50 protein-coding genes (2 of these 50 only partly in view) are annotated in these 57,671 nt (G+C 56.1%); 11 read left to right on the forward strand and 39 right to left on the reverse strand.

Annotated elements, in window-relative coordinates; genetic code table 11:
- From KJS47_RS09460 to KJS47_RS09475, 4 genes are all read right to left on the reverse strand, one after another.
- A protein-coding gene (locus tag KJS47_RS09460) for a class I SAM-dependent methyltransferase (RefSeq protein WP_213524638.1) crosses the window boundary here: on the reverse strand, positions 1–640 show its 5' portion. 98 nt of this gene lie to the left of the window's left edge; the window shows 640 of its 738 coding nt (coding positions 1–640); the start codon lies at positions 638–640; its stop codon lies beyond the left edge, outside the window.
- A gap of 67 nt (positions 641–707) precedes the next feature.
- Complete coding sequence (locus tag KJS47_RS09465) at positions 708–1,490, reverse strand: MBL fold metallo-hydrolase (RefSeq protein WP_213524639.1); 783 nt, start codon at positions 1,488–1,490, stop codon at positions 708–710.
- Positions 1,491–1,560: 70 nt separating this feature from the next.
- A complete protein-coding gene (locus tag KJS47_RS09470) occupies positions 1,561–2,355 on the reverse strand; it encodes a class I SAM-dependent methyltransferase (RefSeq protein ID WP_213524640.1) in 795 nt (264 codons plus the stop codon).
- Positions 2,356–2,381: 26 nt separating this feature from the next.
- Positions 2,382–2,831: a VOC family protein gene (locus KJS47_RS09475; RefSeq protein WP_213524641.1), complete on the reverse strand. Its 450-nt coding sequence runs from the start codon at positions 2,829–2,831 to the stop codon at positions 2,382–2,384.
- A gap of 211 nt (positions 2,832–3,042) precedes the next feature.
- On the opposite strand from KJS47_RS09475, the gene KJS47_RS24055 reads away from it, so the two are divergent.
- Together KJS47_RS24055 and KJS47_RS09480 are read left to right on the forward strand one after the other, a co-directional pair.
- On the forward strand, positions 3,043–3,144 hold the full coding sequence (locus KJS47_RS24055) for a sporulation protein YjcZ (protein ID WP_249716207.1): 102 nt from the start codon (positions 3,043–3,045) through the stop codon (positions 3,142–3,144).
- Between the two features lie 891 nt (positions 3,145–4,035).
- Positions 4,036–4,959 carry a phosphotransferase gene (locus KJS47_RS09480; RefSeq protein ID WP_213524642.1) on the forward strand — a complete coding sequence of 308 codons (924 nt, stop codon included), beginning with the start codon at positions 4,036–4,038 and terminating at the stop codon, positions 4,957–4,959.
- A 4-nt stretch (positions 4,960–4,963) separates the two neighbouring features.
- On the opposite strand, the gene KJS47_RS09485 is transcribed toward KJS47_RS09480, so the two are convergent.
- Complete coding sequence (locus tag KJS47_RS09485) at positions 4,964–7,003, reverse strand: peptidoglycan D,D-transpeptidase FtsI family protein (protein ID WP_213524643.1); 2,040 nt, start codon at positions 7,001–7,003, stop codon at positions 4,964–4,966.
- 162 nt (positions 7,004–7,165) lie between these two features.
- On the opposite strand from KJS47_RS09485, the gene KJS47_RS09490 reads away from it, so the two are divergent.
- Entirely contained in the window at positions 7,166–8,680 is a 1,515-nt protein-coding gene (locus KJS47_RS09490) for a serine hydrolase domain-containing protein (protein ID WP_213524644.1), read from the forward strand.
- A gap of 199 nt (positions 8,681–8,879) precedes the next feature.
- Here KJS47_RS09490 and KJS47_RS09495 read toward each other — a convergent pair whose 3' ends face one another.
- From KJS47_RS09495 to KJS47_RS09520, 6 genes are all read right to left on the reverse strand, one after another.
- Positions 8,880–10,547: a putative ABC transporter permease subunit gene (locus KJS47_RS09495; protein WP_213524645.1), complete on the reverse strand. Its 1,668-nt coding sequence runs from the start codon at positions 10,545–10,547 to the stop codon at positions 8,880–8,882.
- On the reverse strand, positions 10,540–11,265 hold the full coding sequence (locus tag KJS47_RS09500) for an ABC transporter ATP-binding protein (protein ID WP_213524646.1): 726 nt from the start codon (positions 11,263–11,265) through the stop codon (positions 10,540–10,542). Before KJS47_RS09500 ends, KJS47_RS09495 begins: the two co-directional genes overlap by 8 nt.
- A 168-nt stretch (positions 11,266–11,433) precedes the next feature.
- Positions 11,434–11,970, reverse strand: coding sequence for a GNAT family N-acetyltransferase (locus KJS47_RS09505; protein WP_213524647.1), 537 nt, complete (start codon positions 11,968–11,970; stop codon positions 11,434–11,436).
- Between the two features lie 215 nt (positions 11,971–12,185).
- Complete coding sequence (locus KJS47_RS09510; protein WP_213524648.1) at positions 12,186–13,205, reverse strand: HD-GYP domain-containing protein; 1,020 nt, start codon at positions 13,203–13,205, stop codon at positions 12,186–12,188.
- A 256-nt stretch (positions 13,206–13,461) separates the two neighbouring features.
- Positions 13,462–13,605 carry a hypothetical protein gene (locus KJS47_RS09515; RefSeq protein ID WP_213524649.1) on the reverse strand — a complete coding sequence of 48 codons (144 nt, stop codon included), beginning with the start codon at positions 13,603–13,605 and terminating at the stop codon, positions 13,462–13,464.
- A 94-nt stretch (positions 13,606–13,699) separates the two neighbouring features.
- A complete protein-coding gene (locus KJS47_RS09520; protein WP_213524650.1) occupies positions 13,700–14,788 on the reverse strand; it encodes a hypothetical protein in 1,089 nt (362 codons plus the stop codon).
- A gap of 179 nt (positions 14,789–14,967) precedes the next feature.
- Between KJS47_RS09520 and KJS47_RS09525 the strand changes: the two genes are divergently transcribed.
- The gene (locus KJS47_RS09525) at positions 14,968–15,327 is read left to right on the forward strand and encodes a Lin0512 family protein (RefSeq protein WP_213524651.1); all 360 of its coding nucleotides are present in this window, start codon (positions 14,968–14,970) and stop codon (positions 15,325–15,327) included.
- A 176-nt stretch (positions 15,328–15,503) separates the two neighbouring features.
- Here KJS47_RS09525 and KJS47_RS09530 read toward each other — a convergent pair whose 3' ends face one another.
- The 5 genes from KJS47_RS09530 to KJS47_RS09550 all read right to left on the reverse strand — a co-directional run bounded on the left by KJS47_RS09530 (position 15,504) and on the right by KJS47_RS09550 (position 21,613).
- Complete coding sequence (locus KJS47_RS09530) at positions 15,504–16,994, reverse strand: discoidin domain-containing protein (protein WP_213524652.1); 1,491 nt, start codon at positions 16,992–16,994, stop codon at positions 15,504–15,506.
- 42 nt (positions 16,995–17,036) lie between these two features.
- Positions 17,037–17,978 carry a GNAT family N-acetyltransferase gene (locus tag KJS47_RS09535; protein ID WP_249716209.1) on the reverse strand — a complete coding sequence of 314 codons (942 nt, stop codon included), beginning with the start codon at positions 17,976–17,978 and terminating at the stop codon, positions 17,037–17,039.
- Between the two features lie 130 nt (positions 17,979–18,108).
- On the reverse strand, positions 18,109–19,656 hold the full coding sequence (locus KJS47_RS09540) for an extracellular solute-binding protein (protein ID WP_213524654.1): 1,548 nt from the start codon (positions 19,654–19,656) through the stop codon (positions 18,109–18,111).
- A gap of 65 nt (positions 19,657–19,721) precedes the next feature.
- A complete protein-coding gene (locus KJS47_RS09545; protein ID WP_213524655.1) occupies positions 19,722–20,588 on the reverse strand; it encodes a carbohydrate ABC transporter permease in 867 nt (288 codons plus the stop codon).
- A 14-nt stretch (positions 20,589–20,602) separates the two neighbouring features.
- Positions 20,603–21,613: an ABC transporter permease gene (locus KJS47_RS09550; RefSeq protein WP_213524656.1), complete on the reverse strand. Its 1,011-nt coding sequence runs from the start codon at positions 21,611–21,613 to the stop codon at positions 20,603–20,605.
- 191 nt (positions 21,614–21,804) lie between these two features.
- Here KJS47_RS09550 and KJS47_RS09555 point away from each other — a divergent pair, with 191 nt between their 5' ends.
- A complete protein-coding gene (locus KJS47_RS09555; protein WP_213524657.1) occupies positions 21,805–24,069 on the forward strand; it encodes a helix-turn-helix domain-containing protein in 2,265 nt (754 codons plus the stop codon).
- 285 nt (positions 24,070–24,354) lie between these two features.
- Positions 24,355–29,115, forward strand: coding sequence for an Ig-like domain-containing protein (locus KJS47_RS09560; protein WP_213524658.1), 4,761 nt, complete (start codon positions 24,355–24,357; stop codon positions 29,113–29,115).
- 157 nt (positions 29,116–29,272) lie between these two features.
- Here the strand turns inward: KJS47_RS09560 and KJS47_RS09565 are convergent, their stop codons facing one another.
- The 7 genes from KJS47_RS09565 to KJS47_RS09595 form a co-directional block, all read right to left on the reverse strand.
- A complete protein-coding gene (locus KJS47_RS09565; RefSeq protein ID WP_249716215.1) occupies positions 29,273–31,114 on the reverse strand; it encodes a S9 family peptidase in 1,842 nt (613 codons plus the stop codon).
- 45 nt (positions 31,115–31,159) lie between these two features.
- On the reverse strand, positions 31,160–32,137 hold the full coding sequence (locus KJS47_RS09570; protein WP_213524659.1) for an ABC transporter ATP-binding protein: 978 nt from the start codon (positions 32,135–32,137) through the stop codon (positions 31,160–31,162).
- Positions 32,138–32,143: 6 nt separating this feature from the next.
- Positions 32,144–33,112: an ABC transporter ATP-binding protein gene (locus KJS47_RS09575; protein WP_213524660.1), complete on the reverse strand. Its 969-nt coding sequence runs from the start codon at positions 33,110–33,112 to the stop codon at positions 32,144–32,146.
- 37 nt (positions 33,113–33,149) lie between these two features.
- On the reverse strand, positions 33,150–34,073 hold the full coding sequence (locus tag KJS47_RS09580; RefSeq protein WP_213524661.1) for an ABC transporter permease: 924 nt from the start codon (positions 34,071–34,073) through the stop codon (positions 33,150–33,152).
- A gap of 20 nt (positions 34,074–34,093) precedes the next feature.
- Positions 34,094–35,011, reverse strand: a complete 918-nt coding sequence (locus KJS47_RS09585; RefSeq protein ID WP_213524662.1) for an ABC transporter permease — start codon at positions 35,009–35,011, stop codon at positions 34,094–34,096.
- 63 nt (positions 35,012–35,074) lie between these two features.
- The gene (locus KJS47_RS09590; protein WP_213524663.1) at positions 35,075–36,592 is read right to left on the reverse strand and encodes an ABC transporter substrate-binding protein; all 1,518 of its coding nucleotides are present in this window, start codon (positions 36,590–36,592) and stop codon (positions 35,075–35,077) included.
- A complete protein-coding gene (locus KJS47_RS09595; RefSeq protein WP_306433018.1) occupies positions 36,589–37,989 on the reverse strand; it encodes a M20/M25/M40 family metallo-hydrolase in 1,401 nt (466 codons plus the stop codon). The genes KJS47_RS09590 and KJS47_RS09595 overlap by 4 nt, the downstream gene beginning before the upstream one ends.
- 128 nt (positions 37,990–38,117) lie before the next feature.
- Here KJS47_RS09595 and KJS47_RS09600 point away from each other — a divergent pair, with 128 nt between their 5' ends.
- Positions 38,118–39,425, forward strand: coding sequence for a helix-turn-helix domain-containing protein (locus KJS47_RS09600; RefSeq protein WP_213524665.1), 1,308 nt, complete (start codon positions 38,118–38,120; stop codon positions 39,423–39,425).
- Between the two features lie 136 nt (positions 39,426–39,561).
- Here the strand turns inward: KJS47_RS09600 and KJS47_RS09605 are convergent, their stop codons facing one another.
- The 6 genes from KJS47_RS09605 to KJS47_RS09630 all read right to left on the reverse strand — a co-directional run bounded on the left by KJS47_RS09605 (position 39,562) and on the right by KJS47_RS09630 (position 45,481).
- Complete coding sequence (locus tag KJS47_RS09605; protein WP_213525047.1) at positions 39,562–40,866, reverse strand: CapA family protein; 1,305 nt, start codon at positions 40,864–40,866, stop codon at positions 39,562–39,564.
- 18 nt (positions 40,867–40,884) lie between these two features.
- Complete coding sequence (locus KJS47_RS09610) at positions 40,885–42,189, reverse strand: amidohydrolase (RefSeq protein ID WP_213524666.1); 1,305 nt, start codon at positions 42,187–42,189, stop codon at positions 40,885–40,887.
- A gap of 435 nt (positions 42,190–42,624) precedes the next feature.
- A complete protein-coding gene (locus KJS47_RS09615; RefSeq protein WP_213524667.1) occupies positions 42,625–43,611 on the reverse strand; it encodes a ring-cleaving dioxygenase in 987 nt (328 codons plus the stop codon).
- Between the two features lie 156 nt (positions 43,612–43,767).
- Positions 43,768–44,208 (reverse strand): MarR family winged helix-turn-helix transcriptional regulator, encoded by a 441-nt coding sequence (locus KJS47_RS09620; RefSeq protein WP_374707009.1) that lies wholly within the window; start codon positions 44,206–44,208, stop codon positions 43,768–43,770.
- 197 nt (positions 44,209–44,405) lie between these two features.
- On the reverse strand, positions 44,406–44,885 hold the full coding sequence (locus KJS47_RS09625; protein WP_213525049.1) for a GNAT family N-acetyltransferase: 480 nt from the start codon (positions 44,883–44,885) through the stop codon (positions 44,406–44,408).
- A 56-nt stretch (positions 44,886–44,941) separates the two neighbouring features.
- Complete coding sequence (locus KJS47_RS09630; protein ID WP_213524668.1) at positions 44,942–45,481, reverse strand: hypothetical protein; 540 nt, start codon at positions 45,479–45,481, stop codon at positions 44,942–44,944.
- Between the two features lie 225 nt (positions 45,482–45,706).
- On the opposite strand from KJS47_RS09630, the gene KJS47_RS09635 reads away from it, so the two are divergent.
- Positions 45,707–46,219, forward strand: a complete 513-nt coding sequence (locus tag KJS47_RS09635; RefSeq protein ID WP_249716216.1) for a DUF3995 domain-containing protein — start codon at positions 45,707–45,709, stop codon at positions 46,217–46,219.
- Between the two features lie 24 nt (positions 46,220–46,243).
- On the opposite strand, the gene KJS47_RS09640 is transcribed toward KJS47_RS09635, so the two are convergent.
- Positions 46,244–46,603, reverse strand: a complete 360-nt coding sequence (locus tag KJS47_RS09640; protein WP_213524669.1) for a VOC family protein — start codon at positions 46,601–46,603, stop codon at positions 46,244–46,246.
- A gap of 118 nt (positions 46,604–46,721) precedes the next feature.
- Positions 46,722–47,486: a metallophosphoesterase family protein gene (locus KJS47_RS09645; RefSeq protein ID WP_213524670.1), complete on the reverse strand. Its 765-nt coding sequence runs from the start codon at positions 47,484–47,486 to the stop codon at positions 46,722–46,724.
- A gap of 247 nt (positions 47,487–47,733) precedes the next feature.
- Between KJS47_RS09645 and KJS47_RS09650 the strand changes: the two genes are divergently transcribed.
- The 3 genes from KJS47_RS09650 (at position 47,734) to KJS47_RS09660 (ending at position 49,851) form a co-directional block, all read left to right on the forward strand.
- Positions 47,734–48,132: an ASCH domain-containing protein gene (locus KJS47_RS09650; protein WP_213524671.1), complete on the forward strand. Its 399-nt coding sequence runs from the start codon at positions 47,734–47,736 to the stop codon at positions 48,130–48,132.
- A 92-nt stretch (positions 48,133–48,224) separates the two neighbouring features.
- A complete protein-coding gene (locus tag KJS47_RS09655) occupies positions 48,225–48,593 on the forward strand; it encodes a potassium channel family protein (protein ID WP_213524672.1) in 369 nt (122 codons plus the stop codon).
- 325 nt (positions 48,594–48,918) lie between these two features.
- A complete protein-coding gene (locus KJS47_RS09660; protein WP_213524673.1) occupies positions 48,919–49,851 on the forward strand; it encodes a GNAT family N-acetyltransferase in 933 nt (310 codons plus the stop codon).
- Positions 49,852–50,364: 513 nt separating this feature from the next.
- Here KJS47_RS09660 and KJS47_RS09665 read toward each other — a convergent pair.
- The 8 genes from KJS47_RS09665 to KJS47_RS09700 form a co-directional block, all read right to left on the reverse strand.
- Positions 50,365–50,994 (reverse strand): ABC transporter permease, encoded by a 630-nt coding sequence (locus tag KJS47_RS09665; protein WP_213524674.1) that lies wholly within the window; start codon positions 50,992–50,994, stop codon positions 50,365–50,367.
- Between the two features lie 22 nt (positions 50,995–51,016).
- A complete protein-coding gene (locus KJS47_RS09670) occupies positions 51,017–51,913 on the reverse strand; it encodes a glycine betaine ABC transporter substrate-binding protein (RefSeq protein ID WP_213524675.1) in 897 nt (298 codons plus the stop codon).
- Between the two features lie 17 nt (positions 51,914–51,930).
- Positions 51,931–52,599, reverse strand: a complete 669-nt coding sequence (locus tag KJS47_RS09675; RefSeq protein ID WP_213524676.1) for an ABC transporter permease — start codon at positions 52,597–52,599, stop codon at positions 51,931–51,933.
- Positions 52,596–53,768, reverse strand: a complete 1,173-nt coding sequence (locus tag KJS47_RS09680) for an ABC transporter ATP-binding protein (protein ID WP_213524677.1) — start codon at positions 53,766–53,768, stop codon at positions 52,596–52,598. Before KJS47_RS09680 ends, KJS47_RS09675 begins: the two co-directional genes overlap by 4 nt.
- Positions 53,769–53,940: 172 nt before the next feature.
- The gene (locus KJS47_RS09685) at positions 53,941–54,459 is read right to left on the reverse strand and encodes a DUF2179 domain-containing protein (RefSeq protein ID WP_213524678.1); all 519 of its coding nucleotides are present in this window, start codon (positions 54,457–54,459) and stop codon (positions 53,941–53,943) included.
- A gap of 277 nt (positions 54,460–54,736) precedes the next feature.
- Positions 54,737–56,047, reverse strand: a complete 1,311-nt coding sequence (locus KJS47_RS09690) for an ABC transporter substrate-binding protein (RefSeq protein ID WP_213524679.1) — start codon at positions 56,045–56,047, stop codon at positions 54,737–54,739.
- Positions 56,048–56,100: 53 nt separating this feature from the next.
- Entirely contained in the window at positions 56,101–56,934 is an 834-nt protein-coding gene (locus tag KJS47_RS09695; RefSeq protein ID WP_213524680.1) for a carbohydrate ABC transporter permease, read from the reverse strand.
- Positions 56,935–57,671, reverse strand: the 3' portion of a protein-coding gene (locus KJS47_RS09700) for a carbohydrate ABC transporter permease (protein ID WP_213524681.1). It continues 148 nt past the right edge of the window; only the last 737 of its 885 coding nucleotides appear in the window; its start codon lies beyond the right edge, outside the window; its stop codon occupies positions 56,935–56,937.

A 57,671-nucleotide genomic window follows, 5' to 3' on the forward strand; every position in this document is an offset into this window, starting at 1 on the left:
GCAGCCCTGACTTGGCGATCGCATTCACCAGATCTGATAAGGTGTGATGGAAGTTGACCGTCGGAATATTGACATTCACTCCATATTTCCGGCCGGCGGGCGTCGCGTCGAACAGGTAATAGTTAGGCGACCGGTCATAATAATTTCGCGAGACCGTAACCGGGAACCCTCCTGTATATAACAATCTTCCGCCCGGCTTTAAGACACGATGCCACGTTCTGCAGGCTTGTTCAATGTCCTCGTACCAGCTTAGATAAGTAGCGTACACGATGTCATAGCAGTCGTCGGGAATCGGGTCCAGGGTCCGGGCGTCCGCCACGACAAATTCAAGATCCAGCCCTATTGTCTTAGCATTCTCGCTCGCGATGGCAATAGCGACCGGACTGATATCGCAGGCTGTTACCTTGGCGCCCAGGTTCGTCCAGGTGAAGGCTTGTCTCGCGTCACATGCACAGCAGGTATCCAGTAGAGTCAGCCCCCGGACATCGCCGAGCAAAGAAAATTCAAAATCCTCCTCAACGCCTCCATTCGCAAAAAACTCCAAAAAGTCCGGGCGGTCTTTTAAGATACATTCCATATAGATTGGGTGATAGTTGTCCCATGTTTCCATCACCATTGCCGTGTCTTTTTCCTTAGCCATGCGAGCATCTACTCCTGTTCTTTTTGCGAAACGGACCATTTTTTCCGAGAACTGTTGCTGGAGCGGGTTAAAACTTAACGCTGAATCCGTTAAATGGATGGACCCCGGTTCCAAATTTCGCAAGTCCGTTTCTTCTCAAATAGTTGACGGCCGTCTTTACTTCCTCCAACAGTTTCGGGTCGAGTCCTAGGGTGTTGTGGGAGCCGAATATCTTAGAAATGTTGGGGATCTCCGAGATTTTTTGCAAAGAATTGACCAAATCTATGGGATTGGTGGAAGGATAAAAGGCATAAACCGGGGTTGTATCATAGAGCAAATCACCCGTAAACAAATAACCATTCGTTTCGTCATGCACGGCGATATGACCGGGAGAATGTCCAGGAGTATGGTAAATCTTCAATCTTCTATTTCCCAATTCAAACAGATCGCCATCCTTCAACAAGCCAGTCGGCTCGCCTTGGAAGGGAAGGTATGTATCCGGGTCAAAAGTATCCGGTGTAGGAAGGGAAATATCTCTGCCAATATCTTTTCTTATCTGGTCTATTGGCAATCCCTCTATCCCGTTCACCAGCCAATCTTCATCTCCTTCATGGACATAGATCCTCTCAAATTGTCCATGAGATCCAATATGGTCGGTGTGGACATGTGTCGTAATGACGGCGATCGGCAAGTCTGTCAATTGATTTGTGATTCGTTTTATATTGTCGATCCCAAGACCGGTATCGATTAAGACCGCTTGTTCGTCTCCCATTAACAAAAAGGAATGTACCTTCTCCCAGTGGCCGTATTCACTAATGGCAAAGGTTTGCTCATCAATCCGCTGAACGGTAAACCATTCGTCCTTAATCACTTAGGCCTCCATAAATCTATTTTTCTCGAAATAGCGTAAACTTCCACATCCTTCTTTTTGTTCAGAAATGCTATTCTTTCTTCCGTCCAATGTACATGAGATGCTCCGCGAAGCTTAATAAATCCTCCCGTTCACACACTTTCTCGGCCAGGTCCAGCCAGGCCATTATCACGTCTTCCGATTGACTAAGCAGCTCCGGCTCGCGCAAATATAAGAAGCTCTCACAATTGAGCAGATGCAGCTTCTCCAGGTTAAAAGGTTGGAAAAAGGGAAGTACCTCGCTCGGGCGAATGAAGAAGTTATCTGAAAACCCGTATCCGGTAAAGTTGGTATCGTTTACAATTGTATTCAATTGTGAACGCCTATCCTCGTTTAGAATCAAGCTTGGGTTCTGAACCAGATAATCCCAGACGAAGGAATAGGAAGAAACAAAGGCCACAAACAGGGTTCCGTGAGGCTTTAATATCCTCAAACATTCCTGGATCGTGCCCACTCTGTCCTGCTCCTCTTGCAAGTGATACATCGGGCCCATGCAAAGCACATGATCAAATTGTTCCTCTTCCATCATCGATAGATCCCGGCAATCCGCACGAAACCCGTTGAGCCTCAGCCCAAGCTCCCTAGCCTTATTCAAAGCAAAATCGACGTTGTTCTGAGAAAGATCCGCCAGGGTCACTTCGCAGCCAAGCTGCGAAAGCAAAAGCGAATACTTCCCCGGCCCTCCGCCGAGATCAAGCACCTTGTCGTTTGCTTTGACATAACGGGTTATATAACGTTTGCTAAGTTCATATTCGACACGGTGGCGATCAAGGCGTCTCCACTCATAGTTGACCGTTTCATCATAAAATCTTCTTATGCTATCCATCTAACCTCTCCCAACCTTATCTGCATTTACCTGGGTTGATAATGCAGTCTCAGGACATTGCCGTCAACGTCCCATACAGGAAACCCGATTCCGCATCCCCCTCGATCCTCCAGCTCCCCGACCTTGACTCCGTTCTCCCTAAGCCGGCTCCACACGACTTGGGCCGGTTCTTCGATCTCCAGCACCAAAAAGGGTCTCGGTTCCCCTTTCAGGGAAAAGCCGAGCCGTTCCTTCCCGTCGGTTTGCTGCAGCATGAGGTGAATGCCTGCTGCAGGCTTCACGAACATTTCTGTGTCGGTTCCCCACTTTGACGGCGGATTCTTTTCCAAGTCAATATAGAAGCCCAGCTGTCCGACATAAAACTCTACAGCCTGCCGCATGTCGGCAACCGGAATTTCGACCACCATCACCCCTTTTATCTTGGCGGTCTCCCGCGATGCCGGGATGCTATCCAGAATGCTGTTTGCTTGTTCCATCGGTTCCTCCCATCCTTTCCTCTCAACCAAATCGAGGCTGCCGATATAGATCGGCAGTTTTCTTGCGCGGAAGTACATTTATCTACGAGATGTCAACAATTGTTCAGTAAACAAAATAGCATATCTGATTAGCGAGCTAATGGGTAAACATACAATCCCCTCTTGAAACAGAACATAAAATGAGGGTATAACAGCGAGAGGGGGCGGATTTATGGGCTTCTTTGGAGGTGCTGGAGGCATAGGCACGTCAGTAGGAGCAATCTTGGTGTTGTATATTCTGCTCGTCATCATTCTTACCACTTTCTGCATCTAAATCATGTTTGAGCCCATCAAGATGGAGAAAGAAATCCGGAAGTTCGATATTCAAAAGGAGGACCCTTACGTAGGGTCGTCCTTTTTTTATGTAACAGGGCTTATTCAAACAAAACCAAGTTTGGATAGGGATGTATATGGGGTCAAACAACGCAAGCAACTGTTGAATCGTAGATGGATCCATATTCAACCAGATCCAGGCTGCCGATAGGAACCGGCAGTCTTATTGCGTTAACAACGGGAGACGATCCCAAGCCAAATAGAGACAAATAGCGGTTAGAGCAAAGAAAACAGCGGAAATCTGCTTGGTTGTTCTTCTCCATTTCCATCCGTACGCGCAAAAGAAGACGGCCGCAGCTAGTTTAGCCGCGCTTTGCGAGTACCCGTCCATCGTCACAAGGGACGTACTGAAGACAATCGAACTGAGAAGAGCGGCAATGATAAGGAGTTGAAACCACAGAGGTTCTCTCAAAAACTGTCGATACAAAATGGCGATCCGCTGCATACCGGCATCCTCTCCAAACATCATTTTCTAATTCCATCCGCTTTTCTTTCCTTTGCGGGAACAACCTCAAGAGAAGCAAACTCGGCATCATGAACGCTAAAGAACAGTTGGGAGGTCCCCAAAACGGGCAGCTCCTGCTCCTTCCCGTTGTTTCTTAACAGGAGCGTTCACGGCCCATTTTCTCAGGAATTCTCACCGCCTTATCTACCTATTCCGATATTACCATATTATTCCTAACCCCGGTTGGTTTCCTTCCTTGATTCCCCGCTCCCCTGCACAGATTGAACAGGTCGGGGGGATTGTCTTTAGCCAAATTCGACCTACTCTTCGGTCAAACGTGCGGGGTACAATCAAAGCAAGAAAGACGATACGTAGGGGAGGAAGCGCATGGAAGATCGATCCCGATTGTTAGGCCCTTTGACCGCCGCAGCGGAAAAACTGGGGCTTCCCGGCATTGTCCCGGTCATGCTGAGCGAGGGCACAAACCTGATTGTTCACCTCGCCCCTCACGGCGTTGTCGCCCGGATGGCTTGGGCACAGTCCGAGGCCGATCCGGAGCAGGCCCGCCTGATCGTACGGCGGGAGCTGGAAACCGCACGGCATCTGCACGTCCGCGGCGTCCCGGTGCTGCCTCCCGCCGACGCAGCGGTTCCGGCGGGCGCGGGCCCCCATGAAGCGGGTGGCGTCTGGCTGTCGCTATGGGCTTACCTGCCGCCTCAGCAGCGCAGCCGTCCGACACCCGAGCAAGCCGTGAGCCTGCTCCGCGCTCTGACGCGGGGCATGCGGGACTTTGGCGGAGAGCTGCCTGCGCTCGGCGTCTGGGAGCGGGTCTGCCGGTCGGCCGAACGGCTGCGCGGACAGACCGACCCGCGCATCCGGCAGCTGGTGGGGCGATTCGCGGCCGCGGATGAACGAATGAGAGAAACCCCCGGGGCGCTTGCGCCCTGCCATGGGGATGCCCACGCGGGGAACCTGCTACCCGCGCCTGATGGCTGGGTATGGACGGATTTCGAGGATGTCTCGCTCATGCCCGCCTACTGGGACTATGCCTCCTATGTGGCCAATCTCGCCTTGTTCGGCGGATTCGAGGAACCGACGCTGCAGTACATGCTCCACCTCCCGGACGTTGCGGCAGACCGGGACGCGTTCGGCTTCGCCCTGACCGCCCGCATCTTGATGGCAACGGTCGGCAATCTGGACGACGCATTGGCCGGCCGCGGGGATCTGACCTTCGCCCGGCGGCAGCTCGCGCTGGCCGTGGAGGCGGTCGAAGCGTGGGAACGGCTGGCCGACAAGATGGAGGGACGCTAGCCCGCTACTCCTTGCTCCGCTTCGGCACGCCGTCGAGACCAAAGTACTGGTCGTAAGCGTCAAAGATGTGCCGGGCAATCGGCGCCGCCCCATACCGGCCGAACCCGCCCTCCGGCACGACGACCGCCACTGCCAGCTTCGGCTGGTCAAGCGGCGCGTACGCGATGAAGACGGCGTTGTCCACCGGCTCCGTCCGGCCCGGCACGTTCTGCTGGGAGGTCCCCGTCTTGCGTGCAAACGCGTAGGGGAAGCCCTCGAAGCCGCTCACTTCGCTTCGCATGCCTTCCTTCAGCACGTTCCAATAGGCGGCTGGAAACGACACCTCATCCAGAAGCTCCGGCTCCATCGCCTTGACCAGCTGGTTGTCGTAAGTGGTGATCCGGTCGACGAACTGCGGCTTGTAGCGCTTGCCCTCGTTGCCGAGCATCATGGCGTACTGCGCCAGCTGCAGCGTCGTATACCGGGCCTGCTGCCCGAACGAGCCCATGACGAGGGCGTTCTGGTCGCTTGAGCTTTTGGTATTCCGGTACTCCAGAATGCCCTCGTGCTCAAGCGGAAGCCCGCTGCCGGTCGAGACGCCGAGGCCGAAGCTCTTCATGTACCGGTCCCACACATTGATCGCCTCGCCCGGCGTTCTACCGTACTTGTTGTACAGCCGGAGGCCGATCATTGAGCCCATGAAGGTATTCGACGATACCCGGATCGCCCGGACCGGCGTCAGGCTGCCGTTCGCATAGCCGTCCGAGTTCGTAATGCGCGCGAGATTGTCTTTGCCATAGCGGAGCTCCCCGGTATCGTAATAGGTGTCGTTCGGCCCGAACAGCTTCTCGTTCAGCCCGACCAGCACGGTCAGCGGCTTGATCGTCGAGCCGAGCGGAACGAGCGAGGACGGATGCTGCCGCCGGATCTTCTCGTCCGGAATGCTGGGCTGGCGGTCGCGGATCGTGCCGTTCGGCTCGAACCACTTGATCGTATCCCATACCTCGGTCGTCAGCTTCTCGGCGAGCCACACGTTCGGATCGTAATCCGGGATGCTCGCCATCGCCATGACGCGCCCCGTGTCGACCTCCATCGCAACGGCGTAGCCCGCCAGCGCCTGCCGTCCCAGTGACACATAGGGATCCCGGGACGTCTGCAGCGTGACGAGATGATCCTCGATCGCCTGCTCGGCCGCCAGCTGCACCTGCTTGTTGAGAGTGAGGTACAGATTTTGCCCTTTGACCGGAGGCTCGATTTCGGCGCGGCCTACAATCTGGTCCTGCGAGTTGACCGGAAAAATTTTTCGCCCCGTCTGGCCCCGCAGCTCCTTCTGGTACAGAAACTCGAGGCCGTCGAAGCCTATGTATTCGTCAGACAGGTATTCCTCTTCCTTGCCGTTGTACACCTTGAGGTAGCCAAGCGTCTGGGAGGCAAGCCCCTTGAAGGGCCTTACGTAGCCGACCAGCTGGACGGCCGTCGTGTCCGGGTCATAGACGCGGGTGCTCTCTTCGATAATGGCGAACCCCGGCAGCTCGTCGCGGTGCTCAGCCAGGAACGCCATCTTGTCCTGCGACAAATCGGGGAGAATCCGGCGCTGCCAGAACATGTACTGCATCGGTTTGTTCGTCTTGGTGCCGTCCATGTTGTAGCCGGTGTCCATCCGCTTGTGAATCTCCTCCGCCGTCAGGACGGTCTCCCCCGGCTTGGCCAGCCCGGCGAGCATGTCGGCGAGGCGGTTGGCCAGCTCGACCTGGACATCTTTTTGCCGGGATTGCAGCTCGTAGACAAGCGAATGCGACGAGCGCGTCCAGGCGATCGGGGCGCCCTCGATATCCAGAATATTGCCGCGAATCGGGGTCAGCACGACCGGCCGCCGCTGCAGCCGCTTCTCCTCTTCCGCGTACTGCGGCCCTTCCACGAACTGGAGAAAAGCAAGACGGACAATAAGGATGCTGAACAGCAAAAAAACGGCAAAGAAATACAGGTTAATCCGCAGCGCATGGATCTTTCTCCGTTTGCGCTTGCCCTTCTCTTCCTCGTCCTCCCACAGCGGCTTAAGCGGCATGCCGACCCTCCCTATTTTTTTCCTTTTCCTGTATATTAAATAGACTGCCGCGAAGGCAAAAAGGTTTCCGTCCTCTTCGCCAAAAAGGAGGAAAAGAGTGACGGAAAACTCTGTATTACTTGTATTCCGCAGCCGGAAAAAAAAGAAGGGAGGAAAGCACCCATGGAACCCACTACCACCTCTGTCTTGGAGCGGGCGCTGGCCGCCTATGCTGCGCAGGGTTATCTGCAGGGCGCAGTCCTGGTCGGCAAGGGACCGGACATTCTCCTGCGGCGGGGCTACGGGCATGCCAGCGAGGAGCATGCCGTGCCGAACCGGCCGGATACGCCGTTTCGCATCGCGTCGCTCTCCAAGGCATTCACCGCGCAGGCGATTCTGCTGCTCCGCGAGGAAGGCCGCCTGGCGCTGGACGATACGGCATGCCGGCATCTGCCTTCCTTTCCTTATCGGGAGATCACGATCCGTCAGCTGCTGACGCACACCGCGGGCCTCGGGGATCTGACCTTCTCGCTGGAATATTGGCGCGTCCACCAGCGGGTCTACCACCCGCCCGGCGAGCTGCTCGAGCTGCAGCTCAAACAGCCGAGAGCCGCGCGTCCCGGCACGTTCCGGTACAGCAACTTCGGCTATATGGTCCTGGGCTTGATCGTGAAGGCGTGCTCGGACCTTTCCTTCGGCGACTTCCTGCGTTCGCGTTTGTTCGACCCGCTCGGCATGATCCGGACCGGGCACGACGACGGCCGGACTGTGATCCCAGAAGCGGCGGCCGGGTATTCCATTCACCGGGAGCTGGTGCGCGCCGAGCATGCGGATGCTGCGAACGGCTTCGGAGGCTTCTCTCTCTACGCGACAGCCGACGATCTGCATAGATGGTCCGCGTGCGTTCTGGAAGGCGTCCGGTCCTCGGATGGACGGACCGGAACTGTGACTGCGGCGGCGACCGGAGAGCGGGGAGCCAGTGGCGGTACTGGGGAGAGTCCCTCTATCCGCACCGTGCTGGCTTCTTCGGACGCGTGCGCCTTCGGCTGGGCGAGGCGGCGCATACTCCTTGGCGGAGCCGAGCGAACCGTCCTCTCCCTGACCGGCGACGTAAGCGGGTTCCGAGCCCAGCTGCTGCTGCTCCCCGAGGAGGCCGTCCATGTGATCGTGCTGAGCAACCGGAATCTGACGCCCGTCGAAGCCATCGCCCGCCGGATCGCGGGCCATCTGTTCGGCGAGCCTTTCCAGGCGGAGGAGCGGCAGGCGCTGCCGGAGCCGCCTCTGTCGTCTCCGGCGGGCGTCTACTTGCCGGAGACGGTCGGGACGACTACCGGTGCCTTCCCGGCCGATGCGGACGCTGAGACGGCCTTCCTGGCGCGGTTGGCCGGGCTGTCCGCCGGCGAGGTCAGCGACGGCCGGTTCTATCCGCTGTTCGAGGAAGCGGGCTTCGACCCGGCTGGTATGCTCGCCGTCTTTGAGGAGGACGGCCGGTCTTATCTGTTCCAGCAGATCGGCTACAGCTGGTATGTGCTTCCCCTAGTACTCGTCCGTCAGACGGAGCGGGAAGCGGAGTATGCGACCGGGTACGTGGACGGCTCCCTCACCTTGCGGCGGGAAAAGCACGGGACAGCCCGCACGGCGGTTTACCAGGGCCCGGACGGCAGCCAGCGAACCGCGTTCCGACGGAGTGGGATCTAACCAAAAGCAAGCCGTTCCCCTTGAAGGGAACGGCTTGCTTATTGGTGCGGGTAGAGGCGCGCCCGGTGAGGCGGCAGCCCTCCTGCGCAGAACCTCCGTCCGGAGGAGTCTACGTCCGCCTTTAAACTCGTGTCCCTTCCTCTAACCCTAATTCGGGGACACGAGTTTAACAGCGGCCGGAGGACGGTGGTTCGGAGCTTTACTGCTCAATATTGCGGAACCATTCCTCGCCCTTGGTGACGAGCACCCGGTAGAGTGCATAGTCGGCCGCAAGCATGATGACCAGCAGCACCCCGAAGGAGCCCCACATGCCGATATCGAGCTTGAGTACGGCGAAGAACAGCAGGACGGCCAGCAAGATGCACAGCAGCATATTGTACAGCCCGTTCAGGTTCTGCTTCACCGCCTTTTGCTCGGTGTCCCAGTTCAGCTTCGGCAGATGCAGGTCGATGAGAATGCCCGTCAGGCAGGAGAACAGCGACGCAGCCGCGCCCAGCACCAGCAGCAGGAGCAGGAGCAGCGGCGGCACATGCAGCACGAAGAGCCCGACCACCAGCAGCAGCACCACGGTGACCATTGTGAGCAGCCAGCCGGTCGCCAGCTTCGCAAGGAGCAGCACGCGCGGCCGGATCGGCAGGAACTTGTTCACATAGAGGCCCGCGCCTTCCCGCGACAGCGCTGTCGGTGCCGTATAGTTGCCGCCCGACACAAAGAGGAAGAGACCGACGCCCCCGGCCAGCACCAGCCCGCCGGCGCCGCTTTCGAGCAGCATGTCGGATAGGGATCCGAACGGCAGGGCGCCCCCCTGGGCGAGGAGCGGGATGCTAATAATGACGGGCCAGAGAACACTCATCAGCACGCAGTTCAAAAAGTAAGGCGGCGTCCGGAACAGAATCCGCAGCTCCTTGAGGAGATACGAGGCGAATGCCGTCCGCGGAGCCGTCTCGCGCGCCAGCTGCTCGCTGGTGACGGCGGCCCGTTTGGCGGAGGACTCCGAGAGGCCCATCACGCTGCGGAAATACAGCTTCCGGCCAAGCGCCAGAAACAGCAGATACAACAGCACGGTCACCCCTGCGAACAGCAGCAGGCTCGCCAGACCGCCGAGCGAGGACGTCCGCGTCAGGGCGTCCGCCGCCATCCGGGAGCTCGGGAACATGCCCGTCACGAGGCGGACCATCGAATTGTCGCCCGCGATCAGCATCTCCTGAAGCTGCTCCGGATCGACCCCGTTGCGCGCGCCGCGCTGGAAGAACAAGTTGGCGCCGAGCGCGAACACCACCGCGAGCGTCCCCCCGATCGTCCGGTACCGGTCCTTGTGCTTCGCCATGTTCGTGAACCGCATGATGATCATCGCCAGCACCGAAGCCACCACGAGCGGGATGACCGGCAGCAGCAGAAAGACGAGCAGCGAATAGATGTAGTACAGAGGGCCGCCACCGCTTTTGACGCCGTAAGTAATCAGGACGGGACCAAGCACCAAGAATGCCGTCAAATATTCGTACAGCAGCGTCACGAGGAACTTGGCCGACAGAATCTCCCGGGGCGTGAGCGGCAGCGGCAGCAGATGCTCGACATCCTGGGAGAAGAAGAACACGTTGATGACATAGATGAGGCCGAACAAAAACACCATCAGGCTGACGAGGCCGACCGCGAGCCCAACGATAATCCCCTGCTGCCCGTGCGGCGCCAGAGAATCGTACATCATGCCGAGGAAGCGGGAGATCGTGAGCATGAGCGGCAAAAAGGCGACGACCAGCACGACCGGCAGCAGCAGATGAAGCGGCAGCTTGCTTCCGCGTCTGCCCTTCTTCGAACGGCCGGTTCCGTTCTTGAGCAGGACGCGGGCCAGCACCAGCGTCTTAATCATGATTCGTCAGCTCCAGGAACAGACGCTCCAGCGAATCGCTCGACCGGAAATGCTCCTGCATCTCCTTGAACGAGCCCGAAAAGAGCAACGCTCCCTTATTGATGATCGCGACCCGGTCGCACAGCTTCTCCGCCACCTCCAGGACGTGGGTCGAGAAGAACACGGTCTTGCCGCTGTCCGCGTGCTCCCTCATCATTTCCTTGAGCGTGTAGGACGACTTCGGGTCGAGTCCCGTCAGCGGCTCGTCGAGAATCCAGACGGCCGGATCGTGGATGAGGACGCCCATAATCATGATCTTTTGGCGCATGCCATGGGAGTAGCTCTGAATAGGATCGGCCAATGCCTGCCCGAGATCGAACCGTTCCGCGAGCGTGCGAATCCTCTCCTGGCGCAGCGCCTTCGGCACCTCGTAGAGGTCGGCCATGAAGTTCAGGTACTCGAGCCCCTTGAGCCGCAGGAACAGGTCCGGGCTGTCCGGCACATAGCCGAACTGCTTCTTGGCCCCGAGCGGGTCCTCCTCGATATTCAAGCCGTTAATGGTGATGCTTCCCTCGTCGGGGCGGGTAATGCCGGTAATCATCTTGATCGTCGTCGTCTTGCCGGCGCCGTTCGGGCCGAGGAAGCCAAAGATCTCCCCGTTCGGAATGGTAAGCGACAGGCCGTCGACGGCCTTGGTCTTGCCGTTGTAGCTTTTGCTTACTTGCTCAATAGCGATCAACCTGAGACTCATCCTTTCTGCGCATGTCAATTGGTTCCAGTGTCTCACAACAAGCGAGGGACGCACAACCCTGGATATGCGAAGGCGGCCGGAGGCATCAGCAGGTTCTCTGTCCGGCCTGCCATCTGCCGCCCGGTTCCCCACTCCATGTGCCCAAAGGCCGGAGCATCAGCCCCGCTCCCCGTCGGACTGCCGGGCGTCCAGCCATTTGGCGTAGCAGTGACGGGGATTGCCGCCGTACAGCGGCCGGGTGAACTGAAGCGTGAAGCCGGCGGCCTCAAGATTGCGCCGGCTGACCTCGTTGTCCGGATGCACGGTCGAATAGAGGAGCCGGTAGCCAAGCGCTCTCGCGCGCTCCTCCCGCAGCGCGTGGAACCGGCGCTGGAGGCCGAGGCCGCGGGCGTCCTCATGGACGACTGAAGCGTCGAGCGCCGCTACCCGGTCCAGCTCCTCCTCAGGCACGCCGATGGCCCTTCCGAGATTTTTGGGCGACCGGCCGGGAAAGGCCAGCACCGTATACGCGACGAGCCGTCCGCCCCGATAGGCACCGTACAGCTCCCCCTTTCCTTCCACGATGCCATACAAGAAGGCCTCGTCGTCCTTGGCGAACAGCGCCCGCGAAGGGAGCCTCGACGCTACGTCTACCATCAGCGCCCGCACCTCCGGTACCGCCTCTCGCTCCAATTTGCGAATGTCTACTTCCATGCCCTTCCCTCTCGATCTGCTCTGGCAGCGGTTTTCATTTCATCATAGCGGACATCGCCCCGCTGCTCCAGTCCCGGCTCTATCTGCTTGCGCCTGTTCGATCAGCCCCTTGAATTCGCTGCCGAGGGCACCGGCATGATTCGGCAGGGGCCGCCTTGTCCGCCTACGACAAAGGAACACAAAAAAAGCCCGCCCCCCGGGGCGAGCCTGCCGTGCTATGCCATGCGCGCAATCTTCAGCTCCCGCCGCTGGCTGAGGTCCACGAACGCTCCTTCCGTCCGGACGAGCGGACTGGTCGGATCGCTGGTCGGGATCATGACGATCTCGCCCAGACGGCCGTCCGTCAGCTCGACCGGACAGCCGATCAGCCCCTGCATCATATGCTGCAGGAACGTGTGAACGATGGCCGGGTCCAGCTTGCCGTAGGCGTCAGCCTGCATTTGCAGAAGCACCTCGTAGAACGGGGACGCCTCCCGATAGCATCGCCGCGAGGTCATCGCATGGAAGACGTCCGCGACAGCCACGATCTTGCTGAACGAGTCCATCTGGGAGCCGCGGATGCCGAACGGGTAGCCGGTGCCGTCCTCCCTCTCATGATGCTGCAGGGCCACGAGCGCCACCCGGTGCGACAGCCCGACCGTCGCCTTGAGCAGTTCATAGCCGTTGACCGTATGCTTCTTCATGATAGCGTACTCTTCGCTTGTCAGCCTGCCCGGCTTGTTGATGATCTCCTGCGGAATCGTCATCTTGCCGATATCGTGAAGCACCGCCGCCATCGACAGCACGGACAGGTCCGTGTCCGGCAGGCGGAGCCACTTGCCGATCATCGTCGCGATGACGCCGACCCCGATATTGTGACGAAACGTATAATCGTCGGCTTCCGCCAGCTGGTTGAACAGCGCGATGACATTAGGCCGCTCGGCCGTGTCCAGAATCGCCGGAATGATCTCGCTACGCAGCTCCATCACCGGCACCTTCTTCGTCATCTGGACGTTCTGAAAGATTCCCTTAACCTGCTCGATCGCCGTTTCCATCTGCTTCCTTGTGTCTACCCGCTGCTTGCTCGGCGGCTGCTGTCTCGCCGGCGGCATGAGATCCCGCTCCTCGGGAAGAATGCCGAGATCCAGCATCTTGTCGATCTGCTCTTCGTTCAGCACGCTGTCCTTTGAGAGGATCAATACGCCCGACTGGCTGAAGATATCCTTGTTCAATCGATAACCGACATGCTTGTACATTGAGTGGTCTCGTCTCGTCACATTGATCACCATGAGTTCTCGTATAGTTTTTCTAATCAGTAGTATAGCCGAAGGAATTTGCAAATTATGTCGAATGTTGGAATAAATTCCCTCAATCGCAAGAAAAAAAGCATACTTCTCCGAACGGTCGGTTCGAGGAAGAATGCTTTCTCTGGCCTTTTGTAGTTTGTCCCTTTAAGAGCCCGGACTGCCGTCCGCAATCCTCCTTACGGTCTCTGTCGGTGTGCGGGCCGGTTTAGGTCGTCGATTTTTGTCCGGATGCTCTCGTCTGCTTCGTGAAATTCGAGATCTGGTTCATCAGCTTGTCACGCGATTCTTTGTTTTTCAACAGATAGGCGGCTCCCAGGGCGACGGTCGTCAGCATCATTTTCTTATTCATGCTCGGTTCCCTCCTTGAGATTCTTGATGTCCTACTCTAGTTCTTTACCCGCTCAGCCCCGGGCTAAATCTGCCAATGGCCGCCACCCCTCCCGCTAGATCAACCGGTATCCATATTCGGCGATCCGCCAGCCGCCGTCCTTCCGCATGAGCCGGATCGTCAGCTCGGCATCGTGCGTTCCGGCAAGAACTGCGACCGCCGTATAGACGTAACCGCCGTCCGCCTGGATCGCCAGGGCGGGGCCTCTGACCTCCTTGATCTCCGACGGGGGCAGGAGATTCAGCCAGCCCCCGCTTACCGTCCAGCTGCCGTCTCCTGCCGGTTGGGCGGCTTCGGCCAGAAGAGCCTCCGCCTTCTCCTCCGTAAAGGCCTGATGAAGCCAGGTCTTCATACTGGCACGCTGGGCGTCGCTGATCCTTCCGGGCGCGAGGCTCGTCAAATAAACTCGGGATACCTCGCTGAGCCAGCCCGCCACTCCTCTCGCCTCCTCCTCGGTCGGCCCGTCTGGTGACAGCGTAAGAGCAGGAAACGGGGCGAGTGCTGCCGTGAACCCCGGATTCGCTGCCTCCGGCGCTGGGGGTGGAACAGCCGTCAGCGCTTCGGCCCGGACCAGCTCGCCGGCATTCGATACGCCCTCGAGAATGTCCGCGTACACGTCCGTGTAGCGGGAAAGAACGACTGCAGCCGTCCCCGTCGTCCCCGGGGTTCCGAAAGCCTCCGCATGAGCGGACACGGCGTCCGTGAGGACGAGACGCGTCGGCCATTGCCGCGCCTGCTCGGCTTGCGGGAGTTTCGCGGCGGATGCCTCGTCCGGGGTGAAAATGATCTGCCCGGCGTTGTAAACGTCCGGCTCGCGGTACCGGTGCTCGTAGGTTCCGGTCAGCTCAACAGGCCCCGTGAACGCCGTGACGAACGAGCCGACGCCGTAGGTTCCCCTCTCCTGCCCGGCCGCCGTCATGCCGCCAATCCGGTCTCCCGGCTGAATGATCTCGGGTACATACCAGCGGGACGCTTCCCTCTCTGCCGGCTCCTGCGCCATAGGGAACAGCTGGATGAGCAGCACGCCTGCCGCAGTGAGCAGCGCGATCCGGGCAGCCGCACGGGCCAGCCGTCTGCTCCTGGGGACCGGCCCGATCCCGTCCCCGGGCCTTCGCTTCGAATCCCTTTCCTTTTCATCCGCCATTTCGCTCGCCTCCTTCTTCTATAGACTGCCGGCGACGCGTTTCTGTTGCAGCCGAAATCGGCAGATGCGCGGATTCCGCTTTTGCCGCCGTGCTATAATGGGAACACAGAAGACTAGACAATCTATCGCTGCCGGAAGCTTCGCTCCAGAAGGCACCGGCGCTACGGGAGGCGAAAGGGATGGACAAGCTGTTTTTTATCGAGATCGGGATGGGAGCCGACCTGCATGGGCAGGACGTGACCAAAGCGGCGGTGCGAGCCGTCAAGAACGCCATTCACCACAACTCGATGCCGGGTTTGCGCTCGGTACTGCCTGGTAACACCCTGGATAACATGAAGGTGAACGTGAAGCTTGCGGTCCCATGCGACAAAGACAAACTGGATGTCGAGGCCGTCAAAGCGTGTCTGCCCTACGGACAGGTGACAGTCGAGGTGCTGGACGGCGGCATGGTGACGACGAGCGGCATCGTGCTGCCGGACAAGGACGACAAGAACGATCTGATCTACATCGTGAACGCCTCGGTCGAGGTCGGCTACTAGGTTCCCCATTCCACGCAGCCGCCTTCCTTCTTCCAGCAGACAGACCGAAAGAAGGAAAGCGGCTGTTGGTATGCTAATGGGGGGCTATTGCGGCCGTCTAATAAAAAACACGGCTCCATTGAGCCGTGTTCCTCTTAGTCGTTATTAACCTAGCCGTGTTATCTCCGGAATAACGCCTAGTTCCTCCAGAATTCCGTCTCTGTGATGCTGTTAAACGCATTGACGCTGTTTCCGTGACCTACGATTTTGACAAAGCGGGCCGTTACGCCATCAACACCGTACGTTTCGAGTTGCTGCGTTGTACCGCTGCTCGTTCCGCTGTATACTTGCGTCCAATTCGCGTCGTCGGCTGAAACGAATATTTCGAACGAAGTTGTTCTGACGTCCCCCCTGAACCATGCGATTTTCACGCAATCGATGGGTTTGCTGGAACCCAGATCGTATTTTATCCACTGTCCGTCCCCGTCGGCCGACCACCTTGTTTCCAGGTTTCCGTCAACCGTATTGAGCGCCACATTGCCATCATCTCCGCTCGCCGTCACGTTTGAAGCGGGCACCGTTAGCTCACCGTGACGCTTGAATGGGGAACTGAACGCCTCATTCGAATTCTTACTCTCCACGGATTCAGCCGATACGGAGGATACGACATAATAATAGGTTCCCGGCGGCAATCCTTGGTCGGTAAACGACGGTTCCTTTACCCCTTCCTTTATGACTGTATAGGGGCCTCCACTGTTCGTGCCACGCTTGATCGTATAGGTTTCCGCATTTCTTGCGGCGGTCCATGCCAATTCTATTTTGTTTTTGTTGTTGACCGCCGTCAGACCGGTTGGTACCGCCGGCACGCTTTCCATCATGGCGTTATAATGCGAGGTAAGCTGGGAAGGGGTCAATTCGTAATCATAAAGAGCCACTTTGCCGATGGCGCCTTCGAAAAACGATGCCAAATCCCGGGTGCCTATCCGCATGGGAGCCGTTCCGTTGCCCGGAATGATATTGTAATCGGACAAGCGGTCCTGATCCCGCAGGACGCCGTTCTTGTACAGTTTGGTATACCCCGTCGTATAGGCGGAGCTGGTGTTTACCGTATTGATGACAAGCGTATAGTGAATCCATTCTCCAGCGGTTACGGGATCCTGGAAATACGATCCGGCGCCGAGCCCTCCTGTCAGGTTGAACGAATAGCCGCTAATCCGGTTTGGGCGGTTTTCCTGATTGGTCAAATTGTACATCCTCGCGGTCCAGGAATGCTGGCCGGGCTCTCCTTTCCCCATCCAATGAACATACCCGCTGCTCTCGGATTTCGAGAACTGAAGGACGTCCGGCCGCATCCAGGCTTCGACGGTCAGAATCCCCGTACGGGTGACTTCCAAATAATCGTTGTCCGGAACCGTGAAATATTGATCGACGCCATTGAAGGCGGAAGCCGGTTCGCCGTTCGGAAGCTTGGTACTCGAAGGATTGCCTGTGAAGGATCCGGTTAATCCGTGACCCGATAGATCCGAGGTGACTCCTGGCGCTAGGGACCAGTACCCAACGGGATGGTCCGCCAACACCGTGGAGTCATATTTGTTAACCGCTGCCGCAGAACCGGTAAGTCCGAAAGGAGTGGATAGCGTCAATAAGGAAACCATTGCCGTCAAGGCCATCATGCGTCTGGCTTTCATCTTCTCATCATCTCCTAGTTTATCGTTTCTTGGGCTCCTAACCTAAACCTGTTTGCGGTATCGCATATAGCTTCTCCATGTCCGGAAACCGAGCTTCCCGTAGAAATCGACGTATTGTGTCGTATCGATCACCATATGGCGAATGTTCCGCCCTTGCAAGAAATGAACGCCCGCTTGTACGATCGCAAGTCCGTAGCCGAGTCCCCGGTATCGCTCGTCGATGCCGAGAGGACCGATTCCGCCAAGCTCCTCTGCGAACAGGGGAGACCAGTATACGTTCTGCGCCAATAACGGCGAGTGGGAGTCGTTGATGCGGCAAAACCCGATGATGTCTCCATCCTTCTCGCAGACGACGAATTCACGTCCGTCGCCACCTCTCTGCCAATACTGCAGCGTCTGATACAGCCAGCCGGGAAAACAGTGTCTCATAAAGGCATTGAGCTGCTCTTCTTCTTCAGCCTTCAGGAGCCGAAATGTCACATTCGCATACTCCGGCAGCGATACGGGCTGCTCGTTAGAATACTCCCGGTACAGATCGACCACGGCGGATTGCCGGACATACCCCCGTTTTTCCAGCCAGCCCGAGGCATCACAAGTCTCCGGTACACCTGGAAAGACCCGCCTATGAAAGTCGTTTCCTAGGTTGATGTGCCGAACCCCTTCGCTTCGCAATGCGCTTTCAGCTAACGACAGCAGCTCGCTGCCCAGCCCGCGATTTCGATACGACGACGCGACAAGAAGTGAATGAATCCACCCTGTTTCCCGCCCGAAATCGAGGCCTCCGATATCGTCCTGCCACAGCTTGGCAACTACGTATCCGGCGATCTGTCCATTATCTTCGTCGATCGCGACACGCGTGCCGGCCGTCAGGACATTGGGATCGTGAAGAACATTCTGTACGAGGAGCCGGTCGCGCATCGGGAAGGTCTCTCCCCATTCCTCGTTCCATAACCGGGTTAATTCCCCGACGTGTTCGTCTGTCAATGGCTCTAGCCTCATCCGCAGTGTTCCTTTCCTTATGGTTTGCCAAGAAGCAAGGCTGGCGGCATCGTCTTCCCTCCAGCCTCTTCTACCAGGCATCCTTCCTCTTTTCTGACTACTGTACAAAGTCGGCTTATCGGGAAGTCTTTGAGGATCGCTCGTACGCTTTTTTGTAGATGTCCACGATTTTGTCCAGTCCGAGCGCCTTCATTTCGCTCACATATTTCGGCCAGTCATCAAGGCTGCGTTCGCCAACGATGAACTTCGTGATATTCTCGTCGCGCTTTTTCGTAATCGTATCGCCTGACAAAGAGAGCGTTTCCATCTCATCGGTCGTGAACGCCGGCCGCGGCTGCTGCTTGCTGTCATATTTCGGCGCTTCCTGATAAGCCTTTTGCAGCTCCGGCGAAGAAAGCGACAGATGGGCATCGTAGTCGAACCATGCATAGGTCCCGTCCGTGGACAAGCCCGTCTTCTTTCTCATATCCGCGACGTCTCCGTACGTCTCGATGAATTGCTTTTTCCCGTTTTCCGTTTTGAAGGTTACGCCTTCCTTCCCCCAGCTGGCCAACGTCTTGCCTTCCTCGCTGTAGAAGAAATCCATGAACTTCATGATCTCTTTGATCTTCTTGGACGTGGTTGAAACCATAAATCCTTCATCCACGTATTGCGTATACGCGTTTCTGCGCGGTGCGCCGCTAAAGCCCGCAGGCGGAGCCATGAACGCCAGATTGTACTGCGGATTGTCCTTGCGCAGCGCCGAATTGAAGAAATCGACGCGTCCTATGTAATCTATGGTGATGAACGCCCGCTCCGTGGACATCAGATCCTGCCACAGCTTCGTATCCACGGACAGGAAGTCTGGTGGAATTAACCCTTCCTTGTAGAACTTGTTCAAGTACTCGATCATCTTCTTATAATTGTCCTCGATCGGACCGTAACGCCATTCTTTCTTATCGAAATCGTAGTACATGTCGGAGCTCGTGCCGAACGTCTCGGCAAAATTCAACAAGCGCTGCAGACCGTTGCGGAAGGAGAGCGGGTAGCTCTTCGGATTAGCTTCCTTCAATTTTTTGAGCGTCGTGTACAGTTCATCCCATGTTTGCGGCTGGCTAAGTCCAAGCTTCTTGAACACATCCTCCCGGTACAACCAGATCATGCGGTTCGTTTCGCCGATTCCCGCATTCGGGAACATATACATTTTGCCGTCGGAAGACATTACGTTCTGCGTATCCGTCGGATAGGTATCCATCCACTTCTTTAAGTTCGGCATGTCTTTCACATAATCCAAAATATTGACAAGAGCCCCCTGCTGGCCGTATTTATCGGCGAGCTGTTTGTTCATCGTCAGCATAAGATCCGGCAAATTGCCTGATGCGATCGTCACGCTCAACGCGTCTTCCAGCTTTCCAGACGGCACTTGGACGTTAAGCGATACGCCTGTTTTTTCCTCAATCAGCTTCCATACAATATTGTCTTTGTTGTAAGGCCAGCTTGGATTGGAATAATTGAGCGCGGTGAACGTCTGCTTCGTCGGAACGCCGGACGAGCTGTCCCCGCTGCTGCCGGCCGAGGCGGACGATGGAGGAGTGTTCGTCCCGCTTGCCGAGCAGCCAGCTAGTAAGGTAAGCGATAAACTTACGGCGATGCCTGCTGACAACCCTTTTCTCGTTTTTGCCATTTGGCTAGTCTCCCTTATCATGTGTTTTGCCAAACGTTGCTTCTTTTGGAAAGCAAAGACCTGCTCTAGCCTTTCACAGAGCCGATCATCACCCCCTTGACGAAATATTTTTGCAGAAACGGATACACAAGAAGGATCGGGAGGGTGGAAACAAGGATTGTCGTAAATTTCAGCGCGTCGTCTACGACCAGGTTGTCGCCTCCGACGCTTGTTACATCGGCGGACGCGATCTGGCCTTGCAGGACGATATTGCGCAAGACAACTTGGAGAGGAAACATGTTCTGGTCGCGCAAGTACAATAAGGCGGAATAAAAGTTGTTCCATATCCCGACGGCATAAAAGAGACCGATCGTTGCTAGCACCGCCTTGGAGAGAGGAAGCACCAGCCGAATGAAGATGCCGATGTCGGTCAATCCGTCGATCTTGCCGGATTCCTCTACCTCCTTCGGTAGGCTGGAATAAAACGTGCGCATGACGATCAGGTTCCAAGTACTTACGGCGGTTGGCAGCACCATCGCCCAGAGCGTATCGACCAGACCGTAACTCTTCACCACGAGAAACGTCGGGATCATCCCGCCCCCGAAAAACATCGTAAAGACGATCAGAAGCGTAAACAGCTTGTGATGCGGCAGCTCCTTTTTCGAAATTGCATAAGCGCCGGCCGCTGTAATCAGAAGCGAAACGAACGTACCTACTGCCACATATTGAATGGTATTCAGGTAGGCGGTGGCGATCCTCGGATCGCTGAGCACTAGCCGGTACATGTTCAGGTTAAACCCTTTTGGCCAGATCGTGACCTCGCCCTTCAAAACATACACGTCTTCGCTCAAGGAAACGGCGATCATATAGACGAACGGGTACAAGGTAACCACTACTACAGCGAGAAGCACAATGGTGATGAGGCAGTCGGCCCATCCGAACTTCTTTCTCATGGCACTTCTCCTTTCTACCAAAGGCTGGTTTCGCCGACTTTGCGGCTGAACCAGTTGGCGGAATAAATAAAGAGCAAACTAACGATGCCCGTAAACAAATCGATCGCTGTCGCGTAGCTGTAATTGCCCTGCCCGATCCCCGTCCGGTATACGTAAGTGCTGATGATGTCGGCTGTTTCGTAGACGGCGGGATTGTAGAGCAGGAATACTTTCTCGAAGCCGATATCCAGGACATGCCCCACGTTCAGGATGAGAATGATCACGATCGCCGGCGTAATTCCCGGGAGAGTGATGTGGAGCATCCGTTTCCATCTGCCTGCTCCGTCCATCTCTGCCGCTTCATACAGCTGAGGATCGATTGAGGTAAGCGCTGCCAAATAAATGATCGTTTCCCATCCGACATGCTGCCATATTTCCGAGATGACGTAAATGGGACGGAACATGTTCGGCATCACCATGAAGTTGATTGGCTCGAAGCCGAGCCATACGATGAAATGATTCACGATGCCGTTCGAGGGCGACAGAAACATCAGCACCATACTGACAGCCACCACATTGGAGATGAAATGCGGCAAATAGCTGACAGTCTGCACGAACCGCTTGAACAGGGCGTTCTTGGCTTCATTCAGCAATAGCGCAAGCACGATCGGAGCCGTAAAGCCGAAAACAAGCCGGTATATCCCCAGCATAATGGTATTGGAAATCAGCTTGAAGAAATCGGGATTGTTCCAAAACAGCTGATAATACTTTAGCCCGACCCATTCGCTTTGCCAGACGCCTTTAAATAAGTTGTAGTTTTTGAACGAGATGACCAGGCCGAACATGGGAACGTACTTGAACAGAAGGTAATACAACAGCGTCGGCAAGAACAAGAGGAGTAAATATTTCCCGCGACCCAACCGCTTCAGATAGGATGATTTCTTCAACCGTGTCTTTGCGTGCGGATCTGTTAGGGAGGCTGGTGAGACCGACGGGTTCGTGTTCAACTGGCATCTCTCCGTTTCGGATGAGTCTGATGGTCCCATTGTACCCAGACGATGCGGCGATCACGATACGTACCTTTATCGAATATTCGCCATTCTTCCAGTATCCATAATATTGATAAGAATCGATAAAAAGGGGAAACGGCTCTAACCCGAACACCATTGGGGCACTATTTGCCAACCAATAGCCCCATGCTATAATCAAGCTATCTTTCTTGCTGGAGGGAAGCGAAATGGACGCAAAGCCTTCGATTCTCAAGCGATACGGAGGTTCTCTGTTCTACCGTTTGCTCGCAAGCTTTGCCGTCGTCATCGTTCTCCTGATCTCGGTTAATATGCTTACTTATGTTTATTTCCGAAGCACGATCCGTGAAGAGATTGTCAAGAACAGCAGCCTGAATCTAAGCGCGACGGTCGAAAACTACGAGAAGCATATCAAGCTCGTCCGAGGGCTGCTGATCAGCTTCTACTTCAATGACAAGACAGAAATCCTGAAGAATAACACGCTTCATTTCAACTACAGCATAGCGAAACAGGAACAGCTTGAGCTGCAAAAAACGTTGAACAATCCGATGCTTTATCTTCAGAACGTGGCCTACTATTTCTCGGATATCGATTATGTGATCGACAAGGACGGCACGCGTGAAGCAGGGAGTATGTTCGGCAATCTGTATCGATCCCCGCATTATCCCGCATCGTTCTGGAAGGCCGAGCTGGCCAAGCCATTCACGTTCAGCATGTATCCTTCCACCGAATTCACCGAGACGAATGCCTTCTACAGCATGCCTCTCGGTTCGCTGACGCCCCTGGTCGTCAAAACCTTCTCTAATCCCAAGTTCGGCATTATCGGATTTCTGGATAGCGCCAAAATGTATGATTCGTTCCATCAAGTGAAAACGAACAGTGCCTTTTACATATTGGATCAGAATGAAGCACCTTTGTTTGCCATGTCTGAGCTTCCGGAGAAGCCGATCCGGTTCGATACGATGGAACAAAAGAAAGGGTATCTTATACACGGGACCGACTACTATTTTTATGAAAAGGGCCCCGAATCCGGCTTCACGTATGTCAATGTCATTCCTTTCGCCGCCATGACCCAGCAGATCTTCCATCTGAACTTGATTACCATTACGGTGCTTCTTCTCTCCGTTCTCATTGGCATCGCCGTGTCGGTGTTTTTTTCCGCCCGTTTCCATAATCCGATTTCCGCGATTCTCCGTTCCATTCAGCAAGTAAATCCAGCTTCGGTCCCACAACAAAGCCCAATCAAGGAATTTAACATGATTAACGAAAAACTTCACGATTTGTTTAAAGTCAATGAGAACATCCACAAGGATCTTCATTATAAAAACTCTCTCCTGCAGCAGTACGTGTACTTGTGCAAAGCCAAAATGATTGAATCCGACGTCCAGAACATCCACATCCCCTCCGATACGGAGAAGCCTTTCCGGCTCATTCTGTTTCATCTGCTGTATAAGGAACGGTTTGTCGGCGGCATGGGCATGGACCAGAACCGGGCGTCCACTTACATCAAGGAATTCATTAACTCTTTGTTTTCCCGTTATTGGGAAGCGCTTACCTTACAAATGGAGAAGGATCAGGTTCTGATCATCCTGTTCGGCGATGATTCCGAACAACAAGCATTGTCAGTCGTTCTTCGGCAAGTGGCCGATATTTTATCGCTCGATAAACGGTACTGCGACGTGACGATCGCGGTTAGTCCGGTCTACCGGGATCCGTTAGCGTTCAACCCTGCATTCGAATTCGTGATCGGCCTGCTTAAGCAGAGGAGACTGGGCGAAGGGGTACAGATTATTTCCGCCAAGGAAGCTTTGCCGGACGACCTACTACTCACTCCTTCGGAGGAAAAAGAGTTTACCGCCAATTTGGTATCGGGCAACGACGGCGTCACCGTTCCTCTGATCAGGAAAGCGTTAAAAAAAGCCGCGGGCAAACAGGCGTCCGTTTTTCAGATGCACGAATTTTCGAAAGACATCGTAAACCTGGCCGTCAAATCCATGTACAGCATGAACGTCCGCATTTCCCTGACGGAAGATAACCGTCCTCCTTCGGCATTGCTGTACGAGTGTCGTACCCTTGAGCAGCTCCAATCGTTTTTCGAGCAGTTCCTGACCCGTTCGGCGGAAGGGATAAGACAGAAAAAGACCGAGAACGACTATATCGCGAGCTTCGTCACCGATTACGTCAACCGCAACTTTGGCAGCGATCTTTCCCTGGATGCGCTGGCCGACAAGTTGAACATCACGGGTGCGTATCTGTCCACTTATTACAAAGAGAAGACCGGCGTGAACGTCAGTGATTACGTGAATACCGTTCGCATGAACAAAGCGATGGAGCTGCTGCGCGACACGGATTTGAAGGTTCAGGACATTGCGCAGCTCATTGGCTATTACAGCATCGCTTCCTTCAACCGTATGTTCAAAAAACATACCGGCTTCACGCCAGGCGAATATAGAAGAGCAAGCGCTGGTTCTTGATGCCGGATTCCATAAGAGAGCATCTAGCCGTGCGCTGTTAGGAAGTGCCGCCGCAAGGAACAAACAAAGAGAACACCGCTCTGCTCCGAAGATAGTCCGCCATGCATGACGGCACCCAATGAGCGAAATCGGTTAGGAGAAAAGGCAATGGATGGTCTCAAATCTTACAATCGGTTAATGGCTGTGAAGAACGGTTGGTTCAACCGGGACAGCTTCCGCTTTATACTGGGGATGTCTTCCAAAATGAAGGCGCATACATTTCGGTTAAAGGAGGGAACGAGAGCCATGCGTTTGAAAAGCTTGCAGAAACGATTAGCACTGCTGCTAACGGTTGCTTTGCTGCTTCCCGGCATGCTCATTGCCAAAGAGCCGCCGAAAGCCTATGCGGCAGAGGGGCCGAACCTGTTTCAAAACGGGGATTTTGAGGTTCTGGACTCGAATAGGCTGCCCGTCGGCTGGAGCATGGGGAATTACAGCAACGCCACGACAGCCAAGCCGGTTTATGCAGTGGACGAGGCCGTCTACAAGGTCGGAACGCACTCCTACAAGCTAAGCGCGGCGGATAACAAGATCAGCCGCGGCTCCATCAAGCAGGATATTCTGCTGTCGCCCGATCTGAACGGGAAGCCGATGAAGCTGCAATTTTGGGTCAAAACGGATCGGATCGACGAATCGTCCGGGGGTCCGAGAGCCTATGCGAGAATCCAAACGTATAACAGCAAGGGAGCAAGAATCGGAGGCGTCAACGAGACGACTTCCTTTAAAGGAACGAACGACTGGACGCTCGTGGAAAAAAGCTTTGCGATTCCAAAAGACAGCGATGCCGTGAGAATTACCTTCGAGGCATTCCTGGAGTATACAGCCGGCACCGCATGGTTTGACGATCTGCGCATGTTTGAGGTGCTGCCGGATGACCCGCCGCCTAAGCCGCAGGACGGAAACCTGCTGTCGAACGGCGGATTTGAGAAGACGGAGCCCTCCAGCGCCTGGGCCGGCAACGTCGGACCCGTCCAGGTAACGACATGGAGAGCAAGCGGGAATCCCGTCTTTTCCGTCGACAGCACCGTGTTCCATAGCGGGACCAAGTCGGCGCGGATCGATGGAGCTCCTCCTGCGGCCAGCCGGGGAGCTGTCGTTCAGGAAACGACCGCGCTGGCTATCGGGAAGCCCTATCTCGTCAGCGGTTGGGTGAAAACAAAGGACGTCTCCAGTCCCGTTGTTGTCCGCCTACAGTATAAGCGCAACGGGGGACAAAGCGTCATCGTACCGCTTCTGAGCGAGGCGATCAGCGGAACGACGGATTGGACGCCTTTTCATCAAGTCGTCACGCTGCCGGATACGACGGACAACCCTGCGGCACCCTCCGTCAAGGTGGAGGCCTTCCTCGAAAATGCGACCGGCACGGTCTGGTTCGACGACTTCTCCATCAAAGAGCATGTTCCGCTCCAGGAATTTACGCTGGCACCGGAAATCGTCGAATTGCAAACCGGGCAGTCCGCCCAAATTCAAACCGTGTTCACCCCGGCGGACGCTTCGCTTCAGCAATTGACCTGGAGCTCGTCCGATCCGGTATCGGTCGCCGTCTACCAGGATGGCCGGATCTTCGGTCTGTCGCCCGGCTATTCCATCCTTTCGGCCGTATCCGCCGAAACAAAGACGACCCGCCGCGTTGCCGTATCGGTCGATGCTCCGGGCTCGCTGACCGTTCAGCCTTACTCGGGAACCGTCGCCGAGAACGGCGAATTGCAGGGAAGGCTACTTGCAAACGATTCGACTCAGGCAGCCGTTACCTTCGAGGTTGCCGTCGGACCGAGCAACGGTAAGCTAACCTTGCAGCCCGACGGGGGGTTCCGCTACTACCCGAACCGCTATTATTCCGGAGCCGACGAGTTTACGTACCTGGTCCGTACACCGGGCGGAGTCCCTAAATTCAACAAAGCCCGTTTGATGGTCACGCCGGACGATAAGCCGCCCGTACTCGATCTGCTGTGGTATTCGACGGCTAAGGACACTCCCTTGACCGGCAAGCTGGGGAATGTGCTCAGTCCCGATGCCAATTCCGTCACATGGGCGAAAGCCGCGGACCCGCAGGGGCAATTGGTCATCCAGGCAAACGGAGCGTTTACATACACGCCAAAGCCCGGCTTCGTCGGATACGAGACGTTCCAAGTTGCGGCAACCGGCAAAAACGGCCTGCGTACGGAAGGATCCGTGAACGTCTTCGTCGTTCCGGACAAAGCCGACTTTTCCGCTAAGCTTGCTGCTCAGGGCAACGCCAACGTCCATCCGCGGCTGCTAGCGAACGACAGCGATTTTGCGGCGATCCGCGGCTTGGTCGGCCAAGACCGGTATGTAACGGAATGGTTCGACAAGCTGAAGCAGGCGACCGATCCGCTGCTTGGGCAGGCTCCCTATCCGTACCTCGCGAACGGGGGAAGCACGGGCAATATCCGGGACTTGCTCATAAACACGTCCCTCATGTACCAACTGACCAAGGAACCGCGTTATGCCGAGAGGGCGATACAGGAGCTGGAGTCGGCTGCGGGCTTTGCGGATTGGGGCGGCCGGTACAACAACATGCTGTCCTTGACGTATCTCTCGTACAGCGCGGCATTCGCCTATGACTTGCTGTATAACGTCATGACGCCCGAGCAGCGGACGACGGTCGAGCTGGCGATTGTCAAGCACGCCCTGACCCCCGCGCTGGAGTGGTACCGCGGAGGGTTTACCCATAACGGAGAGTTCAACAATATCAACTTTGTCGATAACGGAAGCTTCGGCCTGACGGCGCTTGCTCTGCTGGGCGAGGGCGGTGCGGCGAACGAGGCGGCCGGTGAGGTGCTGCAAGGCGTTTACCGCAAGCTGCAGAATTCCCTGCGCTTTTACAACGGCGACGGCTCTTGGCCGGAGGGTCCCAGCTATTTTCAATATGGGACGATGCCGCTGTTTCTCATGATGGCATCGCTCAACAAATCGATGGGAACCGACTACGGGCTGACTTCCCTCGAGGGGATTCGGCAGACGGGCTCCTTCCCGGTTCATATGCAGGGGCCGGGCGGATTCTTCAACTTCTATGATGGGGATATTCTACTCCCCCATCCTCAATCGCTTTGGCTGGCCGACTTCTTCAACCGGCCGGACTATGCTTGGCAAATGGGCGAGCTGTACCGGACACAGGGCGTTTACTCACCATTTTACCTGTTGTTCTATAAACCCGGCATGTTCGATACCCAGCCTACCGGGCTGGACCATGAATTTGCAGGGATCGCGTCGATGACGATGCGAAGCTCCTGGGAGGACCCTAACGGCACTTACGCAGCGATCAAAGGCTTCAAGGATCCACTGCTCAGCCATCTCGATATGGATGCCGGAAGCTTCGTGTTCGATGCGCTCGGCGAGAGATGGGCGCTCGACCCGGGCAATGAGAATTATAACCTCCCCGGATATTGGGATGCCGCGCAAGGAACGCGTTGGACCTATTACCGGAAAGGAGCTCAGGGACACAATACCGTCGTGATCAATCCGCTGAGCAACCCGGTTCATATGCAGGATTACGACGCGACCGCCCCGCTCGTGCACAGCGAATCGAAGCCTCGCGGCGCATTAGGGATCGTCGATTTGACCGATCGCTACCCGCTCGATGCGGTTTCCTTCCAGCGCGGCATGATGCTAACGGGAAATCGCGACCAGCTGATCGTCCAGGATGAAATGAAGCTGAAGGCGCCGTCGGAGCTGTACTGGTTTATGCATACGAAAGCGTCCATCCGGATCATCGAAGACGGCCGGGCCGCGATATTAAGTCAAAAGGACAAAAAGCTGTATGTCAAAATGCTGGATGCCCCGGCGGGCGCGGTGTTTACCTCCATGAGCGCCGAACCGCTACCCGGAACGCCGAACCCGTCTGGGCAAGCGGTAAATGTCGAGTTTCGGAAGCTCGCTGTCCATATGACCAATATGGAGGAAGGCAAGCTGTCCATCTGGATGGTGCCGCTGTCCGAGTATGATCCGCTGCCGACCGAGGCACCTGCATTCGTGCCGCTGAGCGGCTGGGCGATTCCTGACGGCGAGCTGCCTGCAAAGCCAGTCCCTCCTGTTGTGACTAATCTGACCGCGGACGGCAAGACGATCAGCGGCTTCGTCCCTTCCCGGACGTATTACGAGATCGTCGTGCCATATGAGGAGACGGCTGTGCCTAAGATCGAAGCGGCTTCGAATTTTCCGGTTTCGACTTCGCCGGCCGCGTCCATACCGGGGAAAACGGTCGTAACCGTCACCGATCCCGCGAATCCGGGGAACGTCAATCGCTACACGGTCTCCTTCCTGCGCGGACCGATTGTTGGGGACCCGCCGGACATCAACCGCTTGCCTGTGACAAGCGTGAAGGCGAGTGCTGTTCCTCAGGCGGATCAGGGCTTCACGCCCGATAAAACACTGGACCGCGATTTGACGACCCGCTGGACGGCGGAAGGGCCTCAGTGGATTCAGTACGATCTCGGCCAAGAGCGGGAGATCGGGGCCGTCTCAATTGCCTTCATTAGCGGAAATGCGCGCAAAAGCTACTTTTCGATCGCAACGTCGCTGGATGGGGAAACTTGGAGCACGGTCTATGCGGACGGAGTCAGCTCGGGAACGACCAACGAGCCCGAGGTTTACCACTTCCCATCCACAAAGGCCCGCTACGTCCAAATTAACGGCTTCGGCAATTCCGCGAACCGGTGGAACAATTATGCGGAGGTCGGCATTTTCCGCACGACCCCGGTGTCCGTACGCGTGGAGGCTCCCGCTGTCTGGAAAACGGGCGAGAAGCGACAGCTTGCCGCATGGCTGACGTTTGCCGACGGCACACAAGCGCTGGCGCAGAAGGCGGAGTTTGTGAGCAGCGACGGAAAAAATATGAAGATCGGAGAAAACGGCTTAGGCCATGCGCTGCGCGCGGGAGACGTCCAATTGACGGTCTACGATCGCGAATACGGGCTGCAGGGAATGCTGAACGTTACCGTGAAAACGGGAGCGGGCACGGTTCCGGACAACCTGCTGAGCAAGTAAGGTAAGCTGGAAACCAAATCTCCTGCACGAAAGCAAAACCACCCGCTCTCTCGCGTTGCCTAACGCGGAAGCGGGTGGTTTTTCGTTTGTGCCGGCAACGCCGTTCAGGATGGCGGGTTCCCCAACGGCATGGCTGACTTTGCCCACGACGAGTTCGTTAAAGATGCTCGGGAATGGCCTTCCCTTCTCCGAGATGGCGGCTGAAAAAGTGGATTACTCCCCTATTCAGCGCAATGTGGTTCTCCAGCTTCTCCGTCTGATGGCCTTCATCCTCAAAAATGACCAGCTCGGCGTCCTGGCCTCTCGCCTTCATTTCCTCATACAACTGTTCCGCTTCCGTAACGGGAACCCGGGTGTCGTTGCGGCCGTGGAAGATAAGCAGAGGTACTTTGATCTTGTGCGAATGGTTCAGCGGAGCTATCTCCTCGAAAAAGTCGGAATCGTGGGCCAGCGTGCCGTACTCGGATTCTCTCAGCTTCCTGCGCCATTCCCCGGTGTTCTGCAGGAAGGTGCGGAAATGGGCGATGCCGACGATATCCACGCCCGCCGCCCACAAGTCCGGATAATGCGTTAGGGCCGCAAGCACCATGAATCCTCCGTAGCTCCTCCCAACGACGCCGATTCTGCTCGTATCGATTTCCTCGAACCGCGCCAGATCCTTGACCATCTCCGCCAAGTCGGCGACCGCGTCCATCCGTTTGCGTCCGTTGTCGAGATTCAGGTACGTTTTGCCGTAGCCTTTGCTGCCGCGGACGTTAGGCGTAATGACCGGATAGCCTTGCCCGACGAAATACTGGATGACCGGCTGGAATTCGAAGCGGATCTGCGATTCCGGTCCGCCATGAATATGAACGATGGCCGGCGACTTGCGGCTGCTCCCTTCTTGCCGGAACAGAGCCGGATCGGGCCGGTAATAAAAATAAGGCACCTCGACTCCGTCGAACGATCGGAATGAATACAGCTCGGCTTCGCGCCAGAGATGGCCGACCGTCTCCGATTCAGCAAAATGGGTAAGCCTCCGGACCTTATCGCCATCGATGCGGCAGCTCCAGAGATCCCCGGGCAGGACAGGACTCTTCAAGCAAAACACGAGCTCCTCGTCGCTGAGCCAGGATAACGATTGCTTGACGCTGCGCGGCAATCCTTCGATTTGCTGGGAATCGCCGGTCGTTATATCGTAGAGATACAAGCCCGACAGACCGCCTTCATTGACGGTGTAGGCGATCTTGCTGCCGTTCGGAGACAGTTTAGCCTCCTCTATGTCCCACTCCGGGATATGGCAGAGCAGCTCCGCTTCCCTAGCATCCAAGGAGAACCGGTACAACGCCGTCGTATTCGTATCCGCATTCGTCAGGAAGTACCCCGCCGCTCCTCTAACCTGGACAGAAGAGTAGCTTCCGGAGCCCGGAACGCCGATGGGGCGGGTGCTTCCGCTCTGCAGGTCCAACACGTACAAGCTCTGGTAGATGTTCGTTTCTTCGATGAGCACCAGCAGTCCGGATCCGTCCGGCAGCCAGCCGGCCGGCGTGCACTTGCCGTCATGCCGGTACACGACCTGCAGTTGATTCGTGTCCAAATGCAGGACATATACATCGAACAGCCCCGGGCCTCTCCGGTTGCTGGAGAACGAGAGCTTGGTCCCGCAGGGCGACCAACCGCCCAGATGGTGAAAATGCTGCGGCGAGTGGACCAGCTCTTTCACTTGCCCGGTCTCGTTGTCCAGCATGTACAGCTGCTGCTTCTCATTCCCCTGGCAGTCCATGCCGAAGACTGTCCTCGTTCCGCAAGGGGAATGCTTGACATCCAGAACCCGGTCCGGCATCTGCACGACCTGCTCGCAGCTTCCCGTTGCCGCATCCCAGCTCCATAGCTGCGGCAATCCCGTCTGTTTCGTCAAAAACGTCACCTTGCAGCGATTCGGCAGCACTTGGGGGTTATAGGCCGTCACAACGGTTAAATAGGCTTGAAGGATCTCATGATCCTGCACGTTCATATCCATTCGTTTCGTCTCCTTAAAAGGGATCGGCAAGCAGCCGCAGCCCGGTTACAGCGGAAAATGGCAGGCTGCGGCATGCCCCTCCGCATGCTGCTGCAAAGCGGGAGCCGTCTTCTTGCATATCTCTTGCGCGAACGGGCAGCGGGTATGGAAGCTGCAGCCGCTCGGCGGGTTGGCCGGGCTAGGCAGATCCCCCTGCAGGACGATTCTCTGCTTCCGCTGCGTCGGGTCCGGGATCGGAACGGCCGACAGCAGTGCCTGCGTGTACGGATGCCGCGGGTGGGCAAACAGCGAGTCGCGGTCCGCCAGCTCGACAATCTTGCCCAAATACATGACGGCAATGCGGTCGCTGATATGCTTCACCGCCGGCAGCCCATGCGCGATAAAAATATACGTGAGCTTCAGTTCCTTTTGCAGCTGTTTCAGCAGGTTTAAAATCTGGGATTGAATGGAGACGTCGAGTGCCGAAACCGCTTCGTCGCAAACGATCAGACTCGGATTCAGCGCGAGCGACCGCGCAATGCCGATCCGCTGCTTCTGCCCGCCGCTGAATTCGTGAGGGTGGCGAGAGAGGTGGTGGCGTCCCAGGCCCACCAGCTCCAGCAGCTCAACGACCCTCTCCCGCAGGGCGGCACCTTTATAGAGCCCATGAACCTGCAGCGGCTCCGCGACGATGTCCTCGACTCTCATGCGTGGATTCAAGGAAGAGGACGGATCCTGGAAGATGATCTGCATGTGACGCCGCATTTGGCGCAGCTCCTGCTTGGAGAGAGACGTCATCTCCTTTCCTTCAAACCACACTTTGCCTTCTGTCGGCTCGAGGAGCTGCAGCATGAGCTGTCCCGTCGTCGATTTCCCGCAGCCGGACTCGCCCACGATACCTAGCGTTTCGCCTCGGTACACGGTCAGATCGATTCCGTCGACGGCCCGAACCGCCCCTTTGTTCGATTGAAACAGTCCCTTTTGCAACGGATAATGCTTTTTAAGCCCCTTAACCTCCATCAGCGGCACAAGCGTTTGGTTCATACGGAATCACTCCTCATTGGCGTAAAAGCAGCGCACCCAGTGGCTGTCGCTCACTTGCTCGAGAACCGGTTGGGCGGCGGTGCACATGTCGGTGGCCATCGGACATCGCGGATGGAAGGCACAGCCGGCCGGCATTTGCAGCGGATTCGGCACGGCGCCCGGAATGGAGCCAAGCTCCTCATATTGAACGTCGATACGGGGTAGGGAGCCCAGAAGTCCTTTCGTATACGGATGCTTCGGAGAGGCGAACAGCTCGAATACGTTCGCTTCCTCCACGATCTTGCCCGCATACATGACAATGACTCGGTCGGCCATTTCGGCGACGACCCCCAGATCGTGGGTGATCAGGATCACGCCCGTATCTCGGTCCGTCGTGATTCCTTTCAGCAGCTCGAGAATTTGCGCCTGGATCGTCACATCTAGAGCGGTGGTCGGTTCGTCGGCAATCAGCAACGCAGGCCGGCAGGATAGAGCCATCGCGATCATAACCCTTTGGCGCATCCCTCCCGACAGCTGATGAGGATAGTCGTTCACCACTTTTTTCGCATTCGGAATGCCGACCTCTTCCAGCATTTCGATGCTTTTTTGCCTGGCCTGTTTTTTATCCAGCCCTTGATGAAGCCGGAACACTTCCTCCAGCTGATTGCCGATCGTAAAGACAGGATTGAGCGAGGTCATCGGCTCCTGGAATATCATCGACAATTTGTTGCCGCGGATGCTGCGCAGCTCCTGGCTGGTTTTCGCCAGCAGGTTTTCGCCCTCCAGCCGGATCTCCCCGCCGACGACTTTGCCCGGCTCGGCGACCAGTCCCATGATGGACAGGGAGGTCACGCTTTTGCCGCATCCGGATTCCCCTACAATGGCAAGCGTCTCTCCCTTTCCCACGGAAAAGGAGATCCCGTCGACGGAAGCGACGACGCCGCCCTCTGTCTTAAACTGCGTTCGCAGCTCATTAACCTCCAACAGCTTGTTCAAGTTTGGTCTCTCCCTTCAATCTGCGCAACGGATCGGCTTACTTCGTTTTCATGCGTGGATCCAGAATGTCGCGCAGCCAGTCGCCCAGAAAGATAATCCCGAGCACGGTAATCGTAATTGCAATCCCCGGGAACGTGGCGACCCACCAGCTCGTCGCCAGGTATTGTCTTCCGTCGCTCAGCATTCCGCCCCAGGTCACCGTCGGAGACTGAATCCCCATTCCGAGAAAGCTGAGGGACGCCTCCAAAATAATCGTCGTCGCTACGCTCAAAGTCGAGACGACGATAAAGGGAGAAATAACGTTCGGCAGGACGTGCCGGACGATGATCCGCCAATCCTTCGCTCCGACAGAACGCGCGGCTCTGACATAATCAAGCTCCTTCACCCTGAGCACTTCGCTGCGCAGGATACGCGCGTATTTCACCCAGTTCGTAGCCCCGATGACGAGAATGAGAGTAAACAGGCCCGGCCCCAGCACGGCGAGGATGACAAGGATGAATAAAATGTTCGGGATTGCCAAAAAGGCGTCTACGACCCTCGAAATCAATTTGTCGATCCAGCCGCCGTAATACCCGGAGACAAGCCCCAGGACGACCCCGATCAGCCCGGCGACGGCCACCGCAAAAATACCGACGAGCAGTGAGATTTGCGAGCCGTATATAATGCGGCTCAGCACGTCCCGGCCCAGATTGTCCGTCCCGAGCGGGTGCTCCATCGTCCCCTTCTCCATCCATACGGGAGGGATCAGCCGTTTGGAGGCGGCAATTTGGCTGGGATTGTGCGGAGCGAGATAGGGGGCGAACACCGCCATCAACACGACGCAGAGAAGAATGGCAAAGCCAATCATGCCGGTCTTGCTTCGCATAAGCGAGCGTCCGATCCTTACAGTCTGGCTTAAAGGCTTCGGCTCGGCAAGCGTGGTTGGGCTTTCGCTCTTCTGTACTTCCATAGTCACATTCATCTCTTTTCCTCCTTTCCGGTCTAGTTGAATTTGATGCGGGGATCCAGCACGCGGTACAACAGATCCGCCAGCATATTGCTGAGGATAACCACGATGGCGAAGACGAACACCGCCGCCTGCACGATGGCCATATCCCGTGTATTCACCGCCTGGACAATCAGCTGTCCCATGCCAGGCCAGGCAAAGATCGCCTCGGTAATGATCGCTCCGCTGATTAACGAGGAGATCTGCAGCGCCATGATGGTCACGACCGGGATAAGCGAATTGCGAAAAGCATGCTTGTAGATGACGATGCGTTCCCGCAAGCCTTTGCTTCTTGCCGTCCGGATGTAATCCTGACCCAAAATTTCGAGCATGCTGGAACGGATGAGGCGCGTCATCTCAGCGGCAATGCCCGAGCCGAGCGTGAGGGCCGGCAGCACAAGATGGGCGAACGTTCCTCTTCCCGATACCGGGAACAGGCCCAGCTTCACGGAGAACAGCAAGATAAACATAATCCCGAGCCAGAAGTGCGGCATCGCCTTTCCGAGCACGGCTGCCCCCGTCGCGAACACGTCCAGAATGGAATTCCGCTTCGTGGCAGAGAGAATGCCGAGCGGGATCGCGATCACATTGGCGACGATCATCGCGGCCAACGCCAGCTCGAACGTAGCGGGAAGCCGGTCGAGCACAATCGGCAAGGCGTCTTGCTTGTAACGGAACGACTGGCCGAAATCTCCTTGCACCAAATTGCCCAGAAACGTGAAATATTGCTGAAGCAAAGGACGGTCCAATCCGAGAGCGGCGGACAGGTTCTGCCGGTCTTCGTCGGTCGCCGTATCGGGAAGCATGAGGGATACCGGATCGCCCGAGGCGTGAACAAGCAGAAACACGATAATCGTAATGAGAAACAGAACGGGGACAATTTGCAATAAGGTTTTCAGCAAATACTGTCTCACAGGTACCTCCCGATGAATGAAATGAAAAGGGGGGATCCTGTCGGAGACCCCCAGAGGCGAGCGTTACTTCAATGGAATCTCATCCGCAACGATCATTTCGTCTACTCTAGGTGTAAAGGCGATTCGCTTGTTGACGCCAAAGTTGGCTTTCGTTTGGAACAGCTGGATCTGGGGCAGCTCGTTGGCCAAAACATCCTGGACCTGCTGGAACTGCTTTTCCCTTTCGTCCAGATTCATATTGGTCTCCGCCGCCTTCAAGAGCTGGAGAACCTGCGGATTGTTGTATCCGGTGTCCGGGACCAGACGCTTGTACAGCAGAGCGGCGTCGAACATCGAGTTGCCGTAGGAGATCAAGAACATGTCTCCCGTTTTCTTGGCATTGCGCACATCGTTGAACTTGCTTGCCTCCAGCAGCTCGAGGTTGACTTTGATTCCCACTTCCGTCAGCATGGCTGCAATTAATTCTTCCGTTTCTTTGTCCTTGTACGTCTTCCCGACCGAGCCGGTGAAGTTGATGGTCAGGCCGTTTTCATACCCTGCTTCCTTGAGCAGCTGCTTGGCACGGGCTTGATCGTACTGCGATTTGCCGAAGAGCTCCTTTTTCGCTCCGAATACGCCCGGAATAATCGGAGTCAGCGTTTCTTGTGCGTCGCCTTCGTACAAGTTATTGATGATCGCCTTCTTGTCGATCGCCAGATTGATCGCTTCGCGCACCTTCTGATTGGCGGTCGGTCCGCTTGCCGTATTCAGCGCCAGCATGACGACGCGCGTCGTAGGGCCGGACTTCACTTCCGTCGTTTTGTTTTCGTTGACCCGTTTCATGTCGGTCGGCGGGATCGAGACGGCGATATCGATGCCGCCGGTCAGCAGCTCGGAAACGCGCGTCGCTTCCTCCGGAATGGAGCGGAAGACGAGCTTGTCCCATTTCGGCGCGTCTCCGAAATAAGCATCGTTTTTCACGAGCTCGACACGGTCGTCGCGAATCCATTCGGAGAATTTATACGGACCGGTGCCGACCGGGCTTTTAAGAAACGCATCCATCCCTTTCTCTTGGATGAGCTTGGACGGCAGCATGCTCGAGCCGAGCCGGGACAATCTTGACAGGAGGACGGGCTCCGTCTCGACGGTCACGATGTCGACCGTGTACGGATCGACCACCTTGACCTCCTTGATTTGCTTGTAGTTCCCGTATTCCACCAGCTTCTGGTCCTTCGCCACGCGCTCTAACGAAAACTTAACGTCATCCGCCGTGAACGGGTCGCCATTATGGAACTTCACGTCTTGTCTCAGCTTGAATCTCCATGTGGTCGGATTGGTCGATTCCCACGAGAGAGCAAGATCCGGGATGAATTTTCCGTCTGCGTCTTTTTTGATCAAATAATTGAACATATTGATATGTACCATTTCCGTCCCGGTATTGCCGTGGTTGTGGACGTCAAACCCGATGATGTCGCCGCCCTTGCCGATTGTGAGTACCTTCTCGCCGCTGCCGGATCCGCTGGCCGCGCCCTTGCCGCAGCCCGCAAGCACGACGGACAAGATCAGCATCACCGCAAGAACCGTCATTCCCGCTCGTTTCATGTCAAGCTCCCCTCTCTATTTTCCGCGTTGGCTTCCGCCATCATTTCCCTGGGAAACTGGTCAATGATGGCCGCTATATGTTGAATGCCCTGAATGAAATCGGTTACCAGAATATTTTCATTCGGTGCGTGATTGTTGGACGTGAAGTTGCCTACCCCGGCGGAGACGGAAGGAATGCCCAGTCCCTGGCACAGGATGTACATCGGTCCCGTAGCGGCGGACATGGGCTTAATAATCGGGCCGCAGCCGTAAACCTCCTTGGCCGTCTTTACCACCGCTCGGGCCAGAGGCCCTTCAAGGGACGTGCGCGCCGGATTGGTCATGGTATACGGGATCAATTCGATATCCGAGAAGCCGTGGTCATCCAGATGCTCGCGCAGCAGCCGGTAGATCTCATGCGGCTCCTGATCGGGAACGAGGCGAAAATCGATTTTGACTCTTGCCTCCGACGGGAGAACCGTTTTTTTGCCTTCCCCCGTATAGCCGGTTTGAAATCCGCAAATCGTGCAGGTCGGCTGGTAGATCAGCTTTTCCTTCAGCGGCAGCCCCTTCAAATTCAGCAGGAAGGAGTCGAGCCCGAACTTCTTCAATGTGCTTTCCTCGTCGTAATCCATCTCGTTCAGCACTTCCCGGTCGGCTACCGACAACGGAGCGACCTTATCGTAGAAGCCTTTGATCCGAATCCGTTCGTCCGGTGTCTTCAAGGTGTTAAGCGCCCAAATCAATCTCCAAGCGGGATTCTCTATGATGGCCGCATTGGAGGAATGCATGTCGGTGTTAGCCCCCCGGCAGACGAGCTCCACAAAGCACATTCCCTTGACGCCGAAGCACGCCTGCAATCTTCCGTCGGCGCCTTTGTACCCAAACTCCCAGATACAGCCGTCAGCTTGGACCTTATCCCGGTTTTGGTCGACGAATTCCCGAAGGTGCAGACTGCCGATCTCTTCCTCGCCTTCGACAAGAAACTTGATCTTGACCGGCAGCTCGCCCTTCACGGCCTTATAAGCATCCACCGCAGCCAGTCTGACAATCAGGTTTCCTTTGTTGTCGGCGACCCCTCTGGCGATGATCCGGCCGTTCACGATCTCCGCCGCAAACGGAGGCGAGGTCCATAATTCGATGGGATCCTCGGGCTGAACATCGTAGTGGTTATAGAATGAAAGCGCTGTCTCTTTGTCGTTTTGAAATTCGCCGTAAACGACGGGAAAGCCCGACGTCGGGATTTGCTCCGCCGTTCCGCCTAGCTGCCGCAGCAGCTGTTCCACCATGCCTGCGGCTTCCTTCATTCCGCGATTCTGCGCCGCCACGCTGGGCTGTCTGCACAGATCCTGCAGCCATCCGATGTACCTGTCCTTGTTTCGTTCGATATACTCGTACACGTCCTTCAAGAGCTTCACCTGCCTATAGTGGAATATTTCCTCTATTATTCCTTAAATATAAGCGATGTGCTAGAATAGTGTCAATAGTTATAATAGGATCAAGAAAGCTTATTAGTGGGTGATGGATTTGGAAGGGAATGAACAGGATGATAGCCAAAGTCGGCGTCGTGGGTCCCCAGGATTCGATCGATTTAATTATGGAAATAGGCACCGAATTTCATGACAAATTAAGCTTCCTCCCGTTTGTTTACCATTCTGTTAACGAGACGAGCGATATCGTCAAACAGAATGAGCAGGAGATGGACATTTGGGTCTTTTCCGGCCAAGCTCCCTATTCCATCGCGACGAAGGAGCCGCTTAAGCAAAGAGCGTTCTTCCCGCAGTTGAACGGGTCGAGTCTGACCAAGGTACTGCTGGAAATTGTGTACCGGGACCGGATTCCGCTTGACCGCATCAGCCTGGATACGATCGAGGAGCAGCCTTTCCACGAAACGTGCACGGAGCTGGGTCTTGCGAGCGGGCAAGTCCACCTGTTGCCGTATACCGGCTTCAAGCCCGAGTCCGAGCTGCTGGCGTTCCACAGCAAGCTGCTGGCCGACGGACAGGTGGATGCTTGCGTCACCTGCATCAGCAACGTCTACGAGAAGCTTAAGGCCCAAGGAATCCCCGTATACCGGATTCAGCCGAACCGCATGACCATCCGGACGATGCTCCATCTGGCCAGCACCGCCGGCGAAACGATGCATTTTCAAAAATCGCAAATCGCTGTCATGCTCGTTCAAGTCGAGGAGCCCGAGAAACTGATCGGACAGAGCAAAAGCTCCTACGATATTCGGCGCCTGGATCTCCAGTTCCAGGAGGTCATTCTCGATCACGTGGAAAAGCTGTCCGGGGCGTTCGTCGCGCTCGGCAACGGCAAGTTCCTGGTGTTCACGACACGCGGAGCGTTCGAGGACGATTCGCTCGCCTCTCCCTCGGTGCTGCTGGAAAAGCTGGCCCTCCTCGCCGATTTGAAGATGAACATCGGAATCGGCTACGGAGTAACGGCGTTAGCGGCCGAACGAAACGCGCATCTGGCGATGCAGCACGCCAAACGTGCGGGCAATTATGTCGCCATTCTGGTTCGCGATACCGGCGAGGTCGAGGGTCCGCTGCAGCATGCGACCAGCATCAACTTTAATATCCGGACCGAGGATCTTGAAATGATCGAGCTGCTGAAGCAAGCGGGCATTACGATTACCACGTACAACAAGCTGCTTTCCGTTCAGAAAAACCTGGGGAGGGACGCCATAACGGCCACGCTGATCGCCGAGTCGTTAAGCATGACCAAGCGGAATGCCCGCCGGATCTTGACGGACATGGTGGAGCATAATCTGGCCGTTGTCGTCGGGGAAGAAGCGCCAACCAATCGCGGCAGACCAAGCAAAATCTACCGGATTTCGCCGCTTGCATGAGTTCCTTCTTAAAACGGGCTGACCGCTTTGCAGCGGTTGGCCCGTTTTTTGGTTTCCTAGTTTCCTCATAGAGAGGACGGGACTCTACCAGATGGAGCGGACCGTCCGGGATCCCGAATCGGCCGCGTCCTCCCCGTTAGTGCGGAATCCTCACGCGGCCCTCGTTCCCCACAATATCGATAATCGTTCCGAATGGAGCCGACAATCGCTGTAGCTCCTCCAGAATGTCCACCCTTTCCGTGAGCTCCGGCCAGCCCCGCCGGTGCCTCGGCTGCCCGTAGCCAATTTGGATGGGATGGAGAACGAGCTCCGTCAATTCTCCGTTGTGCATGGTCCAATACGGAATGACCGAGGACCACACCCTCGGGTCTGCCCCCAGCCCTTTCGTATCGTGGTTGCTTCTCTTATCAAGAACAGCGGAGATGTGGTCGTAGTGGCCCATCCCGTACTTCTCGTAGAAATCCGCCGGCAATCGGGACACCGTATCGTTTTGGAAGATAAAATTGCCGAGGCTGTAAAAGATCGGCCGGTTCTTGTACAGCTCAATGCCGCGGACGATGTGGGGGCCATGTCCAATAACCGCATGGGCTCCCTGATCGATGCACCGCCGGGCAAAGGTTTTGAGGAATTCGGCAGGCTTCTCCTTGGCCTCGCCATCCATTTCGTGCGCATGGATGCTGACCAGAACATAGTCCGCCTGCCCTTTGGCCTCCTCGATTCTGGCGAGCATCCGGAGCAGATCCCCTTCATGGGGCACGGTAGATCGGCCCTCCTTCTCCCCCGCCATAAAGCGGTAGTCGCCGAATTCGAAGACATTCGAATCCGAGGCGGGCGAAAAACCTTCCAACCGGGCCAGATTTTTTTTGGCATTGATCCCCACCGTCTCTGCAATCGCTTTCAATTGTTCCAATCTTGGTGCTGAGAGGGTATGGGTTGCCTGGTAACGCAGCGAGTTAATACCCGGCCTCCCCTTCATGTCGGGGCGCTGCTCGCCGGCGAGCCAGAACTCGTGAAAGGTGGACGTGGCCGCGATGATTGCCACTCGGCCCGCAACCGTCTCCAAATACTTGACCGCGCTTGCCTCCGCCAAATTGTGGCCGACACCGGCATGGAGGAAGCCATAGCGATCCAGATAGCGGGCGGTAGCCTGCAGACCGCTGTACAAGTAGTCCAGGGTATGGTTGTTGGCCCAGGCAATCATATTGAAGCCGTATGCCTGGATATCCTGCAGGACATCGGGGGAAGCGACGGCCCAAGTCCCTCCGCTTAATGCGGAAGGCGTTCCTTCCGCTGACTCGAGCGTGACCTCGAGGTTGGTGAAGCGGACATCCGCCTGCCGGATCAAATTCGATACGCCAACAAAAGAATCCGCATCCCGGGACGGCAATCTGCGGGTAATAAAGCTGTCCCCGGTCGCAACAAACGTCATAGGCCGGTCTATGGCTTTCTCCTCCATTCGTTAACCATTCTCTTCCTGACATAGAAGAACAATTCGGGCGAGCAGCTCCGTTCCGATGAGCAGAACCTCTTCATCGAAATCAAAGCATTCTTGATGATGCCCGTCGTCGATCGGCGTCCCGAACAACAAGTAAGAAGCCTGGCCCCCTTGCTCCTGAACGCGATTGATCATGTAAACGACGTCCTCCGAACCGCCCAAATCCCTTGAGGGAACGATAGCATCGACATTGCCCATATGCTCGGCGGCTTGCCGGATGAGCGGAATAAGCTCCGGACTGCTTTGCGCGCCGGGCGCTTCGCCGACGATTTCCCACTCGCAGGACACGTTGTACATCATGGCTGCATGCTCGAGAATGCGGATGGCTTCCTGCTTCATATACTCGTTCAGCTCGGTCGTTCCGCCGCGGGTCTCCAGCTGCATCGTCGCCCGGTTGGCCACAATGTTGCGGCCCGTCCCTGCTTCCAACCTTCCGACGTTGATTCGCGTGGCGCCCCCGCTATGGCGGCTGATTCCATTCAAGTGCAGACAGGCGGTTGCGGCGGCCAGCAGCGCATTGCGGCCTTCTTCGGGAGCCGCTCCGGCATGAGACGCTTTGCCCGTGTACTCGACATTCAGCTTGGTCGTCGCCAGGAAACCGTTCGTCGAGGCGACGATCTCGCCTAGCCGTTTGCTCTGGAAGGCGATGTGTCCGCCGAAGAAATAATCGACGCCCTCGAGCCATCCCGCATCCACCATCGCTTTGGCTCCCCGGCTTCCCTCTTCCGCTGGTTGGAACAGCAGCCGGATTTCACCGCAAAGCGCGTCCCGATGGTTGTTCAGCAAGCGGGCTACCCCAAGGCCGATGGCGGTATGCCCGTCATGGCCGCAAGCGTGCATGGTCCCCTTGTGCTGCGAGGAAAAGCCTTCGGTAACGGGACGATGCTCCGGCTTGGCCGATTCGGTCAGATCATTGGCGTCCATATCGAATCGCAGGGCAAGGACCGGCCCCGGCTTCCCGGTGCGAATAACCCCGACGACCGCGGTATGTCCGCCCTTCATCCGCTCGATCCACGCGGGATCGGCTCCCTCCGAGACCGCCCTCGTTTCGTGGAGCTGGAGTACAGCAGCAGGGGGAACGCCCATGCGCGATTCGGATTTTCCCGCTTCCTCCCCTACGTACACGTGATAGCCGAGCTGATGCAGCTGCTCGGCAACGATCGCCGCGGTCCGGTATTCCACCCAGCCCGATTCGGGGAACTCGTGGAAGTCCCTCCTCAATTGCACCAACTGTTCTTTCAATGCTTGAACCTGCTGACTGAGATTCATTGTCTCTATCATCTCCTGCCAAGTCCTAGAACCTTTATATAGGAATTATTCCTTTTATGTTCCTTATTAACTATAGAGGGAGCCCGGCTTCATTGTCAATACTTCCCTCAACCGCCTGCTAATTTGACCGGACCGGCTGCTGTCCTTTGACAAGACTAACCCTTTCTCCCGGACCCGCCTGCTGTGGTTGGATCCGACCGGTCGTCTCCTCGCTTCTCGTTCCCTCGCTTCTCGTTCCCTCGTTACCGGTTCTCCGGTTATATCCCTCTCAAGAAAAAATCCCCTGGTCTATAGGGAGGTCCGCGACATGCGGAGCTGGTTTCCCTATCTACCCAAGGGGATCATCCCAATCAGATGGCAGCCGGCCTCCTTTGTTCCAAAGCGGAACTCAGGAGGCTGGCCATTTCTTACATATCGTCCCGTACCGCCGACTCGTTACGGTCTATGAGGGGGCGGATTGAGATGCAGCGGCTTCAAATGCGCCTCGATCTGCTCCCGCTTCCCTTCTAGGAAAGGAGGAAGGGCAAGCGTCTCCCCGAGCCGTTCCAGGGATTCGTCCGTGTCGAAGCCCGGCCCATCCGTCGCCAGCTCGAACAGGATGCCGTTCGGCTCACGGAAGTACAGCGAGCGGAAGTAGAAGCGATCGACGAAGCCCGAGTTAGCTAACCCCGCCTCGGTCAACCGGGGAATCCACGCCCGTAGCTCTTCCTCGGTCGCGACCCGAAACGCCACATGATGAACGCTCCCGCGGCCCGGCCGTTCTCTCGGAAGATCGGTTCTCTCCTCGAGATGAACCTCGGCGCCCGTGCCGCCTTCTCCCATCTCATACACGAGGATGTCCGGCTGTCCCGGCACATCGGACGGGTAGCTTCCCGACAACCGAAGGCCCATGACCTCGGTCAGCACCTGCTCGGTCGGCCCGCGGCGCGGCACAGCTAGTTTCACCGGTCCGAGCCCCCGAATGCCGTGCTCGCTCGGAACCGGGCTCTTCGCCCATGGCTCTCCGCCCGGCACGCCCCGATTTTGTTCGTCCGAGACGAGCACGAGGCGCTGGCCTTCCGGATCCCGAAATGCCAGCGTAGCGCGGCCTGCCCGCTGGACAATTTCTTCGCGCTCGACCTGGTGCGCATCCAGCCGTTCCTTCCAGTAAGTCAGCGACTGATCCGTCGGTACCCGGAGCGAAACCGCCGAGATGCTGTTCCCGCCCTCCCGGGTCTTAGCAAGCATCGGAATTTCAAAGAAAGTCAGCTCCGTACCCGGACTGCCCTTCTCATCTCCGTAGAACAAATGGTACACGGACGGATCGTCCTGGTTCACCGTCTTCTTCACCAGACGAAGACCGAGCACCTGCGTATAAAACTCGACGTTTTTCTGGGCGTTTGTGGTCAATGCGGATAGATGGTGAATGCCTAAGAATGCCATAATTCTGCCTCCTTCATTTGGTATGGTTGGTTTATAGGAATGCCGGTATACATGTTTCTCGGTACAGGTTTCTAGGTTACGAGTTTTCTCGGTATACTGGTTTTCTCGGTTTTCGGGTTTCTCGGTACACAGGTTTCCGTGTACAGCGTTCTGGGGCTATAGCTTCTTCAGTAGATCCAAAAGCTGCTTCTTTTCTTCCTTGTTCAAGCCGCCAAATTGGGCAGCCTGGACTTGCTCCTGCTCGGGGACGACCTCATCGAATAACGCTTTTCCTTGTTCGGTAAGCGAGAGATACTTGGTCTTCCATTCCTGGTCACGCTTGACGAGGCCGAGGCTCTCCATTTTCTTGAGCAGCTGGCTGATGTTGCCTTTGGTGACGAGCAGCTTGTCTGCCAGCTCCTGCTGGGTCAAGCGCTCCTTCGCGCCGATCTGCACCAATACGTCGAACTGGGCCGCCGTCAAGTTCCACCGGCCGAGATGCTGGTTCGACCGCTGGATGCTTTTGTTGTAAAACCTGGAGAGGCGGAACCACAGCAGCAGCTCCAGCCGCTCGTTTGACCTCAATGAACTGCCCCCGGATTTGGTTTCTTTTGTCATTCTGTTCCCTCCCCTCCTTTCTTGAATTCAGTTTATACCTAAACCGATAAGGTGTCAAGGTTTGCTGGCGTTGGGGCGAAAACTTGGGGCTCTTAGAGGACAAGCCACTTCAGCATCGATCGCCTCCAAGCGTCGTCATCGCCTGGAAGGTCCAAACCGTACCCTCCCTATACGGCCTCTATCCCAGTGATGCCGTTCTAAAGAAGTTCTTTGACCAAAAGAAACTCGTCCCGGATGGGAATCCCGTTATCCGCCACAAGCGGGATGCTAGGTTTTCGCTCCCTTGCTCGTGTTACGGCATTCACATACAGGGCAGCCAGCTGATACCCTCTCTTTTGATAAAACCCGAGGGCATGCAGATTGTCATTGGTCGTAATCAGTTTCATCCGGCGACAGCCAGCTTGCCTAGCCCGCTCCTCCGCTGCCTGCAGGAGATGAGTGCCGATTCCCTTCTTTTCCTTCAGGCTGTCCAAAGAGATAACTTCGCAGTCCGCCCCATCCCAAACGTAAATCAGCAGCCCAGCTATTGCTCCATCGTCTTCGAGGATCGCGAATCCATCCAGCTCATCACATGGATAGATGCCACTGGAGAGTACCATCTCTGGACTTCCCCAATGAGTAATAAAAAACTCCGTCACCATCAACCGCGGCAATTTATCTAAAGTCACCAGATTCATCATTCACCTCTAGTTCAGCCCATAAATGTCTCTTATGTTAAGAAAAGGAGCAATTATTAGTCTTCGTATATAACTTCTCCATTGATAGAAACGCCTTTCATTTTCACATTGTTTATATAAGACTTACTCTTTTTTGTAATCAAGTACCAAATTTTATATTTTTGAGAGGTGTCTTTCGTGCTAACCTTCTGATTTATATTATTCCCATTTAATGAATACCGGATATCAATATTATGTATAGCGGGATCTGCAGAGCCATAAAGCACCTGAAATTCGTTAGATTTACTGCTGCCCCCATCATACAAATATCCCCTTGATAATTTAGCATCCGGCATATCAAGCGACAGGACTCCGCCACTAGATAACAAGTTATAACTAGAATCTTCATTAGTAAACATAGCAATATTAAGACCCTTATCATTTTCAAAGAATACGATAGTGTATTCCCCTTTATTCTCCTGAAAAACTACTTTCAAATTCTCGAATCCTTTACTTAAAAGCTCTTCTTCAACGCTTGCCTTTCCATTACGGGAAGTTTGACATGATACCAATAAAAGCAACATCAAACATACTATTACAACCCTAGTAGTGCGCATATACCTCCAAAAAATTGAGTTAATAAACGCGGAGCTGACAAAAGAAAAATGCAGTTATATAAGCTTTAATAGTTGAGGATGCATACGTAAAAACCATGTCTTGATTCGATAGTTCTTTAGACCCTGCTATTCTTCTTCACGTACACTCCAATACCGAATCTATGCTAAACTCACCAATAACATGAAGGGAACGACTATCCGCCATTCGAAAGGAGAGAACTCCCCTTGTCCAAAAGCGCTTGGCCGGTCTATGCAGGCATCGTTTGGTCCGTGCTCTTTGCGTTGATGAGTTTCTACTGGGCGGCCGGCGGCATGCTGGGTGTCTTGTCGCTCGGCGGCCAAATTTATGAGAGGGCCCTGACTCGGGAGCCCGATTTTCTCGCACTCGTCTGGATCACGGGCTTGATCAAAGTCGGGGGCGCGCTGCTGCTTGCAGCTATGCTTCGCAGACGTCCCTATGAGCGAAAATGGATCGGCCAAGGGCTTTATTACGCCGGATTCATCGGCGGCCTATTGATCGCTCTGTACGGACTGCTGAATTTTTCGACCATCCTTATGTCGATTTTAGGTATCCTGGAGCTCAGTATAGACTCGTACGCGAAGTATTGGCGCCTGTTATTTTGGGAGCCATTCTGGATCGTCGGGGGCGTGCTGTATGTCATGGCCAGCAAAAGATACCGGAATAATCGGCTCCGCAACCCGAGATCGCCGGAGCAGCGGCCCCATGCCAAGGCTTAATCCTTGAAGAGCGGCTAAGCTCGTCTAGCTGCCCACCAGCACGAACACGTTGCCGTCGGGCGCCTGCATGACGGCAACATGCCCTCCAAGCGAGTTGGGAAAAGGGGGGCGAATCCAATGAACGTCCGTGCGGGAGGATAACGCCCGATACGTCTCCCGCACGTCCTTCACGACAATCTCCGTTTCCGCGAACTTGCGGCTCGGGTCGTTTTTCAAAACAAGCTCGGAATTCCCGCCCGGGTATCTCATGCCGACGAGCTTCCATCGGCGCTCCTCGTCTTGCCAAGCCTCCCACGCCTTGGTCAGGCCCAGCGACTCATAGAACGCGATCGAGCTTTCCAGATCCTCCGTATAAATGGCCACGCATTCGATTCGTTTCCACATAGCCGTTCCTTCCCTTCCGCCACTCTATGAACTCTCATGCTATTTAGGCTGCGGGCTTCTGCCCGGTTTGCTTATTTACCTAATACCTGTGACTGTTCAGGCTATCTCCTGCCAAACGCTACCCGCTCACACCGGCGGCCGCAGTCTGCATAGCATACGGGAAGACCGCCTGGCGCACCGCCAGCTCGAACAGATCGGCATCCGGCATCGCCCGATCTCGCGCAATGCGGATGACCCGGTCTATATCATAGGAGACCCGCCGGACCTGGGCGGACAGGTTGTCTCCCTCCCAATCGACGATGCAGTAGCTCGCGCGATTGTCCCGGTCAAAGGGCAACCCGATGCTTCCGCTGTTAACGATGACGCGTCCGTATACACTCCTAACGAAAGCATGGTGGATATGCCCGTAGAGGACGAGCCGGGTCTTCTCATGCTTGCGCAGCTCATCCAACTCATCCGGTGTCGACCAAGGCCAGCTGACCTTGGCCAACGAGTCGGGAGAGGCGTGGTACAGCTCAGCCTGGAAGGCGCCGTCCTGCAGCAGGAATTCAGTCGGAAACCCGCCGATCCAATTCCGTTCTTCCTTGGAGAGCAGCCCCGTGTTATAGATGAAATGCCGCAGGTTCAACTCTCCCTTGGCGGTTTTGGGCTGCCAGTCCGAGGGATTCTGGTAACGTGCGAAATATTGGTCGTGGTTCCCGCGTACCGAGACGAGAGGGTTCAGCCCCTGCAGCAGCTCGACGCATTCCGCCGGCTGCGGGCCTCGCATGACCAGATCTCCCAAGAACACTACCGCATCGGGACTTTGTTTATGTAAATCTCGGATTACCGCCTCAAAGGCGACCGCATTGCCGTGCGTATCGGACAAAACCGCCAGACGCATAAGTTCCCTTCTTTCTCTCTAAAATATCCATTTCTTTCCTATAGCGATTATATCGAACAAAGGTTCGCCGATCAACCTGCTTTCGCTTGAGGTCCTTATCAGAAATCGGGGACCACTTCCCAGGGCCGCTCCCGTCCGTATCGTCCGTGGCGCACTCCCCTCGCCGCTTTTTCGTGTCATCCCGTTTTTTCACAAGCCAAACGAGCTCTATTATAATGAAGCCATTGCTGTTCTAAGGAGGCCTCACATGAAACACAAGATGGGGTTATACGAATCGCCGTTCCGTTCTATGCAAGCGGGCAGGAAAACCGTCGAGGTCCGCCTGTATGACGAAAAGCGAAGGCTGGTCCAACCCGGAGACACCATCCGGTTCACTCTACTGCCTGGAGGAGCCGAGACGCTGCTGACCGAGGTGCTCGCCGTTCATCCGTATCCCACATTTCGGGCCATGTACGAAGCCGTTCCCGCCGAGGCATTCGATTCATCGAATGAAACCATCGAAGACATGCTGCGCAGCACCTATACCATCTATACGCCCGAGCAGGAAGCGCAGTGGGGAACCGTCGCCATTACGGTCAAGGTAATCCCGGAGCCTGCCCCCGACATGATGCAAACTAAGCAGCTTAAGCCGGCCGCAGCGGATTAGAAAGGGCACTGACGGGCATGCTATAATGTTGGAATCCGCTTTTGGACATCTGCGAATCTGCATTCGTTTTGAGAAAGAGAGGATCCGCCATTATGCTATCCTTTATCCTGACCCTGAAGCGTCTGATCGGCGGGCTCTGGAAGGCGTTCCACCTAAAAAACTTCCAGGCTTTGCTCGTGGTCGTGCTGATTTTGCTGCTGTCCGGCACCATGTTCTATGTCCGGCAGGAAGGCTTGACGATTCTGGACGCTATGTACGTGTGCGTCGCGACCCTCAGCACGGTCGGGCATCCGACGTTCGTACCTCAGACGGCGCTCGGCAAGGTGTTTACCATGGTCTATATTATTGTGGGTACCGGCGTGTTCCTCGGCTTGATCGGCTACATCGCCTATGCGCTGATCAAGCAGCCGGAGGATGACCCGCCGAGAGCTTCCAAGCTTAAGAAGTCTAGAACCGAGTAGCTCCACCTGTATAAAAACAAAAGCTATATTAAACCTTATTGTTGATAGTTGATTATTACGAAACAGAGGTAATCTCCCTCTGCAACGGACTCGCAGATCACACCGGACGCTTCTCTTTCTTAAGAGAAGCGTTTTACCTATACATAGCCATCATAATTTAACAGAGCCAAATTAATAAAAGGCCAGACCCATCTATCACCGCAGTATTTTTTAGTTTTAGCTGTGTTATCCCTGAATGTGTTGAGAATTATCTTATACAATTTCAATAGCGATTGTAAGCGTATGTTTGAATTCATCGACACGGTAAAATAGGGACGTGAAACTCATGAATCAAGTAAAGAATGTCCGATTCCGGCCTTTTTCGAATGAACAGGATTACTCGGCACTTCGCACTCTAATTGCCAAAAAGTTTGCGAACCCAAAGAAGCGGTTTTATCCAAGTCTTGGAGATTTGGATTATATCCGCTCCTTCGATGAGGAGTTCACAAGAAAAGTAATAATATGTGAATCGAAAGACGGTACGATTATAGGGGCCATTTGGCCAGGGCATTATCGAATCCTTTATTGCATAACAGGACCCGACTATGTTGGTGTTGAGGATGAAATACTTGCCTGGGCCGAGCAGCACTATTGCGCACCGACGTTGTTAGAGGATCGGACAGGAACGGAAGTGTATGTTTGGGCTTATGAAGAAGATTCGGCTCGGGTAGAAATCTTGAAAGCTAGGGGGTACACCAAACATACCTGGTACATGTACTCTGGCGTAATGGATCTCGAATCCGAACTTCCAGCACCTCAATTTCCCCTTGGCTTCCGTGTTCGGCCGCTCGCTGATGGCGACTTGGAGCAAAAAGTAACCATCATGGGCGGTTCAGCCGGGCTGACAGCACCGACCATGGCTGTATACCAGCGGCTGATGAGTAGTCCGACGTATAAGCGAGAACTGGATTTAGTGGTGGTCGATGAGGAAGAACGGGTGGTTGGGTTTGCAAACGTGTGGCACGACACCGTAAATCATCTAGCTATTATTGAACCGTTCGGGACAGCACCAAGCCACCGAAGAAAGGGACTGGCCACGAATTTACTTTATGAGTGCATGCACCTCTTGCGAGAGATGGGGCTTTCAAAGCTTTATATTAATCACGGTGGTTTATGGACCCTGGACCCGGTGCCTGACGATGCCATGCGAGTATATGATAAGGCGGGGTTTCAACTGCTTGGCAACATGTTTGTGTGGTATAAGTCTTGTGATTGCTAAAGGAAATCAGTAAGAAAAGGGAATAGAGCCCATACAAAAAACAAGCGCAGGGTCCTTGGACCGTTGCGCTTATTTTTGTTGCAGGAGCAATTCCCCACTGCCTGCGTAGCAATCCCTCCCGGAAGAGCGGAGCGTCCGCCTTTGATTTTGGGAGCCAACCGCTGTCTACTTCATTCAAGGCTCCCAAAATCAACAGCGGCTGGGGGAGGGTTTGCGAAGCACCCGCGGAGCAATCCCCCACACTGCCTGCGTAGCAATCCCTCCCGGAATAGCGGAGCGTCCGCCTTTGATTTTGGGAGCCAACCGCTATCTAATTCATTCAGGGCTCCCAAAATCAACAGCGGCTGGAGGGAGGGTTTGCGGAGCGCCCGCGGAGCAATCCCCCCATTGCCTGCGGAGCTATCCCTCCCGGAAGAGCGAAGCGTCCGCCTTTGATTTTGGGAGCCAACCGCTGTCTACTTTATTCAAGGCTCCCAAAATCAACAGCGGCTGGAGGGAGGGTTTGCGGAGCCCCTACCGCCCCAGCTTCATCCGCCGCTGCAGCCGGCCGAGCACGAAGTCGGCCAGCAGCGCCAGGATGGCCGCCGGGATCGCCCCGGCATACAGCCGTGCCTGGTTATCCATGTTGATGCCGGCATAGATTTCCCGGCCGAGCCCTTCGCCCCCGATCAGAGGAGCGATGGTGGCCACCCCGATCGCGATGACCGCCGCCACCCGGATTCCGGTCATCAGGAACGGCAGCGCGAGCGGCAGCTGAACCTTGGTCAGCAGCTGCAGCGAGCTCATGCCTACGCCTCGTCCCGCCTCGAGGATGGGAGCGCCGACCTGGGTCAGCCCGACGTAGGTGTTCCGGATCACCGGGAGCAGGGAGTACAGGAACAGGCCGATGACGACCGTATTGAAGCCGAGACCGAACATGACCATGAGCAGCACGAGCAGCGCCAGGCTCGGGAACACTTGAATGATATTGGCAAGCGCCAGGATAAGGCCGGAGAGCCGGCGGTAGCGGGCGGCGGCGATGCCGAGCGGCACGCCTACGATTAACGCCAGCACCAGCCCGAGCAACACCATCACGATATGCTGGTACGTCAGTTCGAGCAGATACGCCCAGTTCTCGCCCACGTAGGTTAGGAACATACTCATAGCTTCACACCTCCTCCTTCCTTTATTTCAACAGGCCGACGTTTTTCAGATAGTCCTCGGCCACCTTGCGTTCGTTCCGCTTCTTGACGTCCACCTCGTAGTTCAGATCGACCATCGTTTTGGCGTCGATCTTGCCGATCAGCAGTTGGAGCACGTCGTTGATCTCAGGATGCTTCTCTAGCAGATCCTTGCGCACGACCGGCGAAGCGTCGAACGGAGGGAAGAATTTCTTGTCATCCTCCAGCGTCTGCAGGTCGTATTCCTTCAGGCGCGAGTCGGTCGAATACGCGAGGACGATGTCCACCTCGTTGTTGGCAACCGCCTTGTAGACGAGGGCCACCTCCATCGGAAGCGTCTTGCCGAACGTCATGTTGTAATGCTGCTTGAACGCCGGATAGCCGTCCGCCGTCCGCTCCAGCCAGGACGTATCGACGCCGAGCCGCATCTGCTGGGCATTGGCGGTCAGATCGCTGATCTTCTTGTACTGGTTCTTGTCGGCGACTTCCTTGCGGACGGTGAACGCGTACGTATTCTCGAAACCGAGCGGATCGTACCACTTGAGATTGAAGTACTTGTCAAAGCCCTGCTGGGCCTGCTCCAGGACACGCTTGCGGTCCTTGGTGTCCTCGATCGGGAAGTGATTGTTGAAGATCTCCCCGGAATAGAGCGTCCCCATCTGGACGTCATTGTTCTTCATCGCCTGAAGGACGACCGGGCTGGTCGCCAGATCGGGCAGCACGTCGACCTTCAGGTCGGTCCGGTCTTCGATCAAGAGCTTATACATCTGCGCCAGGATCTTGGGCTCGGAGAACGTCTGGGCGCCGATCAGAATCGTATCTCCCCGTCCGCAGCCGCTCGTCATCAGAAGGACGCCGGCGAGAACGGTTCCGAGCAACCATCGTTTGCTTCGTCTTCTCATCTTGTTCCTCCCTTAAGCTACTGCGTATTCGCGACCGGCTCGGACTTCACCCGCACAGTGATCCACTTCTCGATCCGGCCCAGGACGAAGTCCACGGCGAGCGCGAGCAGAACGGCGAGCAGAGCGCCGGTCACAATCAGTTCTTTCTTGTTCGTTCCCATTCCCGAGACGATGAGCTGGCCGAGACCGCCGGCTCCGATCAGCGTGGCGAGCGTCGCCCAGCTGATGATGTAGACCGTCGTGACCCGGATGCCCGACATGATGTACGGGAACGCGAGCGGCATCTGAATCTGGAACAGCCGCTGGGCGCTGCTGTAGCCCATTCCTCTCGCCGCCTCCAGCACGTTCCGGTCCACCGCTTGGAAGCCGGTGTACGTATTGCGCAGGATAGGCATAAGCGAATAAAGGAACAAGGCCAGAATCGCCGGAGTCCGGCCGACGCCGATCAGCGGAAGCAAGATAGCAAGCAAAGCCAGACTGGGGATGGTCTGCAGCACGTTCGCAATGGTGAAGACCAGACTGTTCACCCAGCTGATCCGGTTGCCGACGAGCAGCACCGCAACCGGAATGGCGACGATACACCCGAGCAGAACGGCCCAGAAAGTGATCTGGAGATGGTCGAGGAACGCCGTCCAAATGTCGGCACGGCGGCTGACGAGGAAGTCCCAATAATCGGTTATGCTCATTCCGCCACCACCTCGTCCTGAACGACCGGAACCGCGTCTTCGGTTGCCGGTGTATAGACCTCGGCCAGATGGCGCACGATGCTGCCCTTGGTAATGAGTCCGACGAACCGGTTGCCGTCCTTCACGACCGGCACGTACGGCAGCCTGTGGTCATTGAGCAGGTTCAGGGCGACGGAAACCGGCGTCCCGACCTCGACCACATACTCGAACGGCTTCATCAGGTCGGCGAGCGTCCGGTTTTCCTCCCGGTATTTGTCCAGCACCTGGAAGATGGAGACATGCCCCTTCAGCTCTCCCGCCCGATCGACGACGACCAGGGAGTCGACGCGCGACTTCTGCATGAGCTTGATCGATTCGGCCAGACCGCGTGTCGGATACGCGGTAACGGGATGGGACGCCATAACGTCGTCCACAAGGAAGGTCTCTTCGGAGGGTTCGGCATAGAGGCGTTTCGTGCCGATGAACGTCTTGACGAAGTCGTTGGCAGGGTGACGGAGAATCTGCTCCGGACTACCCGTCTGCATCACTTCCCCATCCTTCATGAGGACGATCGTATCGGCAATCTTGATCGCCTCGTCCATATCGTGGGTGACGAAGACGATCGTCTTCTTCAAATCCTGCTGCAGCCGCACCAGCTCATCCTGCAGCTGCTCCCGGCTGATCGGGTCGAGCGCGCTGAACGGCTCGTCGAACAGGATGATGTCCGCCTCGGCCGCCAGCGCTCGGATGACGCCGATCCGCTGCTGCTGGCCGCCGCTCAGCTCCGACGGATACCGGCTCCGGTACGTGTCCGGATCGAGATTGACGAGCTTCAGCAGCTCGTCGACGCGCCGGGCGATCTTTTCTTTGTCCCACCCGAGCAGCTTGGGCACGACGGCCACGTTCTGCGCGATCGTCATGTGGGGGAAAAGCCCGACGTTCTGGATGACATAGCCGATGCTTCTCCGCAGCTTGACAGGGTCGATCTCCGCGATGTTTTTGTCTTTGATGAGCACCCGTCCTTTGGTCGGATTGTTCAACCGGTTGATATGCTTCATCAACGTGGTTTTTCCGCAGCCGCTCGGACCAATGAGAACGGTGAGCTCTCCTTCTTTGAATTCGAGATTGATGTCCTTCAGGGCGACAAAACCGTCTTCATACGTCTTGTTGACATGGTCGAATCGAATCATTGCAAGCAACCACCTCTTTGGTTTCTAGTAGTATGGGTATTTTCCCGAGGGCTTCATACACGCGGAGGAACAACTGAAAATACCGAATATTCGAACTATATTAGCATAAATGATCTTTTTATGCACGAAAGTTGCAAAAAAGTTACAAAAAACTGATGGAATCCGATCGTTTTTACTTGATCCGCTTCGTCCAGAAGCCGCCCCGGAACGTCCTCGGCTCGTACGAAATGACGAACGCCTTGGGAGCGAGCGCCTGGATGTCCTGCATGAGCTTCTTCTCCTGGTTTCGTCTAGTGAGCACCTGCATCATCAGGCGGGGGCCATCCCGCCCTTCGGCGAGCCAGCTGGTGACGCCGAAGCCCTTATCCCGAAGCTTATCCGGCAGCGAGGTCGACTCATAGTCGACGACAATCTGCAGAATGGAATAGCCGAGGGCGATCCATTCCTCGATCTTGATGCCGAGCCAGACGCCGCCTCCCCAGCCGATGCAGTACGCCGCCAGGTTCAAAGGGTCGTCGATGTTGTTCAGCACAATGCTCAGCCCCATGAGATAGACGAATACTTCCACCATGCTGATGAACGTCGCGAGAAACTGCCGGGCCTTCATAACCAGGATGATCCGGATGGTAAACAGCGTGACATAGACGATATTGATGACAATGATCGTTCCGATAAGCGTAAGTCCCGTCAAGTGATTCCTCCCTGCTCGCTCTCCCGGAGCGCCGTCTCCGTCCCGTCCTATAAGTTGTCCGTGGGGAATCGCTGCGCCTCAAATACGTAGACGCCTCCCCCCGAGCCGCGGCGCGGACGAAAAACCGTTAGTCGCTAGCATAGGCCGCCTGGATAGCCGACCGCTTAGGTCCCAGGTCTCCCGGCCCTTCTGTATTAGCCATACCCCAATTCCCGGTGTCTAAAGCAAGGGATGTAAAAAACCTCCGGCCGCCGCCGGAGGCTCTTCCTGCAAGGGGTTATTTGGTCTTCAGACTATCCCACGCCTGTTGGAAGTTCGTCAGCATCTGCTCTTTTGTCTGTTTTTTGGCGATGTACGCCTGCATCGCGTCGGCGAATTTTTTGCTGCTCGCCTCGCCGCCCGGGAACTTGAACCAGTTCCAGGTCATCGTCTTGTTGTCCTTAACATACTTCATGATGTCCGCCGCGAGCGGGCCGACCTTTTGCTCATCCGCAGTGACGCTCTTGAAGGCCGGGATGAACTTGAATTCCTCGACCATATACCGCTTGCCCGTCTCGGACGTTGCAAGCCAATTGAGGAACTTCTTGGCCTCCTCCTTGACCGGAGAATTCTTGTTGACGACCCAGTTGTTCGGAACGCCTACAGGCAGCTTGTCCTGGCTCGGATCGTCGCTGATCGGCATCGGCAGGAAGCCGACCTTGATGTCCGGATTCGTCTGGGTGATCTGGGTCTGCGTCCAGTTGCCCTGCTGCGTCATCGCTGCCTTGCCGGTCGCGAATTCCGTCACCTGGGTTTTGTAGTCCGTCTGCAGCGGGTTTTTGTTGCCGTACTGCAGCTGCAGATCGAACAGCTTCACCCACTGGTCGAACACCGGGTTCCCCGGGATCTTCTCGGAGCCGCTGTTAAGGCCCGCGATGAACGCATTCGGGTCCTTCTGGTTCGCGAACGGCAGGTTCGCGAAGTGGTTGCCGAGCACCCACCATTCGCCGTAGCCGTTCTCGAACGGCGTGATCCCTGCCGCCTGCAGCTTCTTGGCCGCCTCCTCGAGCTGGCTGATCGTCTTCGGCGGCTCGGTAATGCCCGCCTTGGCGAACAAATCCTTGTTGTAGATGAATCCGTAGCCTTCGAGGTTAAGCGGCTGACCATAGATTTTGCCGTTCTTCGTCATCGGCTCCTTGGCCGCGTCGACGAGGTCCTTCACCCAAGGCTGATCGGACAGATCCTCCAAATTCTCCATCCACAGGTCCAGCTCGTTATAGCCGCCGTTGTTGAAGATATCCGGCTTGTCGTTCCCCTGGAACTTCGCCTTGAGCGCCGCGCCGTAATCGGCGCCGCCTCCGACGGATTCGACCTGGATGATGACGTTCGGGTTTTCCTTCTGGTATTCCTCCACCAGCTTTTTGAGCTGATCGGCGAACTCGACCTTGAATTGGAACATCTTGATCGTTGTCTTGGTGCCTCCCCCTCCGGAGCTGCCCCCATTGTTCGTGCTTCCGCCCCCCTGTCCCGAATCGGGAGCCGTCGAGCAGCCGGCGGCGAGCGCGGCCGCCACCGTCAGGGCAAGTCCCGGTTTGATCCATTTGTTCATGCGAATGACCTCCCTCTTTGTCTTGGATTGGTTCCAGCATCCGGTTCGGCTGATCAGCCTTTGACCGAACCGGCCGTGATGCCTTCGATGATGTGCTTTTGCAGCGCCAGGAAGAAGAGAATGATCGGCAGAACACCCAGCACAAGCGCCGCCAGAGCGAGATCCCACTGCTTGGTGTACTGGCCGAAGAACGCGTAAGTGGCGAGCGGAATGGTCCGCAAATACGGGTTGTTCAGCACGAGCAGCGGCAGCAGGAAGTCGTTCCAGATCCACAGGCTGTTCAGCAGGACGACCGTAACGGTCATCGGCTTAAGCAGCGGGAACACGATGCGCCAGAAGACGCCGAACGGGGTTGTCCCGTCCACGACTGCCGACTCCTCGATCTCCCGCGGAATCGACTTGATGAAGCCGTGGTACAGGAACAGGTTCAGCGAGACCCCGAACCCGAAGTAGCAGATGACCAGACCCCAGACGCTTCCCAAGAGACCGACGGAGCTCGCCACCTTGACGAGCGGAATCATGATCGACTGGAACGGAATGACCATCGCGGCGACGAAGCATGCGAACAGCAGATTGTTCCATTTCGACGGGTGGCGCACCATCCGGTAGGCGGCCATCGAGCTGATCAGCACGAGGCCGATGTTGCTGCACACGGTGATGATCAGCGAGTTCATGAACACTGCCGGGAATTTCATGATCTCCCATACCTTCAAATAGTTGCCGAAATAGAACGCCTCCGGCAGGCTCGCCGTGTTGCGCAGCAGCTCCCCGAACGTCTTCATCGAGTTGACGATGACAAAATAGAACGGGACGAGGAACAGCAGGCCGAGCAGGATGGCGAGGATCTCCAGTATGAGCGTGCGGGGAGAGTACCGCTTCGCATCCATCTACACCTCGACCTCCTTTCGCTTCGTGATCGTCACCTGAATGAGCGATACGGCGGCGACGACGAGGAAGAAGATAAGCGCCTTCGCGGTGCCGAGACCGAGCCGGTTGTTGCGGAACGCCTCCTGGTAGATGTTCAGCGCGACCGATTCGGTCGAGCCATACGGTCCCCCCTGGGTGAGCGACAGGTTGAGGTCGAACATTTTGAACGCCCATGAGATCGCCAGAAACAAGCAAACGGTTACAGACGGCATGACAAGCGGCAGCGTAATGTTGCGAAGCATCTGCCAGCGGCTCGCGCCGTCGATCGTCGCCGCCTCCGTCAGCTCCTTCGGAATATTGATCAATCCGGCTATGTAAATAATCATCAGATAGCCGGCCCCCTGCCAGACGCTGACGATGATAAGCGCCCAGAAGGCTGTCGTTTCGTCCCCCAGCCACGGCAGCTCGAAGAATCCGAGCCCCGTTTTTTCACCGATGGTGGAGAAGCCTTTGACAAAGATAAACTGCCAAATGAAACCAAGCAGCAGGCCGCCGATGACGTTGGGCATAAAGAAGACGGTGCGCAGCACGTTCCGCGTCTTCAGTCCTTGTGTGAGAAGCAGGGCCAGCACGAAGCCAAGCAGGTTCGTGAAGATGACCATCGTAACCGTGAAGCGGATCGTAAACCAGAACGATCTCCGAAACCCGCCATCCTCGGTCAGGATGTACTTGAAGTTGCTGATGCCCGCCCATTTTA

Origin of the sequence: Paenibacillus sp. J31TS4 (genome assembly GCF_018403265.1) — a bacterium.
In the GTDB taxonomy this organism is placed as follows: Bacteria; Bacillota; Bacilli; order Paenibacillales; family NBRC-103111; genus J31TS4.

Excerpts from the sequence above, each read along its gene's own strand:
- KJS47_RS09495 (WP_213524645.1), bottom strand. The coding sequence starts at position 10,547 with ATGATTAAGACGCTGGTGCTGGCCCGCGTCCTGCTCAAGAACGGAACC.
- KJS47_RS09545 (WP_213524655.1), bottom strand. The coding sequence starts at position 20,588 with ATGAGAAAGAAGTTCGGATGGGCCGACTGCCTCATCACCATTGTGCTT.
- KJS47_RS09505 (WP_213524647.1), bottom strand. The coding sequence starts at position 11,970 with ATGGAAGTAGACATTCGCAAATTGGAGCGAGAGGCGGTACCGGAGGTG.
- KJS47_RS09515 (WP_213524649.1), bottom strand. The coding sequence starts at position 13,605 with ATGAATAAGAAAATGATGCTGACGACCGTCGCCCTGGGAGCCGCCTAT.
- KJS47_RS09660 (WP_213524673.1), top strand. The coding sequence starts at position 48,919 with ATGAATCAAGTAAAGAATGTCCGATTCCGGCCTTTTTCGAATGAACAG.
- KJS47_RS09665 (WP_213524674.1), bottom strand. The coding sequence starts at position 50,994 with ATGAGTATGTTCCTAACCTACGTGGGCGAGAACTGGGCGTATCTGCTC.
- KJS47_RS09615 (WP_213524667.1), bottom strand. The coding sequence starts at position 43,611 with ATGGCATTCTTAGGCATTCACCATCTATCCGCATTGACCACAAACGCC.
- KJS47_RS09675 (WP_213524676.1), bottom strand. The coding sequence starts at position 52,599 with ATGAGCATAACCGATTATTGGGACTTCCTCGTCAGCCGCCGTGCCGAC.
- KJS47_RS09640 (WP_213524669.1), bottom strand. The coding sequence starts at position 46,603 with ATGTGGAAACGAATCGAATGCGTGGCCATTTATACGGAGGATCTGGAA.
- KJS47_RS24055 (WP_249716207.1), top strand. The coding sequence starts at position 3,043 with ATGGGCTTCTTTGGAGGTGCTGGAGGCATAGGCACGTCAGTAGGAGCA.
- KJS47_RS09650 (WP_213524671.1), top strand. The coding sequence starts at position 47,734 with ATGAAACACAAGATGGGGTTATACGAATCGCCGTTCCGTTCTATGCAA.
- KJS47_RS09550 (WP_213524656.1), bottom strand. The coding sequence starts at position 21,613 with ATGGGACCATCAGACTCATCCGAAACGGAGAGATGCCAGTTGAACACG.
- KJS47_RS09480 (WP_213524642.1), top strand. The coding sequence starts at position 4,036 with ATGGAAGATCGATCCCGATTGTTAGGCCCTTTGACCGCCGCAGCGGAA.
- KJS47_RS09485 (WP_213524643.1), bottom strand. The coding sequence starts at position 7,003 with ATGCCGCTTAAGCCGCTGTGGGAGGACGAGGAAGAGAAGGGCAAGCGC.
- KJS47_RS09670 (WP_213524675.1), bottom strand. The coding sequence starts at position 51,913 with ATGAGAAGACGAAGCAAACGATGGTTGCTCGGAACCGTTCTCGCCGGC.
- KJS47_RS09540 (WP_213524654.1), bottom strand. The coding sequence starts at position 19,656 with ATGGCAAAAACGAGAAAAGGGTTGTCAGCAGGCATCGCCGTAAGTTTA.
- KJS47_RS09600 (WP_213524665.1), top strand. The coding sequence starts at position 38,118 with ATGATAGCCAAAGTCGGCGTCGTGGGTCCCCAGGATTCGATCGATTTA.
- KJS47_RS09490 (WP_213524644.1), top strand. The coding sequence starts at position 7,166 with ATGGAACCCACTACCACCTCTGTCTTGGAGCGGGCGCTGGCCGCCTAT.
- KJS47_RS09695 (WP_213524680.1), bottom strand. The coding sequence starts at position 56,934 with ATGGATGCGAAGCGGTACTCTCCCCGCACGCTCATACTGGAGATCCTC.
- KJS47_RS09475 (WP_213524641.1), bottom strand. The coding sequence starts at position 2,831 with ATGGAACAAGCAAACAGCATTCTGGATAGCATCCCGGCATCGCGGGAG.
- KJS47_RS09530 (WP_213524652.1), bottom strand. The coding sequence starts at position 16,994 with ATGAAAGCCAGACGCATGATGGCCTTGACGGCAATGGTTTCCTTATTG.
- KJS47_RS09690 (WP_213524679.1), bottom strand. The coding sequence starts at position 56,047 with ATGAACAAATGGATCAAACCGGGACTTGCCCTGACGGTGGCGGCCGCG.
- KJS47_RS09590 (WP_213524663.1), bottom strand. The coding sequence starts at position 36,592 with ATGAAACGAGCGGGAATGACGGTTCTTGCGGTGATGCTGATCTTGTCC.
- KJS47_RS09625 (WP_213525049.1), bottom strand. The coding sequence starts at position 44,885 with ATGAATCTGGTGACTTTAGATAAATTGCCGCGGTTGATGGTGACGGAG.
- KJS47_RS09620 (WP_374707009.1), bottom strand. The coding sequence starts at position 44,208 with ATGACAAAAGAAACCAAATCCGGGGGCAGTTCATTGAGGTCAAACGAG.
- KJS47_RS09555 (WP_213524657.1), top strand. The coding sequence starts at position 21,805 with ATGGACGCAAAGCCTTCGATTCTCAAGCGATACGGAGGTTCTCTGTTC.
- KJS47_RS09570 (WP_213524659.1), bottom strand. The coding sequence starts at position 32,137 with ATGAACCAAACGCTTGTGCCGCTGATGGAGGTTAAGGGGCTTAAAAAG.
- KJS47_RS09510 (WP_213524648.1), bottom strand. The coding sequence starts at position 13,205 with ATGTACAAGCATGTCGGTTATCGATTGAACAAGGATATCTTCAGCCAG.
- KJS47_RS09525 (WP_213524651.1), top strand. The coding sequence starts at position 14,968 with ATGGACAAGCTGTTTTTTATCGAGATCGGGATGGGAGCCGACCTGCAT.
- KJS47_RS09560 (WP_213524658.1), top strand. The coding sequence starts at position 24,355 with ATGCGTTTGAAAAGCTTGCAGAAACGATTAGCACTGCTGCTAACGGTT.
- KJS47_RS09655 (WP_213524672.1), top strand. The coding sequence starts at position 48,225 with ATGCTATCCTTTATCCTGACCCTGAAGCGTCTGATCGGCGGGCTCTGG.
- KJS47_RS09645 (WP_213524670.1), bottom strand. The coding sequence starts at position 47,486 with ATGCGTCTGGCGGTTTTGTCCGATACGCACGGCAATGCGGTCGCCTTT.
- KJS47_RS09610 (WP_213524666.1), bottom strand. The coding sequence starts at position 42,189 with ATGAATCTCAGTCAGCAGGTTCAAGCATTGAAAGAACAGTTGGTGCAA.
- KJS47_RS09630 (WP_213524668.1), bottom strand. The coding sequence starts at position 45,481 with ATGCGCACTACTAGGGTTGTAATAGTATGTTTGATGTTGCTTTTATTG.
- KJS47_RS09580 (WP_213524661.1), bottom strand. The coding sequence starts at position 34,073 with ATGAATGTGACTATGGAAGTACAGAAGAGCGAAAGCCCAACCACGCTT.
- KJS47_RS09520 (WP_213524650.1), bottom strand. The coding sequence starts at position 14,788 with ATGGCGGATGAAAAGGAAAGGGATTCGAAGCGAAGGCCCGGGGACGGG.
- KJS47_RS09565 (WP_249716215.1), bottom strand. The coding sequence starts at position 31,114 with ATGGATATGAACGTGCAGGATCATGAGATCCTTCAAGCCTATTTAACC.
- KJS47_RS09470 (WP_213524640.1), bottom strand. The coding sequence starts at position 2,355 with ATGGATAGCATAAGAAGATTTTATGATGAAACGGTCAACTATGAGTGG.
- KJS47_RS09680 (WP_213524677.1), bottom strand. The coding sequence starts at position 53,768 with ATGATTCGATTCGACCATGTCAACAAGACGTATGAAGACGGTTTTGTC.